The sequence below is a fragment of the Streptomyces albireticuli genome (genome assembly GCF_021228125.1).
Lineage (GTDB): Bacteria > Actinomycetota > Actinomycetes > Streptomycetales > Streptomycetaceae > Streptomyces > Streptomyces albireticuli.
On the sequence record NZ_JAJQQS010000023.1, the window covers coordinates 1 to 56,558 of the forward strand.

At 72.3% G+C, this 56,558-nt stretch carries 49 protein-coding genes and 2 pseudogenes (1 of these 51 running past the window's edge); 28 read left to right on the forward strand and 23 right to left on the reverse strand.

The genetic code is table 11. The features are described 5' to 3' along the window. From LUZ64_RS31755 to argC, 4 genes are all read right to left on the reverse strand, one after another. The coding region (locus tag LUZ64_RS31755) for a SidA/IucD/PvdA family monooxygenase (protein WP_143593417.1) at positions 1-754 on the reverse strand (754 nt) is incomplete at its 3' end. A 107-nt stretch (positions 755-861) separates the two neighbouring features. After that, positions 862-2,067, reverse strand: a complete 1,206-nt coding sequence (locus LUZ64_RS31760; protein WP_095584158.1) for an acetylornithine transaminase — start codon at positions 2,065-2,067, stop codon at positions 862-864. Continuing rightward, positions 2,064-2,975 carry an acetylglutamate kinase gene (gene argB / locus LUZ64_RS31765; RefSeq protein WP_170116907.1) on the reverse strand — a complete coding sequence of 304 codons (912 nt, stop codon included), beginning with the start codon at positions 2,973-2,975 and terminating at the stop codon, positions 2,064-2,066. The genes LUZ64_RS31760 and argB overlap by 4 nt, the downstream gene beginning before the upstream one ends. Next, the gene (gene argC / locus LUZ64_RS31770; protein ID WP_095584159.1) at positions 2,972-4,000 is read right to left on the reverse strand and encodes an N-acetyl-gamma-glutamyl-phosphate reductase; all 1,029 of its coding nucleotides are present in this window, start codon (positions 3,998-4,000) and stop codon (positions 2,972-2,974) included. The genes argB and argC overlap by 4 nt, the downstream gene beginning before the upstream one ends. A 443-nt stretch (positions 4,001-4,443) precedes the next feature. On the opposite strand from argC, the gene LUZ64_RS31775 reads away from it, so the two are divergent. From LUZ64_RS31775 to LUZ64_RS31795, 5 genes are all read left to right on the forward strand, one after another. Continuing rightward, on the forward strand, positions 4,444-4,596 hold the full coding sequence (locus LUZ64_RS31775; RefSeq protein ID WP_170116908.1) for a hypothetical protein: 153 nt from the start codon (positions 4,444-4,446) through the stop codon (positions 4,594-4,596). Positions 4,597-4,726: 130 nt separating this feature from the next. After that, positions 4,727-5,965, forward strand: coding sequence for a phenylacetate--CoA ligase family protein (locus LUZ64_RS31780; RefSeq protein ID WP_095584160.1), 1,239 nt, complete (start codon positions 4,727-4,729; stop codon positions 5,963-5,965). A 20-nt stretch (positions 5,966-5,985) separates the two neighbouring features. Further along, on the forward strand, positions 5,986-6,498 hold the full coding sequence (locus LUZ64_RS31785) for a glycine-rich domain-containing protein (protein ID WP_095584161.1): 513 nt from the start codon (positions 5,986-5,988) through the stop codon (positions 6,496-6,498). Between the two features lie 95 nt (positions 6,499-6,593). Beyond that, positions 6,594-7,919, forward strand: a complete 1,326-nt coding sequence (locus LUZ64_RS31790) for an MFS transporter (RefSeq protein WP_095584162.1) — start codon at positions 6,594-6,596, stop codon at positions 7,917-7,919. 184 nt (positions 7,920-8,103) lie between these two features. Continuing rightward, positions 8,104-9,597, forward strand: coding sequence for a SulP family inorganic anion transporter (locus LUZ64_RS31795; protein WP_095584163.1), 1,494 nt, complete (start codon positions 8,104-8,106; stop codon positions 9,595-9,597). 33 nt (positions 9,598-9,630) lie between these two features. Here the strand turns inward: LUZ64_RS31795 and aceE are convergent, their stop codons facing one another. The 3 genes from aceE to LUZ64_RS31810 form a co-directional block, all read right to left on the reverse strand. After that, on the reverse strand, positions 9,631-12,285 hold the full coding sequence (gene aceE / locus LUZ64_RS31800; protein ID WP_095584164.1) for a pyruvate dehydrogenase (acetyl-transferring), homodimeric type: 2,655 nt from the start codon (positions 12,283-12,285) through the stop codon (positions 9,631-9,633). A gap of 256 nt (positions 12,286-12,541) precedes the next feature. Further along, positions 12,542-13,240 (reverse strand): DsbA family oxidoreductase, encoded by a 699-nt coding sequence (locus LUZ64_RS31805; protein ID WP_095584165.1) that lies wholly within the window; start codon positions 13,238-13,240, stop codon positions 12,542-12,544. Beyond that, positions 13,237-13,908, reverse strand: coding sequence for a GntR family transcriptional regulator (locus LUZ64_RS31810; protein ID WP_095584166.1), 672 nt, complete (start codon positions 13,906-13,908; stop codon positions 13,237-13,239). The genes LUZ64_RS31805 and LUZ64_RS31810 overlap by 4 nt, the downstream gene beginning before the upstream one ends. Before the next feature lie 378 nt (positions 13,909-14,286). Between LUZ64_RS31810 and LUZ64_RS31815 the strand changes: the two genes are divergently transcribed. The 5 genes from LUZ64_RS31815 (at position 14,287) to LUZ64_RS31835 (ending at position 17,934) form a co-directional block, all read left to right on the forward strand. After that, complete coding sequence (locus LUZ64_RS31815; RefSeq protein WP_232389703.1) at positions 14,287-15,441, forward strand: pyridoxal phosphate-dependent aminotransferase; 1,155 nt, start codon at positions 14,287-14,289, stop codon at positions 15,439-15,441. Then, positions 15,431-15,934: a DUF6190 family protein gene (locus tag LUZ64_RS31820; protein ID WP_095584168.1), complete on the forward strand. Its 504-nt coding sequence runs from the start codon at positions 15,431-15,433 to the stop codon at positions 15,932-15,934. Before LUZ64_RS31815 ends, LUZ64_RS31820 begins: the two co-directional genes overlap by 11 nt. Continuing rightward, on the forward strand, positions 15,921-16,748 hold the full coding sequence (locus LUZ64_RS31825) for a dihydrodipicolinate synthase family protein (protein ID WP_095584169.1): 828 nt from the start codon (positions 15,921-15,923) through the stop codon (positions 16,746-16,748). The genes LUZ64_RS31820 and LUZ64_RS31825 overlap by 14 nt, the downstream gene beginning before the upstream one ends. A gap of 72 nt (positions 16,749-16,820) precedes the next feature. Next, a complete protein-coding gene (locus LUZ64_RS31830; protein WP_095584170.1) occupies positions 16,821-17,663 on the forward strand; it encodes an iron-containing redox enzyme family protein in 843 nt (280 codons plus the stop codon). Next, entirely contained in the window at positions 17,656-17,934 is a 279-nt protein-coding gene (locus LUZ64_RS31835) for a Rieske (2Fe-2S) protein (protein ID WP_095584171.1), read from the forward strand. The genes LUZ64_RS31830 and LUZ64_RS31835 overlap by 8 nt, the downstream gene beginning before the upstream one ends. A gap of 97 nt (positions 17,935-18,031) precedes the next feature. Here LUZ64_RS31835 and LUZ64_RS31840 read toward each other — a convergent pair whose 3' ends face one another. The 3 genes and pseudogenes from LUZ64_RS31840 to LUZ64_RS31850 form a co-directional block, all read right to left on the reverse strand. Further along, the gene (locus tag LUZ64_RS31840; protein ID WP_095584185.1) at positions 18,032-18,301 is read right to left on the reverse strand and encodes a DUF1876 domain-containing protein; all 270 of its coding nucleotides are present in this window, start codon (positions 18,299-18,301) and stop codon (positions 18,032-18,034) included. Between the two features lie 42 nt (positions 18,302-18,343). Then, positions 18,344-18,997 (reverse strand): annotated as a pseudogene (locus LUZ64_RS31845) (phosphoribosyltransferase); the annotation flags it as partial. A gap of 98 nt (positions 18,998-19,095) precedes the next feature. Beyond that, positions 19,096-19,512 (reverse strand): HIT family protein, encoded by a 417-nt coding sequence (locus LUZ64_RS31850; RefSeq protein WP_095584173.1) that lies wholly within the window; start codon positions 19,510-19,512, stop codon positions 19,096-19,098. A 54-nt stretch (positions 19,513-19,566) separates the two neighbouring features. Between LUZ64_RS31850 and LUZ64_RS31855 the strand changes: the two genes are divergently transcribed. The 4 genes from LUZ64_RS31855 (at position 19,567) to LUZ64_RS31870 (ending at position 24,920) form a co-directional block, all read left to right on the forward strand. Further along, positions 19,567-20,331 carry a DUF72 domain-containing protein gene (locus tag LUZ64_RS31855; protein WP_095584174.1) on the forward strand — a complete coding sequence of 255 codons (765 nt, stop codon included), beginning with the start codon at positions 19,567-19,569 and terminating at the stop codon, positions 20,329-20,331. Positions 20,332-20,485: 154 nt separating this feature from the next. Next, positions 20,486-21,841, forward strand: a complete 1,356-nt coding sequence (locus tag LUZ64_RS31860; protein ID WP_095584175.1) for a serine/threonine-protein kinase — start codon at positions 20,486-20,488, stop codon at positions 21,839-21,841. A 187-nt stretch (positions 21,842-22,028) separates the two neighbouring features. After that, complete coding sequence (locus LUZ64_RS31865; RefSeq protein ID WP_095584176.1) at positions 22,029-23,573, forward strand: DUF6777 domain-containing protein; 1,545 nt, start codon at positions 22,029-22,031, stop codon at positions 23,571-23,573. Between the two features lie 78 nt (positions 23,574-23,651). After that, positions 23,652-24,920 carry a TerD family protein gene (locus LUZ64_RS31870; protein ID WP_095584177.1) on the forward strand — a complete coding sequence of 423 codons (1,269 nt, stop codon included), beginning with the start codon at positions 23,652-23,654 and terminating at the stop codon, positions 24,918-24,920. A 16-nt stretch (positions 24,921-24,936) separates the two neighbouring features. Here LUZ64_RS31870 and LUZ64_RS31875 read toward each other — a convergent pair whose 3' ends face one another. Then, positions 24,937-26,124: a glycosyltransferase gene (locus tag LUZ64_RS31875; protein ID WP_232389702.1), complete on the reverse strand. Its 1,188-nt coding sequence runs from the start codon at positions 26,122-26,124 to the stop codon at positions 24,937-24,939. 49 nt (positions 26,125-26,173) lie between these two features. Between LUZ64_RS31875 and LUZ64_RS31880 the strand changes: the two genes are divergently transcribed. From LUZ64_RS31880 to LUZ64_RS31890, 3 genes are all read left to right on the forward strand, one after another. After that, positions 26,174-26,971 (forward strand): glutamate racemase, encoded by a 798-nt coding sequence (locus LUZ64_RS31880; RefSeq protein WP_095584179.1) that lies wholly within the window; start codon positions 26,174-26,176, stop codon positions 26,969-26,971. Between the two features lie 77 nt (positions 26,972-27,048). Continuing rightward, positions 27,049-27,666, forward strand: a complete 618-nt coding sequence (locus LUZ64_RS31885) for a hypothetical protein (protein ID WP_232389701.1) — start codon at positions 27,049-27,051, stop codon at positions 27,664-27,666. 62 nt (positions 27,667-27,728) lie between these two features. Next, positions 27,729-28,208 carry an NUDIX hydrolase gene (locus tag LUZ64_RS31890; protein ID WP_095584181.1) on the forward strand — a complete coding sequence of 160 codons (480 nt, stop codon included), beginning with the start codon at positions 27,729-27,731 and terminating at the stop codon, positions 28,206-28,208. 14 nt (positions 28,209-28,222) lie between these two features. Here LUZ64_RS31890 and LUZ64_RS31895 read toward each other — a convergent pair whose 3' ends face one another. The 4 genes from LUZ64_RS31895 to LUZ64_RS31910 all read right to left on the reverse strand — a co-directional run bounded on the left by LUZ64_RS31895 (position 28,223) and on the right by LUZ64_RS31910 (position 31,644). Further along, complete coding sequence (locus LUZ64_RS31895) at positions 28,223-28,819, reverse strand: TetR/AcrR family transcriptional regulator (RefSeq protein WP_095584182.1); 597 nt, start codon at positions 28,817-28,819, stop codon at positions 28,223-28,225. A 49-nt stretch (positions 28,820-28,868) separates the two neighbouring features. Beyond that, positions 28,869-30,239, reverse strand: coding sequence for a cytochrome P450 (locus tag LUZ64_RS31900; protein ID WP_232389700.1), 1,371 nt, complete (start codon positions 30,237-30,239; stop codon positions 28,869-28,871). 101 nt (positions 30,240-30,340) lie between these two features. Beyond that, complete coding sequence (locus LUZ64_RS31905) at positions 30,341-31,009, reverse strand: DedA family protein (RefSeq protein WP_095584183.1); 669 nt, start codon at positions 31,007-31,009, stop codon at positions 30,341-30,343. A gap of 272 nt (positions 31,010-31,281) precedes the next feature. Then, the gene (locus tag LUZ64_RS31910) at positions 31,282-31,644 is read right to left on the reverse strand and encodes a hypothetical protein (protein WP_232389699.1); all 363 of its coding nucleotides are present in this window, start codon (positions 31,642-31,644) and stop codon (positions 31,282-31,284) included. A 489-nt stretch (positions 31,645-32,133) separates the two neighbouring features. Here LUZ64_RS31910 and LUZ64_RS31915 point away from each other — a divergent pair, with 489 nt between their 5' ends. The 4 genes from LUZ64_RS31915 to LUZ64_RS31930 all read left to right on the forward strand — a co-directional run bounded on the left by LUZ64_RS31915 (position 32,134) and on the right by LUZ64_RS31930 (position 35,601). After that, positions 32,134-33,468, forward strand: a complete 1,335-nt coding sequence (locus LUZ64_RS31915; protein ID WP_095584934.1) for an MFS transporter — start codon at positions 32,134-32,136, stop codon at positions 33,466-33,468. Positions 33,469-33,575: 107 nt separating this feature from the next. Continuing rightward, on the forward strand, positions 33,576-34,973 hold the full coding sequence (locus LUZ64_RS31920; RefSeq protein ID WP_095584933.1) for an NADP-dependent succinic semialdehyde dehydrogenase: 1,398 nt from the start codon (positions 33,576-33,578) through the stop codon (positions 34,971-34,973). Between the two features lie 89 nt (positions 34,974-35,062). Then, positions 35,063-35,227, forward strand: a complete 165-nt coding sequence (locus tag LUZ64_RS31925; RefSeq protein ID WP_095584932.1) for a CsbD family protein — start codon at positions 35,063-35,065, stop codon at positions 35,225-35,227. A gap of 50 nt (positions 35,228-35,277) precedes the next feature. Continuing rightward, on the forward strand, positions 35,278-35,601 hold the full coding sequence (locus tag LUZ64_RS31930; RefSeq protein WP_095584931.1) for a plasmid stabilization protein: 324 nt from the start codon (positions 35,278-35,280) through the stop codon (positions 35,599-35,601). Here the strand turns inward: LUZ64_RS31930 and LUZ64_RS31935 are convergent. Then, complete coding sequence (locus LUZ64_RS31935; RefSeq protein ID WP_095584930.1) at positions 35,579-36,058, reverse strand: DUF6328 family protein; 480 nt, start codon at positions 36,056-36,058, stop codon at positions 35,579-35,581. The genes LUZ64_RS31930 and LUZ64_RS31935 overlap by 23 nt on opposite strands. Positions 36,059-36,486: 428 nt before the next feature. On the opposite strand from LUZ64_RS31935, the gene LUZ64_RS31940 reads away from it, so the two are divergent. Both LUZ64_RS31940 and LUZ64_RS31945 read left to right on the forward strand, forming a co-directional pair. After that, complete coding sequence (locus tag LUZ64_RS31940; RefSeq protein WP_095584643.1) at positions 36,487-40,107, forward strand: hypothetical protein; 3,621 nt, start codon at positions 36,487-36,489, stop codon at positions 40,105-40,107. A 3-nt stretch (positions 40,108-40,110) separates the two neighbouring features. Further along, positions 40,111-44,538, forward strand: coding sequence for a hypothetical protein (locus tag LUZ64_RS31945; RefSeq protein WP_232389698.1), 4,428 nt, complete (start codon positions 40,111-40,113; stop codon positions 44,536-44,538). 76 nt (positions 44,539-44,614) lie between these two features. Here LUZ64_RS31945 and dhaK read toward each other — a convergent pair whose 3' ends face one another. From dhaK to LUZ64_RS31965, 4 genes are all read right to left on the reverse strand, one after another. After that, positions 44,615-45,607 (reverse strand): dihydroxyacetone kinase subunit DhaK, encoded by a 993-nt coding sequence (gene dhaK, locus LUZ64_RS31950; protein WP_232389697.1) that lies wholly within the window; start codon positions 45,605-45,607, stop codon positions 44,615-44,617. 419 nt (positions 45,608-46,026) lie between these two features. After that, positions 46,027-46,812, reverse strand: coding sequence for an SDR family NAD(P)-dependent oxidoreductase (locus LUZ64_RS31955; protein ID WP_095580962.1), 786 nt, complete (start codon positions 46,810-46,812; stop codon positions 46,027-46,029). A 34-nt stretch (positions 46,813-46,846) separates the two neighbouring features. Further along, entirely contained in the window at positions 46,847-48,214 is a 1,368-nt protein-coding gene (locus LUZ64_RS31960) for a cytochrome P450 (RefSeq protein WP_095580963.1), read from the reverse strand. Position 48,215: 1 nt separating this feature from the next. Beyond that, positions 48,216-49,778, reverse strand: coding sequence for a prenyltransferase/squalene oxidase repeat-containing protein (locus LUZ64_RS31965; protein ID WP_170116724.1), 1,563 nt, complete (start codon positions 49,776-49,778; stop codon positions 48,216-48,218). Positions 49,779-49,929: 151 nt separating this feature from the next. Here LUZ64_RS31965 and LUZ64_RS31970 point away from each other — a divergent pair, with 151 nt between their 5' ends. Further along, the gene (locus tag LUZ64_RS31970; protein WP_232389696.1) at positions 49,930-51,333 is read left to right on the forward strand and encodes a DUF4334 domain-containing protein; all 1,404 of its coding nucleotides are present in this window, start codon (positions 49,930-49,932) and stop codon (positions 51,331-51,333) included. Between the two features lie 52 nt (positions 51,334-51,385). Here the strand turns inward: LUZ64_RS31970 and LUZ64_RS31975 are convergent, their stop codons facing one another. Continuing rightward, positions 51,386-52,729: a family 43 glycosylhydrolase gene (locus LUZ64_RS31975; RefSeq protein WP_095580965.1), complete on the reverse strand. Its 1,344-nt coding sequence runs from the start codon at positions 52,727-52,729 to the stop codon at positions 51,386-51,388. A 157-nt stretch (positions 52,730-52,886) separates the two neighbouring features. Then, positions 52,887-53,234: a hypothetical protein gene (locus tag LUZ64_RS31980; protein WP_143593087.1), complete on the reverse strand. Its 348-nt coding sequence runs from the start codon at positions 53,232-53,234 to the stop codon at positions 52,887-52,889. 230 nt (positions 53,235-53,464) lie between these two features. Here LUZ64_RS31980 and LUZ64_RS31985 point away from each other — a divergent pair, with 230 nt between their 5' ends. The 3 genes and pseudogenes from LUZ64_RS31985 to LUZ64_RS31995 all read left to right on the forward strand — a co-directional run bounded on the left by LUZ64_RS31985 (position 53,465) and on the right by LUZ64_RS31995 (position 55,267). Beyond that, on the forward strand, positions 53,465-53,653 hold the full coding sequence (locus tag LUZ64_RS31985) for a sensor histidine kinase (RefSeq protein ID WP_095580967.1): 189 nt from the start codon (positions 53,465-53,467) through the stop codon (positions 53,651-53,653). Positions 53,654-53,726: 73 nt separating this feature from the next. Then, positions 53,727-54,284, forward strand: a pseudogene (locus tag LUZ64_RS31990) (LuxR C-terminal-related transcriptional regulator); the annotation flags it as partial. A gap of 311 nt (positions 54,285-54,595) precedes the next feature. Beyond that, positions 54,596-55,267, forward strand: a complete 672-nt coding sequence (locus LUZ64_RS31995; protein ID WP_095580968.1) for a cutinase family protein — start codon at positions 54,596-54,598, stop codon at positions 55,265-55,267. Positions 55,268-55,657: 390 nt separating this feature from the next. Here LUZ64_RS31995 and LUZ64_RS32000 read toward each other — a convergent pair whose 3' ends face one another. Next, the gene (locus LUZ64_RS32000) at positions 55,658-55,870 is read right to left on the reverse strand and encodes a DUF4287 domain-containing protein (RefSeq protein WP_095580969.1); all 213 of its coding nucleotides are present in this window, start codon (positions 55,868-55,870) and stop codon (positions 55,658-55,660) included. A gap of 176 nt (positions 55,871-56,046) precedes the next feature. Here LUZ64_RS32000 and LUZ64_RS32005 point away from each other — a divergent pair, with 176 nt between their 5' ends. Further along, positions 56,047-56,558, forward strand: the 5' portion of a protein-coding gene (locus tag LUZ64_RS32005; RefSeq protein ID WP_095580970.1) for a ferredoxin. 16 nt of this gene lie beyond the right edge of the window; 512 of the gene's 528 nt are visible here — the first part of the coding sequence; it begins with the start codon at positions 56,047-56,049; the stop codon falls past the right edge of the window.

Consider the following 56,558-nt stretch of genomic DNA (forward strand, 5'->3'; position numbering starts at 1 on the left):
CGGGGCTGTAGCCGTAGCGGGAGAAGACGGCGCAGATCTCGGCGTCGGGGAAGGTGCGGTGCAGGTAATCGGCCGTCTCGGCCGCGGACTGACCCGCACCGACCACGACGAACCGCCGATGCGGACGCTCCTCGAGTCCGGTGGCCCGGAAGAGCAGTTCCTGGTTGTGCCAGACGTGCGCGCCGGTGCGGACGCCCTCCGGCAGCCGGGGGCGCAGGCCGGTGGCGACGGCGACGTTGCGGGTGCGCAGCACGCGTTCGTCGGACGGCCCGGACACCGCGCGCGTCACGACCTCGAGGCCGTCCACCGTCCCGCCGGACTCCACGGCCCGTACCGCCGTGGCCGTGCGGCCGTACGCCACCCGGTCGGCGAACTCCGCGGCGCACCACTCGAAGTAGTCGTGGAATTCGATCCGGGTGGGGTAGAAGCTCTTCTGGTTGATGAAGTCCGCGAGCCGGCCGCGCTCCTGGAGGTAGTGGAGGAAGGTGAAGCGGCTGCCGGGGTCCCGCATGGTGGCCAGGTCCTTGAGGAACGACACCTGCATGGTGGCGCCTTCGAGGAGCATCCCCTGGTGCCAGCCGAACCGCTCCTGGCGTTCCACGAACGCGGCGCGTATCGCGCCTTCGGGGTCGCCCTGGCTGTGTTCCTCGGCCGCTATGGCCAGGGCGAGGTTGGCCGGGCCGAAGCCGATGCCGATCAGGTCGTAGGGGGCCGCGGCCCCTTCGTGTGCGGTGTGCGCGTGCCGTGCCGGCATGCTCGTTCCCTTCTCGGTGCTGCCCGGTGTGAGGAGAGTCCCCGGAGCCCTCTCCGGGCGGAACGCCGCCCGCCGCGTGGCGGCGGCCATGTGCTCCGGGTGTGTGGTCAGTGGCCGAGGATCCCCGGCAGGGCGGCGACGAACGCGTCCGCCTCGCCGTCGCCCAGCGTCAGCGCGGGGGCCAGCCGCAGGGTGTCGGGGCCGGTGGCGTTCACGAGGAAACCGGCGTCCTGCGCCGAGGCCCGGACCCGTGCGGCGACGGGCTCGGTGAGGACCAGGGCGAGCAGCAGTCCCGCTCCTCTGACCCGGCCCACCAGGGGGTGCCGCAGTTCCTCGACGCCCTGCCGCAGCCGTTCGCCGATCCGCTTGACGTGGTCCAGCAGCCCTTCGGCGGCGATCGTCTCCAGGACGGCCAGGCCGGCCGCGCACGCGACGGGGTTGCCGCCGAACGTCGAGCCGTGCTGACCCGGCGTCAGCAGGTCGGCCGCCGGGCCGAAGGCGAGCGTCGCGCCGATCGGCAGCCCGCCGCCCAGCCCCTTGGCCAGCGTCACCACGTCCGGGTCGACTCCGGTGACGGCCTGGTGCGCGAACCAGTGGCCGGTCCGCCCGACACCCGTCTGGATCTCGTCGAGGACCAGCAGCGCGCCGGCGGCCCGGGTGATCTCGCGGGCGGCCCGGAGGTATCCCTCGGGGGCCGGCAGGACGCCCGCCTCACCCTGTACGGGTTCGACGAACACGGCCGCCGTGTCCTCGGTGACCGCCGCCCGCAGGGCCTCCGCATCGCCGAACGGCACGTGGGAGACCCCGTCCGGCAAGGGCCGGAACGGATCCTGTTTGGCGGGCTGACCGGTCAGCGCCAGCGCGCCCATGGTCCGGCCGTGGAAGCCGCCCTCGGTCGCCACCAGGCGCGGCCGGCCGGTCCGCCGGGCGATCTTGAAGGCCGCCTCGACCGCCTCCGCACCGGAGTTGGCGAAATAGACCCGGCCCTTCCGGCCGGCCAGGAACAGCAGGCGTTCGGCCAGCCGCACCGGCGGCTCGGAGACGAACAGGTTCGAGACGTGCCCCAGCCGGGCGACCTGCCGGCCCACGGCCCCGACCACCGCCGGGTGGGCGTGCCCGAGGGAGTTCACGGCGATCCCGCCGGTGAGGTCCGTGTAGGCCCTGCCGTCGGCGTCCCACACCGTGCTGCCCTCGCCCCGGACGAGCGCCAGCGGCGGGGTGCCGTAGTTGTCCATCATCACCGCGCGCCAGCGGTCCGTCAGCCGCGCGCCGCCGTCCGTGACGCCCCCCGTGACGTCCGCGTCCGCCGTCATGACACGTTCCTCTCGTCGGCCGGTGCGTCGGGCACCACCGTGGTTCCGGTGTTCCCGTCGGTGAACACCTCCAGGAGCAGGGTGTGCGGCACCCGCCCGTCGAGCACCTGCGCCGTGCGCACGCCCTCCCGCACGGCCCGCAGACAGCCCTCCATCTTCGGGACCATCCCGCCGGCCATCCCCGGCAGCAGCTCCGCCAGTTCGCTCGCGGTCAGCCGCTCGACGACCTCCTCGCTGCGCGGCCAGTCCGCGTACAGCCCGGCGACGTCGGTGAGCACCACGAGCTTCTCCGCGTCGAGGGCGACCGCCAGCGCGGACGCTGCCAGATCGGCGTTGATGTTGTAGACCTCGCCGTCGCCGCCCCGGGCTATCGGGGAGACCACGGGGATCCGGCCGTCGTCGAGCAGGGCCCGCACGGCGTCGGGGTCCACCCGGACGACGTCGCCGACCAGCCCGATGTCCACCAGCTCGCCGTCCACCCGGGCCAGCCGGCGCACGGCCGTCATCGTGTGCGCGTCCTCGCCGGTCATGCCGACCGCGTACGGGCCGTGCGCGTTGATCAGCCCGACCAGCTCCCGCTGCACCTGACCCGCCAGCACCATCCGTACGACGTCCATGGTCTCGGGCGTGGTGACCCGCAGCCCGGCCGTGAAGCGCACCTCCAGCTCCAGCCGCTCCAGCAGCGCGCTGATCTGCGGTCCGCCGCCGTGCACGACCACCGGGCGCAGCCCCGCCCGCCGGAGCGCCACCACGTCCTGGGCGAAGGCCTCCTTGAGCTTCTCGTCCACCATGGCGTTGCCGCCGAACTTGATGACGACGGTCCGGCCGCGGTAGTGCCGGAGCCACGGTAGGGCCTCGATGCCGGAGCCGGCCGGCGAGTCCCCGGTCCGGCCGCCCGCGGCCGTCACGGGGCCACGCCGTTCTTCGGCAGGCCCAGGCCCTCGGGCAGGCCCAGGGCGACGTTCATGCTCTGCACCGCGCCGCCGGCGGTGCCCTTGGTGAGGTTGTCGATCGCGCTGACCGCCACCAGCCGTCCGGCGTCCGTGTCGAGGGTGACCTGCACCTGCGCCGAGTTGGAGCCGAGCACGGCGGCCGTCGAGGGCCACCGGCCCGGCGGCAGGAGCCGGACGAACGGCTCGTCGGCGTAGGCCGCTTCGTGGACGGCGCGGATGCGCTCCTCGGTCACCCCCGGCCGTACCCGGGCCGAGCACGTGGCCAGGATGCCGCGCGCCATGGGCACCAGGGTGGGGGTGAACGACACCGTCACCGCCTCGCCCGCCACGGCGGAGAGGTTCTGCGTCAGCTCCGGTGTGTGGCGGTGGACGCCGCCGACCCCGTAGGAGCTCACCGAGCCCATGACCTCGGAGCCGAGCAGGTGCGGTTTGACCGACCTGCCCGCCCCCGAGGTGCCGCTGGCCGCGACGACCACGGCCTCGGGCTCCACCAGCCCCGCGGCGAACGCGGGGTAGAGCGCGAGGGTCACGGCGGTGGGGTAGCAGCCCGGTACGGCGACGCGCGAGGCACCCTTCAAGGCCGCGCGGGCGCCGGGGAGTTCGGGGAGGCCGTACGGCCAGGTGCCGGCGTGGGGCGTGCCGTAGAAGCGCTCCCAGTCGGCGGCCCGGCGCAGCCGGAAGTCCGCGCCGCAGTCCATGACCAGGGTGCCCTCGCCCAGTTCGCCCGCGAGTGCCGCTGACTGCCCGTGGGGGAGGGCGAGGAAGACGACGTCGTGTCCGCCCAGCGACTGCGCGGAGGTCTCCGCCAGCACCTTGTCGGCCTGTCCGGCCAGGTGGGGTTGCACCTCCCCGAGGGGCCGCCCCGCGCTTGTATGGGCACTTATCACGCCAAGCTCCACCTCTGGGTGGTCGGCCAGCAACCGGAGGATCTCACCCCCGGCGTAGCCACTCGCGCCCGCCACAGCCACCCGCAAGGTCATATTTGTCCCTTTTCGCGTTCCTTTAGGCATTCCAGGGCGCGCCGGCGGCCGCTGGAAGTTAGCTTAGCCTAGCCTAAGTTCCAGTGGGGGGATCTTGGGTGTGCGCCCCCTCCGTGGCTGAAAACCGTCGGTCGAAGGCCGGCTTCCGGTGTTCCTGGGGGTCGCCTCGTGGGTGGAGGGTCCGCCGGTGTGTGCCGCACGGGCGGTGCCGCGTCCGCCCCCCGCCGTCCGCCTCCTTCCGGCCCTCGGTCGGAAGGAGGCATTCCGTTATGTGGCCCGCACGGATCCGTAAGGGGTGGAATCCGTCAACTCCGGGCCGTGTGTCCGGTGTGAGCATTCGTCAAATCGTCAATCGTTGACACATCCTTGGCCAGGCCTTTACGGTCTGAGCGCGGCGCAGAGCTCAACTCCCCGCCGCTTCCCTCACCATTCGGAGGTCCGAAATGGAAAAGCTCATCCAGAAGATGGCCCAGGACAGTGTCTGGCGTGGCTGGGTCGCCGCCAATTCCGCCCAGAATTCCGCCAAGGAGGGCTGCATCAGCGTGGCGAAGTCCGGCTGCATCAGCGTCGCCGGCAAGACCGGTTGTATCTCCTGAACAGCCGCTGAACGTTTCACCTCGGGTGGGTCGTGGACGGGGAATTCCCGCCACGGCCCACCCGGCCCAGCGAACCGATCGGGGCTCGGCGCACGAGCCCCCGGTCCCCGAGCAGCACCTGAGGGTGGCAATGGATGGTCAGCCGACTGCCGAGGTCGTCGATCAGATACGGGACATCCCGATCTATCGCCCGTCTATCGAGCGCGGGTACTTCCCCGTGCTCGAGAAGCCCGAGATAGCGCGCGGGTTCCCGGACAACTGGATGACGCCCCGGCTCGCCGAGGCGCTCGCCTCCGGCGCGGCGGAGTTCGTGCTCTCCACGGGCACCAACCACGATCGCATGCAGATCATCCGGCCTCCGTACTTCCTGCTCCGCTCCTACTACCGGCTGTGGAGCGAGCACCCCGACATCTCCGCCACCTGGGAAGAGGGTTGCCGGCGGGTCTCGCTGACCACGGTGCTGGCCACCGAGCACGTCGCCCGCGTCAACGCCAGGAAGCGCGGGGCCGAGCCGGACCCGCTGCCGGAGCTCGATGAGCGGCGCCTCGACGAGCGGACCGTCTACGTCAACCTGCGGCTCGACCCGGCGCTCTGGGAGCGCGAGGAGGTCGAGCGCATGCTGGCCGAGATGCGGACGGCCCGGGACGCGCACCCGAAGGGCTGGTACCACCTCGACTGCTCCAGCTATCACCTGGCACATCTGGTGCGGAAGGTGTCCGAGTGGAGCCTGTGGGACAAATTCCCCCAGCCCGCCAGCATCATCCACGCTTATGAATACACGCCGGTGAATGTCAAGCGCTATCTCCAGCAACATTTCGCCTGCCCGATCATCGATCTTTTCGGCAGTACGGAACTGGGCTACCTCTATTACAGCGACCGGCGCGGGCGGTACCGGCCGCATCTCGACAAGATGAGTGTCGAACTCCTTCCGGTCGCCCCGGACAGCCAGATCTATCACCTTGTCGTGTCGAGCGTGCGCAACCCGTACATGCCGCTCATCCGCTACCGCTCGGGGGACTGCGTCCGCACCCTGGACGGCACCCCGGACCCGGACCGCATCGCCCGCTTCTGCGGCCGTGAGAAGGAACTGCTGCGCACCGCGCACGGCCCGGTCTCCCAGGGGGACCTCGACGACCGGGTGGCCGCCGCCACGCCCCGCGTCTTCCTCCACCAACTGCGCGTCACGGGCGAGGCCGAGGCGGAACTGCACTGCACGACCTTCGACGGCGCGCCGCTCGGCCCGGCCGAGGCCGCCGCGCTGGAGGACGGGGTCCGGGAGCTGACCGGCCGCCGCTGCCGGGTGGAGCACCGCGCGCACATCGCCATCGGGAAGTCCGGGAAGTACGCCTGGCTCGCCAAGGACCACTGAACCACCGGACGGGGAGAACCATGACCACACAGCCCTACGTGTCCGCCGGAGACCTCACCGCCCTGCTGGGCGACCGGCTCCACGCCGAGGTGGTGAAGCACTTCACCGGCAAGACGGACGCCCCGCCGGAGTACGTCGAGCGCCAGGTCACCGAGTGCCTGCGCTACCTCTACCTGATCTCCCGCCACCGCGAGGAGCTCGGCGGGCTCTTCCTGCCGGTCGAGCAGGACATCGACGAGATCTGGCACTACCTCATCCTCCAGACCCGCGAGTACCGCGAGCTGTGCGAGGACCGGCTGCCGGGCGGCTTCTTCATCCACCACCGCAGCATCGGCTACGAGGACTACCAGCAGGAGCCCGGCCGTGAGCAGGCGATCGAGGAGGCCCTGCGCTGGATCCCGCTGTACTGCGCCGCGTTCGGGCCCTTCGACGAGGGCGTGCTGCCGCACTGGACGATCGTCCGCTTCCTCCACGAGCGGATGAGCATGCCGCTGGAGGAGATCTCCGCGCTCGAACCGCTGGGGGCGGCCTGATCCACCGGCTCCGGCGCCCCCGCGCCCGCCGCACCTCCGCAGGCCCCGACGACGTCCGGGCCGCCGACCCTCCTGGACGCACAGGGGAAGGAACCATGAGCGCCCGTCCCGGCCGACCGGCCACGCACCACGGCACCGAGGCCCGCGAAGCCCCCGAGCAGAAGCGGATCCTGACCGTCCTGGTGATCTCCCAGGTGCTCAGCGGCGCGGGGCTCGCGGCCGGCATCACCGTCGGGGCGCTGCTCGCGGAGGAGATGCTGGGCTCGACCGGACTCGCCGGCGTGCCCAGCGCCCTGTTCACCGCCGGAGGCGCCCTGGGCGCCGTGGCCGTCGGCCGGCTCTGCCAGCGCTGGGGCCGCCGACCCGGCCTGTCCCTGGGCTACGTCATCGGCGCGGTCGGCAGCCTCGGGGTCGTCGCGGCCGCCGTCGCCGACAACGTGCCGCTGCTGTTCCTCTCCCTGCTCGTCTACGGGGCCGGCACCTCGACCAGCCTGCTGGCCCGGTACGCGGGCGCGGACCTCGCCTCTCCCGCCCGCCGAGGCCGGGCCGTGAGCACCGTGCTCTTCGCGACCACACTGGGCGCCGTCGTGGGCCCCGTCCTGGTGAGCGCCACGGGCGACGTCGCGCACGCGTGGGGCATGCCCCGGCTCACCGGACCCTTCCTGCTGGCCGTGGCCGCCTTCACGGCGGCCGCCGTCGCGATCGGCGCCTTCCTCCGCCCCGACCCGCTGCTCCTGGCGCGCGAGCTGGCCGAGGCGGCCCCGGCCCCCGGTTCCCAGGACGCCGGGGACACCACCGTCCCGGCCGGCCGCACGGACACCCGTGGTCTCGTCACCGGCACGGCGGTCATGGTCCTCACCCAGCTGGTGATGATCGCGATCATGACGATGACGCCCGTCCACATGCGGGCGCACGGGCACGACACCCAGGCCGCGGGGCTCGTCATCGCCCTGCACGTGGGCGCGATGTTCCTGCCCTCGCCGCTCACCGGTCTGCTCGTCGACAGGTTCGGCCGGCAGCGGATCGCCGCCGCGTCCGGTCTGATCCTGCTCTGCGCCGGGGTGCTGGCGGCCGTCGCCCCGCCGCACTCGACGGCGACGCTCGCCGCCGCGCTCGTCCTGCTGGGCGTCGGCTGGAACTTCGGGCTGATCAGCGGCACCGCCCTCGTCACCGACGCGGTGCCGCTCGACCGGCGGGCCGGCGTCCAGGGACTCGTCGACGTGGGCATCGCGCTCGCGGGCGCGACCGGGGGGATGGCCTCGGGCGCGGTCGTCGCGGCCGGCAGCTTCCCGGTGCTGGCGGCCGGGGGAGCGGTCCTGGCCCTCGCCATCGTGCCGGTGGCGGCCCTCTCGGCCCGTGACCGGCGCACGCCCCCGGAGCGTTCTCCGCGTAATACACCTATTAACCAGGTAAACCGATGATAGGAATCCGCTTTACCTTGCTGTCCGTAGGTAAAGTGAGCGTAAAGGCAGATGTGGTCGCCGGGCGGTGACGCCGCGTCACCCATCGGAGCGTCATCCCCCGGCGCGCCACTCCCCGGCGTGGCGGCGACGGCAGATCCGCCCACGGCTCCCCACCCAGCCCCTCCCGCGGTGGAAGGATCCTATGCTCGCAGCTCCGAAAGACCTCGCAGGCATCCGGCGTGACGTGCTCGCCTCGCTCGTCGTCTTCCTGGTGGCTCTGCCGCTCTGCGTCGGCGTGGCCGTCGCCTCCGGCGTGCCCGCCGAACTCGGCCTGATCACCGGCATCGTCGGAGGGCTGGTCGCCGGCTCGCTGCCGGGCAGCTCCCTCCAGGTCAGCGGCCCGGCCGCCGGCATGACCGTCCTGGTACTCGAAGCCGTCACGGAATTCGGGCTCGGCGCCCTGGGCGTCCTCGTGCTCGCCACCGGACTGCTCCAAGTGGCTCTCGGCGCCCTGCGGTTCGGCCGCTGGTTCCGCGCGATATCGGTCGCCGTCGTCCAGGGCATGCTCGCCGGCATCGGACTCGTCCTGCTCCTCGGCCAGCTCTACACCATGGCCGGACGCCCACAGCCGCACTCGGGACCGGAGAAGATCGCCGGACTGCCCCGGCTCGCCGTCCGGATCGCCACCGACCGCGCCTCCCTGACCTCCTTCGCGGTCGGCGCCACCACCATCGCCGTCCTGGTCCTGTGGCGCCTGCTGCCGCCCCGGGCCCGCGCGGTGCCCGCACCGCTCGCCGCCGTCGCGCTGGCCACCGCGGTCACCGCCGCGGCCGGGCCGCACGTCGCCCACGTCGAGGTCCGGGGCCTGCTCCGGGCCGTACGGCCACCGGGCGTGGACGACCTCGGCGCCCTCGCCGGCCCGGCCGTCCTCGGCACCGTCGTCGCCTTCACCCTCATCGCCTCGGCGGAGAGCCTCTTCAGCGCCGCCGCCGTCGACCGCATGCACCGCGGCCCGCGCACGGACTACGACAAGGAACTCATCGCCCAGGGCGTGGGCAACACCGTCTGCGGCGCCCTCGGCGCGCTGCCCATGACGGCCGTCATCGTCCGCAGCGCCGCCAACGTCCAGGCCGGGGCGCGCACCTCGCTCTCCCGCGTCCTGCACGGCGTGTGGCTCCTGCTGTTCGCCGCGCTGCTCCCGGCCGCGATCGGCGTCATCCCGCTGGCGGCGCTCGCCGGCGTCCTCGTCCACGCCGGCACCAAGCTCATCCCCGTCAAGGAGATACGCCCCCTGTGGCGGGAGCACCGCGGCGAGGCCGTCGTCCTGGGCGTCACCGCCACCGCGATCCTCGTCACCAACCTCTTCGAAGGCGTCCTCCTGGGACTGGTCCTCGCCGTGGTCAAGACCGCCTGGGAGACCTCCCACCTCCATGTCGACGTGCGCGCGGCCGCCGACGGCAGGCTGCTGACCGTCACCCTCACCGGCAGCGCCACCTTCCTCCGCCTGCCGCGCGTCCTGGAGACCCTGGAGGGACTCCCCAAGGGACACCCGGTCGAACTCGACCTCTCCCCGCTGCGCCACCTCGACCACGCGTGCCGCACCGCCCTGGACACCTGGGCGGCACGGCAGGGCGCCACCGTCAAGGGCGTGCCGATCGGGGCCGCGAGCGGGAACGCCGACGGGGTACGGGGGTGAGATCCCCGTACCCCGCCGGCGTTCCCGCCTCGCTCAGCCGTCCAGGCCGTAGCGCTGCCGTGCCTCCCGCACCGTCTCCGGCTTGACCTCGCCGCGCCGGGCCAGGGTCGCCAGCGCCGCGGCCACGATCGACTCCGGGTCCACACCGAAGTAACGGCGCGCCGCCTCACGGGTGTCGGACAGGCCGTAGCCGTCCGTGCCGATGGAGGTCCAGTCCTGCTCCACCCACTGCGCGATCTGGTCCGGGACCGCGCGCATCCAGTCGCTGACGGCGAGCACCGGGCCCGGCGCGCCGTGCAGCGCCTGGGTCACGTACGGCACCCGGTCCTCGCCGCGGAGCTGCGCCGCGTCACAGGACAGGGCGTCGCGGCGCAGCTCGGTCCAGGAGGGCGCGGACCAGACGTCGGCGGCCACGCCCCAGTCCTCCGCCAGCATCCGCTGGGCCTCGACGATCCAGTGGACCGCGGTGCCGGAGGCCAGCAGCTGCAAGCGCGGGGCGTCGGCGGGCGCCTCGGCGGCCTCCTTGTACCGGTAGAGCCCCTTGAGGATGCCCTCCTCCACTCCCGCCGGCATGGCGGGCTGCACCTTGGGCTCGTTGTAGACCGTCAGGTAGTAGAAGACGTCCTCGGCGTCGGGCCCGTACATCCGGCGCAGGCCCTCGCGGACGATGACCGAGATCTCGTAGGCGAACGCCGGGTCGTACGAGACCGCCGCCGGGTTGGTGGAGGCGATCAGGTGGGAGTGGCCGTCGGCGTGCTGGAGACCCTCGCCGGTCATGGTGGTGCGGCCGGCGGTGGCGCCGATGACGAAGCCGCGGCCGAGCTGGTCGCCCAGCGCCCAGAACTGGTCGGCGGTGCGCTGCCACCCGAACATCGAGTAGAAGATGTAGAAGGGGATCATCGGCTCACCGTGCGTGGCGTAGCTGGTCGCCGCGGCCGTGAAATCGGCCAGCGAACCCGCCTCGGTGATGCCCTCGTTGAGGATCTGACCGTCCTTGGCCTCCTTGTAGTACAGGAGCTGGTCACGGTCGACGGGGTCGTAGGTCTGGCCTACGGGGGAGTACAGGCCCGCCGAGGGGAACAGTGACTCCATGCCGAAGGTGCGGGCCTCGTCGGGAACGACGGGCACCCAGCGGCGGCCGGTCTCCTTCTCCCGCATCAGCTCCTTGACGAGCCGGACGAAGGCCATGGTGGTGGCGATCTCCTGGCGCCCGGAGCCCTGCTGGAGCGCCTCGAAGGGCTTCGCCGACGGCTCCGGCAGCGGCCGGGCGACGACCTTGCGGGCCGGGGCGGGGCCGCCGAGCGCCGCGCGGCGCTCGCGCAGATAGCGCACCTCGGGGGAGTTCTCGCCGGGGTGGGCGTAGGGCACCTGCTCGCCGGACAGCGCCGAGTCCGGGATGGGCAGGCCGAGCAGGTCCCGCATGGCGCGGAACTCCTTGCCCGTCAGCTTCTTCATCTGGTGGTTGGCGTTGCGCGACTCGAAGCCGGGGCCCAGCGTGTAGCCCTTGACGGTCTGCACCAGGATGACGGTGGGCGCGCCCCGGTGTTCCACGGCGGCCCGGTAGGCGGCGTGGACCTTGCGCGGCTCGTGGCCGGCCCGGGAGGTCCGGAAGAGCTCCAGGAGTTCGGCGTCGCCCAGACCGGCGCCGATCGTCCGCAGCGCGGGGTCGGCCCCGAAGAAGTGGCCGCGTACGTACTCGGCGTCACGGGTGGCGTAGGTCTGGAACTGGGCGTCCGGCACCTCGCGCAGCCGGCGGACCAGGGCGCCCGTGGTGTCCTGGGCGAAGATCCGGTCCCAGGCCGTGCCCCACAGCGACTTGACGACGTTCCACCCGGCGGCGCGGAACTGGGCCTCCAGCTCCTGCACGATCTTGAAGTTGGGTCGGACGGGGCCGTCGAGGCGCTGGAGGTTGCAGTTGATGACGAACGTCAGGTTGTCCAGCCCTTCGCGGCCCGCGAGGGCGAGGGCGGCGGTCGACTCCGGCTCGTCCATCTCGCCGTCGCCGAGGAACGCCCACACATGGGAGTGCGAGGTGTCCTTGATGCCCCGGTGCTCCAGGTAGCGGTTGAACCGCGCCTGGTAGATCGCCGAGAGCGGGCCCAGGCCCATGGAGACGGTGGGGAACTCCCACAGCCAGGGCAGCCGGCGCGGGTGCGGGTAGGAGGGCAGGCCGTCGCCCGCGGTCTCCTGCCGGAAGCGGTCGAGCTGCCCCTCGGTGAGCCGGCCCTCCAGGAAGGCGCGGGCGTAGATGCCGGGGGAGGCGTGGCCCTGGATGTAAAGCTGATCGCCCGAGCCGTCGGCTTCCTTGCCCCGGAAGAAGTGCTGGAAGCCCGTCTCGTAGAGCCACGCGGCGGAGGCGAAGGTCGCCATGTGGCCGCCCAGCCCGGCGCGCTGGTTGCCGCGGGTGACCATGGCGGCGGCGTTCCAGCGGTTCCAGGCGGTGATCCGGGCTTCCATCTCCTCGTCGCCCGGGTAGGCGGGCTCGGAGGAGGTCGGGATGGTGTTGAGGTAAGGCGTCTCCAGCAGTGGCGGAAGGTCCAGTTCCGTCCGCTCGGCGTGCTCGTTGACACGGCGGAGCAGGTACGAGGCCCGGTGCCGCCCGCCGAACCGTACGGCGGAGTCCAGGGACTCCCGCCATTCGGCGACCTCAGTCGGGTCGTTGTCGGGCAGTTGGTCGAGCTGGGACATGGGTGATCCCCTTTCGCGTTCCCGGGCGTGGGGCCGGGGCCCGCAGGTTCCTGCGGGCCCGGCGGTGACGATGCGCGACCAGGTATGCGGGTGGACCGGCCGCCGGGCTGTGCTTGCCCGTAGAACCCTCGATTCCGGGACGCGGAACGAGGCTTCCGTTCACGACGCTAGAAGGAACAAGTTGTGGGAGTCAACATCTACCGGCCAGAAATGAGCGATGATCGATCATTTCTGGCCGGTCCTTCGAAACCCTTCCTCAGCTGGCCGCCCGCTTCAGGATGGCTTCGTAAATGCCCGGGTCATTGGCCGTTACCTCGGGAAAGCCGGTGCCGTACTTGCCGTGCCAGCGCGCGGCGACACCGGGATTGGCGTGATCCGACCCATCCGAAAGGTAGAGATGGGGGCTGCACTTGACGCCGTGTTCCTTCGCGCACAGGAAGTCACGGGTGATCACCCGGCGCGCCCGCCCGTCGTCGAGGCCCTCGGCTATCGCGGCCGCGTCCACGCCCTCGGTCTCCTCGGCGACGGCCACCACGACGGCGCGCGCGCCGATGGAGCGGCTCTCGGCCCAGAAGGCCCGGCGCAGCGCCAGGTCCAGCCGCTCGGACGCCTCCAGCCCCTGCTCCTTCGCGAGCTGGACCGCCTCCAGGGCGGGCAGCGAGGAGGAGGGGAACTTCCAGTCCGGGGCCCGCCACAGCTGCCAGCCGGCGTCCGGCTCGATGTGGGCGACCCCGCCGACCTCGGAGTCCGTGCCGGGCCGCGGGCTCGGCCCGTTGTTGAACAGCTCCAGCGGGAAGGCCCGGTGGTCGAAGCGCACCCGGTCCTCCAGGCCCAGCCGGCGGCGGGTGGTGTGCAGCCGGTGCACCGCCACATGCGCGAACGAGCACCAGATGTCGGTGAAGAGGGTGATGACCCCGGGGCGGGTCTCGGTCCGTGGTGCCGGTGTGGTGGTCATGAGGCTCCGATCGATTCATGGGCGTAGCCCAGGATGTGGAGTTGCAGAAGGCGTCCGACGTCCGGGTCACGGCGGCGGAACGCCTCGATGATGGGCTCGTGGTCGCGGGCGTTCTCGTGCAGCCCGGTACGCACCCGGGTCAGGGAGAGGTGCGTCCACAGCTCGACGGCCAGGGTCTCCCAGTTGGTGCTCAGGACGGCGTTGCCGGCGGCCCGCACGACCTCGCGGTGGAACGCTACGCCGTGCCGCACCTGCGCGTCGACGTCCTCGGCGGCGGCGGCCCGGCGCATCCCCTCGGTGTGCTCCTCCAGCCGGGAGACGTCCCCGGCCAGTCGGGGCAGGGCCAGCTCCGCGGCCAGCCGCTCCAGGGCGCCGCGCACGGGGTAGACCTGACAAAGTCGTCGCGGACTCAGATCGCCGACGCGCGTCCCGCGATGGGGTGAGGACTCGACCAGCCGCATCGCCTGGAGATCGCGCAGGGCCTCCCGGACGGGCGCCTGGCTGACGCCCAACTCCATGGCGAGACGGCGTTCGACAATGCGCTGACCTGCTTGCCATCGGCCCCGCACCAGGTTGTCCAGCATGATCCGCCGGACCTGTTCGCTCAAGGGGACACGGGTCAAGTTCCCAGTGGATTCAGCGTTGTTGTGCGATGCCTCGCCGTTCATGGGTGATTGTCTCCCCGCAGAAATTCTGCTTGAGCGATGATCGATCGTCGGTTAACGTACGTCAATAGATGGTCACCGCACACAAGTTCGGCCATTTCCGACCAGCCCGACGGCCCGTACTCACCACGACGACAGCCGGACGCCCGCCCGGATCACATGAGGGCGGTACCGGTCAAAACCCGGACAGCATCGGCAGGCGTCCGGCCGCCTCACGTACGTACGAGAGCACACCGTTCCGCTCCATCGAACCGCCGTGGATCTTCCGGACGCCATCCGTCCGGCCCCCGGCGGTGTGTCCCCTTTACCCTCGCGCGAGCCCACAGGCTCCCGCGCCACCGACTGCCGGCCCCACCGCGCCGCAGCCGACAAGGAGATCACGTGACCGAGCAGCTTCTCGACCTCACCCAGCACGAGATCCAGGCCCTCAAGACCCGGTACAACCTGGCCGACGCCCACACCCACCAGCAGCAGTCCGTGGGCCAGCGGCAGATCGTCTCGGCGCTGCCCGACCTGTGGTACGAGGCGGAGGCGACCCGTCAGGCGGACCTGGAGGACCGGTTCAAGGAGGTCTTCTTCCGGCTGCACGGCCAGAACAGCGTCCGCGCCGACACGACCATGCTTTCCTACGCGGCCTCCATATCGACGCTGGTCGCGGGGATGTACCTCAGGCAGCGCGAGATCAGCGTGAGTCTCGTCGAGCCGTGCTTCGACAACCTCCCGGACGTCCTCCACAACGTCGGTGTGCACCCCGTGCCGGTCCCCGAGGACGCGCTGCACGACGCCGACCGGATCTACGACCGTCTCGTCGAGAGCGTCAAGACCGACGCGCTCTTCCTCGTCGACCCCAACAACCCCACCGGCTTCAGCCTGCTCAGCCATGGCCGCAAGGGCTTCGAGGAGGTCATCCGCTTCTGCGTCGACCACGACAAGCTCTTCGTCGTCGACCTCTGCTTCGCCGCCTTCGCCCTCGCCGACCCGCGGTTCGGCCGCTTCGACCTCTACGAGCTCCTCGACACCTCCGGCGTCAGCTACATCGCCCTGGAGGACACCGGCAAGACCTGGCCGCTCCAGGACGCCAAGTGCGCCCTGCTCACCTGCAGCCGCGACCTCTACGAAGATGTCTACAACATCCACACCAGCGTCCTCCTCGATGTCTCGCCGTTCGTCCTCAACTTCCTCGCCCGGTACGTGGAGGACTCCATCGAGGACGGCATGGCCTCGGTGCGCGACGTGATCACCCGCAACCGCGAGGCCGCGCAGAAGGCCCTCGCGGGCAGCCTCCTGGAGCACATCGAGCCGGCCGTCAACGTCAGCGTGGCGTGGTTCCGGATCACCGACGAGAACATCAAGGCGACCGAACTCCAGACGCACCTCGCGCAGTACGAGGTCTACGTCCTGCCCGGCACCTACTTCTTCTGGAGCGAGCCGGAGCGCGGCGAGCGCTACGTCCGCGTCGCCCTGGCCCGCGACCCCGGCGACTTCCGCGCCTCGGTGCAGCGCCTGCGCGAGGGAGTGGACAGCTATGGCGCCTGAGGTCTTCCTTGACGCCTCCTTGTTCATGGGCATGCACAGCACCGACCCCTCCTTACGCGCCGCCGCCACCGCGTTCTTCGCCGCCCACCTGGAGCGGCCCGTGGTGATGACGTACGAGGAGGTGGGACGCTGCGACGACTACGTCTGGCGGTTCCCGCGCGAGGTGCAGGACGCCTACTACCCCTTCATGGACGTCCTGCACTCCCTGATGCCCATCCGGCGCCGCGCCTACGACGCCGGCGTCCTCGCCGCCCTGCCGGGGCTCCCCGCGCGAGCGGAGGAACTGCGTCCGCGTGACCGGCTGTTGCTCGCCTCGGTCGTCGCCGCCGGTGGCGAGCTCGTCACCCTCAACCCCCGGCTCACCGCCCTGACCGGCCTCGGACTGCCCGTGCGGACGCCCGGCCCGGCCGCGGACCGCGGTGTCTTCCCCGCCGACCTCGACAAGCTCTACGAGCAGTCCCTGGTCCTGGAGGCCGACCATGCCGAGCTCTGAGCGCGCGGCGGCCGAACAGCGCCTCAAGGCGCTGCGCGGCACCGTCGTCCCCTTGGTGACCCCCGTCGACGAGGACCGGCGCGTGAGCGCCCCCGACGTCGCCCGGCTGGTCGCGTCCCTGCGCGGACAGGTCGCCGGCTATATGCCCGCGCTGAGCACCGGCGAGGGCTGGCACCTGTCGACCGCCCAGTGGACGGACGTCGTCCGGCTGACCGTGGAGCACGCCGGCGGCGCGCCCGTCCTGGCCGGGGTGGAACTGCCCGGGGTCGACGAGATCGTGGCCCGCGCCGAGCTGGCCGCCGGACTGGGCGCGGACGCCGTCGTCGTCCCCCCGCCGTGGTCCGGCGACGGCGGCGCCGCCCCCTTGGGCTTCGTGGAGCACTACGCCACCGTCGTCGGGCGCAGCCCGCTGCCCGTCGTCGTCTACCACGAGAACGTGGTCTCCAAGGCCCCGCTGGACCTCGACGCGCTCCTGGAGGTGTGCGCCCTGCCCGGCGTCGTCGGTGTCAAGGAGTCCAGCGGCTCGGCGGAGTTCACCCGCAAGCTGCTCGAGGCCGGGCCCGCCGTCCCGGTCCTCCAGGGCTGGGAGCACCTGCTCTCCGCCGTGCCCGGTGTACAGGGCTTCGTCGGGCCGCTGGCCAACCTCGACCCCGCGGTGTGCGACGAGGCCCTGTCCTCCCCCGGGCAGGACGTCCAGAAGCGGGTGGACGCCCTGTCCGAGCGGTACGGGCTGCTGGCCGACGACTGGTACCTGCACGTCAAGGAGGAACTGGTCCGCCGAGGCACCATCGGCACCCCCCTCGCCGTCAACTGAAGGCGCCCGTACGGGGCCGGGCGCACCGGCCCCGTACTCCCACCGTCCGCACGTACCCGCCCTGGAGTCCCCATGGCCACCACGACGGCCACTACGGCCGGCAGCCGCCTGTTCGTCCTCAACCGCACGATCCCCAGCCCCGAGGAGCTGCGCGAACTCCACGAGCTGGAGGAGCGGCTCATCGCGCGCCGCGCCCGGGAGATCGAGGCGGCAGCCCCCGTCATGGCCGACCGCGCGGCCCTCGGCCGCCATATGAAGGCGCTGCTGGAGGCGGAGAAGAACGATCCGCCGGAGTTCGAGCGCGTCATGGCCGAGGACCTCGACCGTGAGCAGTTCAAGGAGGTCGTCGCGCAGTTCGCCGTGGACGGCCTGACCGAATCGGAATCGTTCCTGCCGATCGTCTGGCGGCTGCCGAAGAAGGCCAAGATGGCCGTCTTCCGCGTCCTGGTCGACGAGTTCGGCTGTGGAAACCTCGACCAGGCGCACTTCAACATCTACCGCGACCTGATGACCGAGCTGGGCATGTCCCTCGACGTCGACGACTACCTCGCGCGGACCAACGAGGAGACCTACGCCTACGTCAACACCTTCTTCTGGGCCGCCGCCCGGGCACCCCGCCCCGAGTACTTCCTGGGCTGCCTGTGCTACCTGGAGTCCAGCATCCTCTACGCCTTCCAGTGCTTCGCGAACGCCGCGACGCGCCTGGACCTGGCGGGTGCCCGCTACTACACCGAGCACCTGCACATCGACAACTTCCACGCCAAGGAACTCCAGGTCGCCATCCGGGAGTTCGACGCCGAGGCGGACCTGCACCCGGTCAAGGTCTGGACCGGCTTCAAGCTCGCCAGCGAGGTCATCGGCGGAGCCACCGAGGCCGCCGTCGCCTCCGCGCTGAAGGTGGGCTCGCATGGCTGAGACGCCCGGCGGGCCTGCCCCGCGCCCGTACTCCGTCGAGCAGATCAGCGAGGACCGCATCCGGGTGTGCGTCGGCGACCGCGAGTTCGAGGCCGACGCGTTCTGCCCGCACCGCAAGGGACACATGGTCCACGGCTATGTCAACGTGGCCCGGCTGCGGATCACCTGCCCCCTGCACCACTCCAGCTACTCCCTGGAGACGGGCGAGGCCATCACCGGCCCCACCGCCACCCCGATGTGCGTGAAGGAGACCACTCCCTCCGCCGGCTGACGGCACCCCCGAGCGACGGCGGCGCCCGGCGCCCCGGAGAAACCTCCGGCCGCGCCGGGCGCCCCGGCCGTGCACCTCGGGTCGCGGCCCCTGGGTCTCAGTGGGACAGGTGCGCGGCCGTGTGGGTGAGCTCCTCGATGTCGACCCCCGCCTTCTCCAGCAGCTGCGCCGCGAGGTCGTGCAGCGCCCGCGCGGCCGCCACCTCCTCGCCGACCCGCTGCTGACCCGGGTCGTCGGGGTGACGGTTGGTGACCCCGTGGGCCTTGAGCTCCGTGCCGTCCTGCATCCGCAGCACCGCCGCCGCCTGGGTCAGCGGGCCCGCCTCACGGAACTCCATCTCGACATTGCACCTGACGATCGTCTCCATGGTGATCACACCTCCAGCGATTCACGGCTCCGCCCGGTGGGGAGCGCCGGGCCCGTCGCCCGCCGCACCGCCGCGCCGCAGCAGTGCGACGACCTCCTCGTCCGTCGTCTGGGAGAAGTCCTGGTACCACTCGCCGACCGCGAAGAACACGGCCGGCGTCGTGAGGCAGATCAGCTCGTCCACCTCCGCGCGGAGCGCCTCGGCCGCGTCCGGGGCGGACACCGGCACCGCCAGCACCACCCGGGCCGCCCCGTGCGCCCGCGCCACCCGGCAGGCGGCCGACGCCGTCGCGCCCGTCGCCACCCCGTCGTCGACCACGACGGCCGTACGGCCCTCCAGGGCGACCCGCGGCCGTCCGCCGCGGAACGTCCCGGCCTGCCGCGCGAGCCTGGCCTCCTCATGGGCCTGGATCTCGGCGAGGTCGTCCTCGCCGACCCGGCTCACCCGCATGATGTCGTCGTTGAGCACCCGCACGCCGTCCTCGCCCACGGCGCCGAAGCCGACCTCCTCGTGCAGCGGCACACCGAGCTTGCGGACCAGGATCACGTCCAGCGGGGCGCCGAGCGCGCGGGCGACCTCATAGGCCACCGGGACACCGCCACGGGGCAGCCCCAGCACGACGGGGGACTCGGCGCGCAGCGGCCCGAGCCGGTCGGCCAGCCGGCGGCCTGCGTCCACACGGTCGCGGAACCTCATGATCCACCTCTGCCATACCTGCGATACATCCAATATGGCCAGATTCAGGCGGATAGTCCACGCGAGGGAGGTGCCCCGTGAGAGACACGGGGCAGGTCTCAGAGAGCCGCCCGCACCCGCGCCGCGACCTCCGCCGCCTCCTCTTCCGACGCGTACCGCGTCCGGGGCCAGAAGAACCCCCGCAGCCCGTCCTTGCGGTTGCGCGGAACGACGTGCACATGAAAATGCGGCACGGACTGACTCACCCTGTTGTTGGCGGCCACGAACGACCCCGCCGCGCCCATGCCGCGCTCCACCGCGCCCGCGATCCGCTGCACCCGGGTGAAGAACGGCCCGACCTCCTCCACCGGCAGATCGGTCAGCGTCTCGGCGTGCCGCCGCGGCACCACCAGCACATGCCCGGGGAAGAGCGGCCGGGCGTCCAGGAAGGCCACCGCCGTACCGTCCGCGAAGACCCGGTGACCGGCGGAATCGCCCGCCGCGATCGCGCAGAAGACGCACCCCGCGTCACCCATGGCCTCACACCCCCGCTGGTGGCGTTCCCGCTGTCCCGGGGCAAGGATCATGCCATGCCCCTGCTCGTCGGAACCTCGGGATGGCAGTACAAGGACTGGCGTGGCGGCCTCTACCCCGACGGCTGCCCCCAGCGGCTGTGGCTGGAGGAGTACGCCCGGCACTTCGCCACAGTCGAGAACAACGCCGCCTTCTACCGGCTGCCCACGCACGACACCTTCACCGACTGGCACGACCGCACCCCGCCGGGGTTCGTCATGGCCGTCAAGGCCAGCCGCTACCTCACCCACATCAAGCGCCTCCGCGACCCCCAGGAGCCCGTGGAACGCCTGATGCGGCACGCCGCCGGCCTCGCGGACCGGCTCGGGCCCGTCCTCCTCCAGCTGCCGCCCACGCTCCGCGCCGACCCCGCCGCGCTGGACACCGCCCTCGGTTGCTTCCCCGCCGGCGTCCGGGTCGCCGTCGAACCACGCCACGACTCCTGGTGGACGGACGAGACCCGCACCGTACTGGAGGCCCGCGGCGCCGCCCTCTGCTGGGCCGACCACGACTCCCGGCCGGTGACCCCGCTGTGGCGGACCGCCGACTGGGGGTACGTACGGTTCCACTGCGGCCGGGCCCGGCCGTGGCCCCGCTACGGGCGCCGCGCGCTCGACAGCTGGGCCCGGCGGATCGCCGACCACTGGCCCGACCGGTCCGACACCTACGTCTACTTCAACAACGACCCCGGCGGCGCCGCCGTCCACGACGCCACCGCCTTCGCGCGGGCCGTGACACGGCTCGGCCGCACCGTGAGCCGCACCCCTCCCGCCCAGGTCTGAACCAGAAGCCGGGCTTCCGGCACCCCGGCCCACCCCGCCATGACCACGGCGCGGATCGGGGAACGGGACGCGGGGTCACGACGTCTCAGCCAGTGTGGCCCGAACGTGTACGGCCTCCGGGGGTGCCGTACACGCGGGAAGGGGGGCGTTCGGCATGACGGAGGAGTCGCGGGACCGCTTACTGGCCGGGCGGTACCGGCTGATCGACGAGCTGGGCAGCGGAGGCATGGGCGTCGTCTGGCGCGCCCGCGACGAGCTGCTCGGCCGGGAGGTCGCGGCGAAGGAGGTCCAGGCACCGGCCCACCTGCGCGAGCACGACGTACGGATCCTGTACGCCCGCCTGAACCAGGAGGCGCGGGCCGCCGCGCAGATCAACCACCCGAACGTCATCACGGTCCACGACGTCGTCGAGGAGGACGGCCGTCCCTGGATCGTCATGGAGCTCGTGCGCGGACGCTCGCTCGCCGAGATCCTCCAGCACGACGGGGTGCTCGACCCCAGGGCGGCGGCCAGGATCGGCTCGATGGTCCTCCAGGGACTGCGTAGCGCCCACGCCGCGGGCATCCTGCACCGTGACGTCAAACCGGCGAACGTCCTGGTGGAGCCGGGCGGCCGGGCGGTCCTCACCGACTTCGGCATCGCCCTGATCGAGGGCTCCGGCACTCTCACCCGCACCGGTGACCTGGTGGGTTCCCCGGACTTCCTCGCGCCGGAGCGCGCGCGGGGCGAGCGCCCGGGCGCCCCGTCCGACCTGTGGTCGCTGGGCGCCACCCTCTACGCGGTGATCGAGGGCTTGTCGCCATTCCGCCGGACGACCGCGCTGGGCACCCTCCAGGCCGTGGTCCAGGACGACCTGCCGCCGCCGCGGCTCGCCGGGCCGCTCGTCCCGCTCCTGGAAGGGCTGCTGCGCAAGGACCCGAGGGAGCGGATGGGCTCGGTGGAGGCCCAGCGGTTGCTCGACGCCGTCGCGGCCGGGCACATGACCACCCGGGCGGGCCTGACCGAGGTGGGGCCCGGCGGGCGGTACGTACCGACGGCCGTCGGGACACCCGCCCCGGCACCGGTGTCCGCTCCTACGGCGACCGCCACGTCGGGTCCCGTCCCGATGCCGCAGCCGGCACCCGGTCCCGTTTCCGGGCACACGCCCTTCCCTACGCCCGTACACACGCCCACGCCCGTGCACTCGGGGGCCGTCGTCTTCCCGCTCCCCGCCCCCGATCCGGCCGCGCCCGACCGGCGCCGCCTGGTGGCGCTCCTCCTCGGCTCGGTGCTGGCCCTGCTGCTCATCGCGGGAGGGGTCGCGGTGATGATGGCCGCCCGGGGCACGGGGGAGACGGGGCGCTCCGGCGGCACGACCACCGGCACCCCCGCGCCCTCGAAGGGTGCGGGCGCCCCGGACGGTTCCGGTACGTCGGACCAGCCGACCACCGATCAGTCCACACCTTCCGCCGGGAGCACGGGATACACCTGCGGAACCGGCGGGTGGCTGGAGACCTGCGCGCCGGGGTGACCGTCGAGGGTGACGTCGAGGGGCGAGGACAGGTGACCGGCGGGCGTTGACCGCCTTCGGCAGGCGTCATCAGGCATTGGACAAGCACCGGACAAGCACCGGACAAGCACCGAACAGGCACCGAACAGGCATTGGCACGGCACGAGCACGGCAGTAACGACACAGATCGGCTATCGGGGGTGCGCGCATGCGGCAGGTGACCGTCCGGACCGTTTCCCTTCTCACGGTGACCGCCCTGCTCGGGGGCGTCGGCGTGGCGGGATGTACGAAGAAGCAGAAGCGGGAGGCTGTGCAGCTCGTCCTGGAGGCCGCGGGGGTGATAGGCATCGACCCGTTCCTGAAACATCCGGATATCGACCTCCGGAACGTCAACTCCCCGTCCCACGGCGGCGGGACCGTCGCGGTGGACGCCCGTGGCACCTTCGGCGGCACGCGCGGCGCCACCCGCTGCGACAAGAGCCTGCTGATCAAGGGGATCACCCAGGACCCGGCCAGGGCCAGGGCGTGGGCCGGGGTGCGCGGCATGGACCCGAGCCGGATCCCCGCCTACATCAACAGTCTCACTGAGGTGAATCTGGAGTACGACACCCTGGTCAAGAACCACAACTACCAGGGCGAAGGCCGGATCACGGGCTATCTGTCGGTGCTCCAGAAGGGCGTGGTGGTCCTCAACGACCCGATCACGGGACCGGCCGTCAAGTGCACCTGCGGGAATCCGCTCCTCGGCCCGGACCGCGCCGTCGACCTCAAGGCGGTGACGTACAAGGGGGAGCGCTGGGAGACCTTCACCAGCGTGGAGATCACGGTCATCGCGCCGAGGCCCAAGGAGAAGGGGCCGGTCAAGGAGCTCCAGCTCGTCGATCCCTTCGAGAGCGGCAAGGCGTTCGACCGCGCGGTCGGGAGCGACGGCAAGCAGGACTCCAAGGAGTTCGCGTGGGAGCCGCCGCCGCGGCCCGTACCCTCGAAGGAGCCGCCGCGCATCGTGCCCCCCGACGGCTCGGGCCCGCCGCCGGCGTCCGGCCCGGGCGGGCCCGGTTCCGGCGACCCCGGCTCGCCCAAGGGAGGCGATTCCTCCAAGGGAAGTGGCCCCTCCAAGGGCGGGGACCCCCAGGGAGGCGACTCCTCCAAGGACCCGCTCCCGCCGAACACGGGCACGCCCTCGACGCCGAAGCAGCCGCCGGACGTCCCGAAGCCGCCGGGTAGCGGGCCGAAGTCACCGGACGGGCCGAAGTCGCCGGACGTCCCGAAGTCGCCGCCTGCCGGGCCCAAGGATCCTCAGGGGGAGCCGAAGAATCCGGCCGGGCCGAAGTCGCCACCGGTCGCGCCCAAGGAGCCCCAGGGAGACCCCAAGCCGCCGGCCGGCGGGCCCAAGCAGCCCCCCTCCGAGCCGAAGCCGCCGCCCGCCGACCCGAAACCTCCGCCTGCTCAGCAGCCCAAGCAGCCCCCTGCCGAGCCGAAGCCTCCTGCTGAGCAGAAGCAGCCTCCGGCCCAGCAACCTAAGCAGCCTCCTGCTGAGCAGAAGCAGCCCCCGGCCCAGCAGCCGAAGCAACCTCCTGCTCAACCCAAGCAACCGCCTGCCGAGCCGAAGCAGCCTCCCGCTCAGCCCAAGCAGCCCCCGGCCGAACCCAAGCAACCTCCCGCTCAGCCCAAGCAGCCGCCCGCGGAGCAGAAGCCGCCGCCCGCCGAACCCAAGCAGCCCGCGGGCGGTGCCCCACGCGCCCAATCCTCGTGAAGGAGCGGTAACCGGGATATTCCGCCGTCAGGGTACGTTGGGACCCTGCAAGGACGGGACTGTTCACAGGGGTGGAGTATGGCGATGCAGAAGGGCACCAACGTCCGGATTCCGGCGGCCGCGGTGCGCGTCGAGCTGGGCTGGCGCACGGGCCCCGGGATACCGGACGTGGACGCCTCCGCGCTGCTGCTGTCCGCGGGCAAGGTCCGCTCGGACGCGGACTTCGTCTTCTACAACCAGGCGGAGCACTCCTCCGGCGCGGTGCGCCACGAGGGCAAGCGCCCGGCGGGTGACACGGTGACGGACGCCCTCTCGGTGAACCTCGCCTCGGTGGAGCCCTCGATCGAGACCGTGGTCCTCGCGGCCTCGGCCGACGGCGGCACCTTCGGTCAGGTGCCCGGCCTGCACATCCGGGTGCTCGACGCGGCGTCCGGCGCGGAGCTCGCCCGCTTCGACAGCTCGGACGCCGGCGTGGAGACCGCGTACGTCCTCGGCGAGCTCTACCGCCGTCAGGGCGAGTGGAAGTTCCGGGCCGTCGGCCAGGGCTACAGCAGCGGTCTGGAGGGCCTGGCGACCGACTTCGGGATCACGGTCGACGAGCCGCGGCAGGCACCGCCCGTCGCCGCCCCCGCCCCGGCACCCACGCACACGCCGCCCGCCCCGGCGCCCGTGCCGCCGGCGCCCGCCGCGCCGCCCGCGCCCCAGCCCGTACGCCTGACGAAGGTCACGCTCACCAAGGAGGCCCCGGCGGTCTCCCTCACCAAGCAGGGCGGCACCTCCGGATCGCTGCGCGTCAACCTCAACTGGCAGGTGCAGAAGCAGTTCAAGGGCTGGGGCCAGCGGCTCGGCAAGGCCATGGCCATGCACTCCGACCTCGACCTCGACCTCGGCGCCCTGTTCGAACTGAGGGACGGCAGCAAGGGCGTGGTCCAGGCGCTGGGGAACTCCTTCGGCTCCCTCCACCAGCCGCCCTTCATCCACCTCGACGGCGACGACCGGACCGGATCGGTGGCGTCCGGCGAGAACCTCACCGTCAACCTCGACCACACCGCGGACTTCCGGCGCATCCTCGTCTTCGTGACGATCTACGAGGGCGCCCGCAGCTTCGCCAACCTCAACGCCACCGTCACCCTCCAGCCGCAGCACGGCGCCCCCGTCGACTTCTCGCTCGACGAGTGCACCGTGCCCTCCACCGTCTGCGCGCTGGCCCTGATCACCAACAACGGCGGTGACCTCGTCGTCCAGCGCGAGGCCCGCTACCTGGTGCCCGACCGCGGCGTCAGCCCGCAGCGCACGCTGGACCGCGCCTACGGCTGGGGCATGAACTGGACGCCCGGCCGGAAGTGACCCCGGCCGGGCCCGGTCAGGGCGCGGCCTCGGGGCGGGCGTACGTCCGCCCCTTCCAGGCCGCGCCCCGGCCCCGGTGGTGCCGCACCGCGGAGTCCACGGTCATCAGCAGATACAGCAGGGCCGTGAACGGCAGCAGCGGCGCCAGCGCGACCGGCTGCCGGTAATAACGCAGCATCGGGACGTATGTGCCCGCCATCACCGCCCACGCCGCGGCCCCCGCGACCAGCGGGGCGCCCGCGCCCGTCAGCGCGCCGGCCACCACGGCCACCGGCGGCACGAGGTACACCACCGCCAGACCGGCGACCGTCCCCACCAGCAGGAGCGGGTTGTGCCGCAGCTGGGTGTACGCGCTGCGCGAGATCATCCGCCACAGCTGGCCGAGTCGCGGGTACGGCCGGACGCTGTCCACCCGGTCGGCGAGTCCCAGCCAGATCCGGCCGCCCGCCCGCCGTACCGCCCGGGCCGTGGAGACGTCGTCGATCACCGCGTGCCGGACGCTGTCCGGGACACCGGCCCGCTCCGCCGCCTCCCACCGCAGCAGCACGCACCCGCCGGCCGCCGCCGTGGTCCGCGCGCCTGGGCGGTTGATCCGGCGGAACGGATAGAGCTGGGCGAAGAAGTAGACGAACGCGGGGACGATCAGCCGCTCCCAGGCCGTCGCCACCCGCAGCCGGGCCATCTGCGACACCAGGTCCAGACCGCCCGAGGAGGCCGCCGCCACCAGCTCCCGCAGGCTGTCCGGCCGGTGCGCGATGTCCGCGTCGGTCAGCAGCAGGAACTCGGCGTCCGTACGGGCGCGGGCGAGGGCCATGCCGTGCCGCACCGCCCACAGCTTGCCCGTCCAGCCGGGCGGCGGCTCGCCGGGGGAGTCCACGGTCAGGGCCAGCCCGCCGTGCTCCCGGGACAGGGCCCGGGCCAGCTCACCGGTGCCGTCCGTACTGCCGTCGTCGACGAGGAAGACCTCCGCCCGCCCCGGATAGTCCTGCGCCAGGAGCGAGGGCAGGCTCGACGGCAGCACCCCGGCCTCGTCCCGGGCGGGCACCACGACGGCCACCGGAGGCCATCGGTCCGGGGCGGTGCGCTCCGGCAGCCGCACGTCCGTGCGCCAGAAGAAGCCCTGGCCCAGCAGCAGCCACAGCCAGGCGGCCAGTGAAGCGAAGGTGATCCACGTCAGCACGCTCACCCCCGCAGTCTGCCGCACGGGGGGACGCTCGCGCGGGTGATCGACGCCCATCCATTAAAGTGACCGGGTGAAGATCGCGCTCATCGACTCCGGTATCGGCCTCCTGGCTGCCGCGGCGACCGTCCACCGGTTGCGCCCCGACGCCGATCTCGTCCTGTCCGGCGACCCCGCCAGCATGCCCTGGGGCCCCCGCACCCCCGAGGACCTCACCGCGCACGCCCTGGCCTGCGCCCGCGCCGCCGCGGCGCACCGCCCCGACGCCCTGATCGTCGCCTGCAACACCGCCTCCGTCCACGCCCTGGCCGCCATACGCGCCGAGCTGGAGCCGGAGCTGCCGGTCATCGGGACCGTACCGGCGATCAAGCCCGCCGCGGCCGCCGGCGGCCCGGTGGCGATCTGGGCCACCCCGGCGACCACCGGCAGCCCGTACCAGCGCGGCCTGATCCGTGACTTCGCGGCCGGTGTCGAGGTGGCCGAGGTGCCCTGCCCGGGCCTCGCCGACGCCGTGGAGCGCGCCGACTCGGCCGCCATCGACGCAGCCGTGGCCGCGGCCGCAGCCCTCACCCCGCCCGGCACCCGGGCCCTGGTCCTGGGCTGCACCCACTACGAGCTGGTCGACGACCGCATCCGCGCGGCCGTCCAGCCCCGGCTGGGAGCCGACGCGCCGGAGCTCGTCCTGCACGGTTCGGCCCCGGCCGTCGCCGCCCAGGCCCTGCGCCGCGCCGGCACCGCGCCCGACCCCGACGCCGCGCCGACGGGCCGGCTGACCGTGCTGCTCAGCGGGCGCGAGGAGGCCCTCCAGCCGGCCGCGCTCGCCTACCGCGAGGGCCGCTCGCTCGTCGAGGCCGCCGCGGCTCGTTCCTGACACCCGATCCGGTTCCGTACGAGCCGGCCCTCGCATCACCCCTGCCGCGGGCGCGGAAGATGAGTAGGCTGCCTCATATGAGGGACCACTCCAAGGGCCCGCAGGGCCACGAGGGCGACGAGCAGCCCGCCGCCGGATCGGACGCGGTCGGTACCCCTTCCCCGGCCGACGGCGTCGGTGATCTCGCGGTCTGGACCGGACGCGCGACCAACCGGATCCAGTGGCTGCTGGCCGTCGCCGGCGCCGCCTGCCTGGCGCTGGGCGTCGAGCTGGCCGTCGACAGCGCGTGGACCTCGGGCCTGGCCCCTCTCGTCATGGCGGTCGTCGGCTGCGTCGCGGCCGGACTCCTGATGCTCTACGGCACCCTCGCGTTCGTCCATGTGGCCGTACGGGTGGACACCGAGGCGCTGGAGGTCCGCTGCGGCCACATCGGCGTGCCCCGGACCCGTATCCCGCTCGCCCATGTCGTCGGCGCCGACTTCGCCCCGCGCGTCACCCCGCGCCAGTGGGGCGGCTGGGGCTACCGCTGGCGCCCCGAGAAGGGCACCGCCGTGGTCGTGCGGCGTGGCGAGGGCTTCGTCGTCCGGCTCGGCGACGGCCGGTCCTTCACCGTCACCGTGGACGACGCGGAAGCAGCCGTTCAGGTGATCCGCAGAGGTCTGCGCCTGGCGGCGGGCCGCCGGGCCGCCGCCTGACCGCCCTCCGGCCACCGCCCGCGTGGCCGGAGGGCGGTCACCGAGGCCGTTAGGCTCGACCCATGCCCACCCCGCACTTCATCCGCGAGATCCGCGAGACCATCGGCAACCAGCTCCTGTGGATGCCCGGCGTCAGCGCCATCGTCCTCGACGACCAGGACCGGATCCTCCTCGGCCGCCGCTCGGACACCGGTGAGTGGTCGATCATCGGCGGCATCCCCGAGCCGGGCGAGCAGCCCGCCACGGCGATCGTGCGCGAGGTGTTCGAGGAGACCGCCGTCCGCTGCGTCCCGGAGCGGGTCCTGCTCGTCGAGGCGCTGGAGCGCGTCACCTATCCCAACGGCGACGTGTGCCAGTTCATGGACGTCTGCTTCCTGTGCCGCGCGGTGGGCGGCGAGGCCCGCGTCAACGACGACGAGTCCCTGGAGGTGGGCTGGTTCGAGGCGGACGCCCTGCCGGACATGGAGAACTTCGCCGTGAGCCGCATCAAGCAGGCCACGGAGGGCGGCCCGACCTGGTTCGAGGGAATGGGGAAGAAGTAGCCGCCCGGCGGCGCTCAGTCCGGGCTCAGGGACCGCCAGATCCGGTCCGGCAGGACCCGCGCGGCCTGGGCGAGGTCCATGTCGTAGGCGGGGGACAGCCGGCGACGCGCGGTCTCGGCGACCGGGCCGATGACCAGCGCCTCGATCAGCGGCTCGGGGATCGGCGCGACCTCGCCGGCCTCGATCCTCGGCCGCATCCACGCCACGATCCCCCCGAGCGCGGCCTCCTTGGCCTCGCGGATCCGGTCGGCGTGGGCGGCCAGATAGCCCGAGTAGGCCGAGGCGTGGAGGAACAGCGCGGCGTCCGGCCGCTCCTCGGTGAAGCGCAGATACGCCCGGACCAGCGCGCGGACACCGGTACGGGCGGTACGGGCGGCCGTCAGGGCGGTCGTCAGCTCCTCGAAGAGCTCCTCCATGCACCGGGTGTACAGGGCGGCGGCGAGACCGTCGAAGCTGCCGAAGTGGTGGTAGAGACTGCCGAGGCTGACGCCGCTGGCCGCGGTGACCGCGTTCACCGTGAACCCCTGCTGCCCCGACGAGGCGTACACCTGGAGCGCGGTGGTCAGAAGACGGTCCGCGGTGGCCTCGCCGCGCTGCTGCTTAGGGGACACGGCTCGGCCTCGGCGACGTCATGGCGGACAGCTTAACGGCCGGTGGGACTCAGGGCGTCACCAGGCGTACGGGCAGCCGCTCGGGCGCCAGCACGGCCCTGACCGCGGGCCGGACGACGGTGCCGGGGACGGGCCGCATCTCCCAGCGCGCCACCAGCGTGGCCAGCGCCATCGTGGCCTCGGTCAGGGCGAAGGACTCGCCGATGCACCGGTGGGCGCCGAGACCGAACGGCATGTACGTCCGGCGCCGCGCGGCCGCCGCGCCCCCGCCGCCGGGCCCGGTGGACCAGCGGTCGGGCAGGAACCGGTGCGGCTCCGGGTACAGATCGGCGCGGCGGTGCAGGACGTAAGGGGAGAACACCACCGTGCTGCCCACCGGGAGACGGCGCCCCGCCAGGGACGTCTCGCACGTGGTGGTACGGGGGACGAGCCAGGCCGGGGGGTAGAGCCGCAGCGCCTCGGTGAGGACGCGGGAGGTCACCGTCAGCCGGGGGACGTCCTCCAGCGCGGCGACGCGTCCCCCGAGCACCGTCCGCGCCTCCTCACGCAGCCGGCGGCCGGCCCCGGGGTGACGGGCGAGGAGATGACAGGACCAGGCGAGCGCGGCGGCGGTGGTCTCGGAACCGGCGAGGACCAGCGCGGTGGCCTGGTCGTGGATGTCGGGGTCGGGCAGCGGTGTGCCGTCCGCCGTACGGGCGGCGACCAGGTGGGACAGCACGTTCCTGGCGTCGGAGGACGCCCCGGCCCGGTGGGCCGCGATCAGCCGGCCGGCCTCGGCGTGCCACTGCTTCAGCGCCCGGCCGTAGCGGAGGTTGCCGGGCGTCGGCAGCCGGCCGGCCCACGGCATCAGCGACTGCCGGTAGACGCCCTTGAGGAAGGTCGCCAGAGCGCGGTGGAGCTCCTGCGCGGCGGCGGGCGTGAGATCGGAGGCGAACAGGGCCCGCACCGCCGTCTTGGTGGCCAGCGCGAACAGCTCCTCCGCGAGGTCCACCTCCAAGCCGTCGTGCCAGCCGTCCGTCGTCTCCTCGATCGTCCGCCCCATGACCGCGGCGTACCGCTCCAGGTGGTCCGGGCGGAAGGCGGGCCGGAGCATGCGCCGCTGCGCCCGGTGATCGGCGTACGGGCAGGTGGCCAGGCCGTTGCCCATCGCCCGCCGGGACCCCTCGTACGAGGGGCCGTCGCGGTCGTACGTCCGGTCGTCGGTGAGGACCGCGCGGGCGAGGTCCGGGTGGCAGAGGACGAGGAACGGGCGGCGGCCGATGCGGATCTCGACCAGGTCGCCGTGGCGGGGCAGATCCGTCAGGAAGGGCAGCGGCGCCCGGTACAGCCTCGTCAGGTGTCCCGTCAGGGGCCGGGCGCCCGGCGCCCGTCCGGCCCTCAGGGTGGTGTCCCGCGCGCGTCCGAGGTCGGGTCGGGTCACCGTGAACCTCCAGGCACGCGGGCGCGGGCAGCCGGTGCGGCCACCGTAGCGAAGCGGTGGCGGCGGAAGGAACCCGGCGCACCGGCGCACCGGCCGCGCCCTCAGTCCGCCTCGGGACCGCCCGCCGGGGCCTTCGCGGCGCGGCGGCCGCGCAGCAGCTCCAGTACGACCGGCAGCAGGGAGAGCACCACGATGGCGCCGACGATCGGCAGGAGGTAGCGGTCGACGTCCGGCACCACCGAGCCCAGGGCGTACCCCCCGAGGATCAGGCCGACCGTCCACACCAGGCCGCCGGTCGTCTGCCAGAGCGCGAAGGTGCGCGCCGGCACGCCCAGGGCGCCCGCCAGGGGGTTGAGGACGGTACGGACCACCGGCACGAAGCGCGCCAGCACGATGGCGCGGGCGTGCCCGTACCGCTCGAGGAGCTCCTCCGCCCGCGCGGCGCCCTCGTGCAGGCGGCGGTTGCTCGACCGGGTGAGCAGGGCCCGGCCGCCGCGGCGCCCGAGGACGTACCCGCACTGCGCGCCGACCAGCGCCCCCACCACCGCGGCGGCCAGGACCTGGGCCAGATCCAGCCGCGGCCCGGAGTGCGCCCCCGCCCTGGACAGCAGGCCGGCGGTGAACAGCAGCGAGTCCCCGGGCAGGAAGAAGCCGACCAGCAGGCCGGTCTCGGCGAAGAGCACCACGGCGATGCCGAGCGCGCCGAAGGCCGCCAGCAGCGAGGAGGCGTCGAGGAGATTGACCGCCAGGGCGGTGGGCTGTGCGAGCACGGGTGTGTGGCCTCCCAGGTGACCGTCGTCGTGACCGTTGTCCGACCGAGATGTGGAGCTACGGATGCGTTAACGACGGCGGTGCGGGTACGGGTGCGCGGTGGGGTGCCGCTGCGCGGGGGCTTCGTCCCCGGGCCCCCGTTCCGCGCTTCGCGCGGTGTCCTCAAGCGCCGGACGGGCTGGAAAATCCAGCCCGTCCGGCGCTTGAGGACCGGGGTCCGGGGCGGAGCCCCGGTTCGGGAAGGGGCGGGTAGGGGACAAAGCCCCGCGCCCTACGGGCGCATGCCGCTCGCCCGAGCGATCGCATCGACCTCACGCCGATCCCGCTCGCACGCCCCCGCGCCACCGTCCCCCGACCCGTCCCCGATCTCCCCGCCCACCACCACCCGCATCCCGTGCGGCCCGAGGTAACCCGCCAATTTCTTCAGCACCCGGCCGAACTCGGGCGTGAACAGCTCCTTCTCACGCGGGCTGAACGGAAGGTCGACACCGGTGTCACGGTGCACGATCGCCTCGTTGAGGCCCTGGAGGATCCGCAGCAGGAGGGCGTACGACTCAGGGTCGAGGCTCGTGTGGAGCTCGGCCATGCAGAGCGCGAGCTGCCTGGTGCGCTCCAGGAAGTTCTGGTCGTTCATGCGGCCATCGTCGCGAAGTCCTCCTGCCATGGGGGGAGCTTTTGCGATGTTCGTGGCGCGGACGATGTGAAGAATGGATTCAGCCTATGGTTTCACCTTGCGGATTCACCGGTCCGAGGGAACGGTCGTACTGCCGCCGACGGTGTGCGCGGGGCCGGGCGCGCGACCTCCCCTTCTTTCTTCTTCGTCCGCACGCGCGTTGACGGCCCGGCATGTGCCGGAGGCATGCCGTGAGCAAGAGAAATGCCCTCTTCCGCTCCCTATCCGGCAAGTGTTGCGCTTTGCTAAAGTGTCTGCCGAGATCCTGCCGAGCGCAGCCGGGGGGCGCCGACGATGGGCCGCGAGAGCATATGACCGACCGCTCGCCCACATAGGCGCGTACAAGCCTTCCTCTGCACGGTAATTGGCGAAACCTGCACGGAATTCGGGCTGGGCGCGGCGTAATCCGAAGTGCCCTGACCCCTGCACGGGCCGACTGCGGGGACGCGCATGAGAACTCTTCGGGCGGTCCGCGAGTCTCCTCTCGCATTGCGATTGCTATTCATCAACCAGTTCGGGGTGGACATCGGCTTCTATCTCCTGATCCCTTTTCTGGCGTCCTATCTGGGACACGACCTCGGCCTGTCCGCGGCCCTGGTCGGACTGGTGCTCAGCATGCGGAACCTCAGCCAGCAGGGCCTGTTCGTGGTCGGCGGCAGCGCGGCCGACCGTTTCGGCGCCCGCCTGGTGATCATCGCCGGCTGCGCCCTGCGGACCGCGGCGTTCGCCCTCCTCGCCCTCGGGAACTGCCACGCCCTGCTGCTCACCGCCTCCGTGCTCTGCGGTCTCGCGGGCGCGCTCTTCTACCCGGCCGTGCGCACCCATGTCGCCCACGAGTCGGGCGACCGCGCCGCCGAGGTGTTCGCGCTGCTCAACGTCTTCTCCACCAGCGGTTCGCTGGTCGGCCTGCTGCTCGGTGGCCTGCTGCTCCTGACCGACTTCCGCCCCTGGGCGCTGGCCGGGGCCGCCGTCTTCACCGTGCTCACCGTCGCCCAGGCGGTCGCGCTCCCGCCGCGCGGGGCGTCCGGAGCCCGGGAGAGGGTGCTCGGAGGCTGGCGCGAGTGCCTCGGCAACCGCCGCTTCCTGTGCTTCTGCGCCGCGACCGGCAGCCTGTTCATCCTGGAGAACCAGCTCTACGTCCTGCTTCCGGAAGGCGCCCGCAAGGTGTCCGGCTGGAGCGGCTCGGCGAGCGTGCTCCTGGCGTCCGGGGCCCTGGCCACCCTGCTCTTCCAGTTCCGGATCACCCGGACCCTGGAGCGGCGCGGGGGCGGTGCCCGCTGGGTGGCCGCCGGGATCGCCCTGATGGGCCTCGGCTTCGTACCGCCCCTGCTGATCTGCGACGCGACGCCACCGGAGGAGGGCACGGCGGTTCCCGGCCTGCTGGTGATGACCGGGGGCTCGCTGCTGCTCTACTTCGGCGGCATGGTCGCCTATCCGTCGGTCATGGAGCTCGTCCCGCGCTTCGGGCGCGCCCGGCTGACCGGCACCTACTTCGGGCTCTTCTCCCTGCTCTCGGGGGCGACGGCCGCCCTCGGCAACGTCGTCGTCGGCTGGGCCATGGACCTCGGCGACCGCACCCGGCGCCCCTGGCTGCCCTGGCTGGCCTGCCTGCTCCTCGGCCTCGCCTCGGCGGCGGCCGTGGCCTGGCTGCACCGGGCCCACGCGCTGCCCGTCCGCCCCGCCGCGGCCGTGCGCCGGGCCGAGGACGCCGGGGCTCGGGGCCCGGTACGGCTCCCCGGACAGGCGCCGGCCCCGGACGACGTGCCGGAGAGCCCGCCGCGCTGAGATCCGGGCGCGGAGGCTTCGGCCCGGCGCGGTCCGGCCCGGGTCCGTCTTGCGCCGCCCGCCCGGCCGCTGCAAGGTCGAGGCATCGAGCATGAGGAGGGACACCCATGCCCATCGCCACGGTGAACCCGGCGACCGGTGAGACGCTGAAGACCTACCAGGAGCTGGCACCGGAGGAGATCGAGTACTGCCTGGCCACCGCGGCCGCGGCGTTCCGGCACTACCGCACCACCGGCTTCCCCGAGCGGGCCAGGCTCCTCGGACTCGCCGCCGACCTCCTGGACCACGACCGGGACACCGTCGCCCGCCTCATGACGACCGAGATGGGCAAGCCCCTGGCCGCCGCGCGCGCCGAGGCCGCCAAGTGCGCCAAGGCCATGCGCTGGTACGCCGGGCACGCCGAGGCGCTGCTCGCCGACGAGCACCCCGACGCGGCCGAGGTGAAGGACGCCGGCGCCGCGCGCGCCCGGGTGCGCTACCGCCCGCTGGGCGTGGTCCTCGCCGTCATGCCGTGGAACTTCCCGCTCTGGCAGGTCGTCCGCTTCGCCGCGCCCGCGCTCATGGCGGGCAACGTGGGCCTGCTCAAGCACGCCTCGAACGTGCCGCAGACCGCGCTCTTCCTGGAGGACCTGCTGCGCCGCGCGGGCTTCGCCGACGGGTGCTTCCAGACCCTGCTGGTCGGTTCCGGGGCCGTCGAGGGGATCCTGCGCGACCGGCGGGTCGCCGCCGCCACGCTCACGGGCAGCGAACCCGCGGGCCGCGCGGTCGCGGCGGTCGCGGCGGACGAGATCAAGAAGACGGTCCTGGAACTGGGCGGCAGCGACCCGTACGTGGTGCTGCCCTCCGCCGACCTCGACCGGGCCGCGCGCACCGCCGTGACCGCCCGGGTGCAGAACAACGGCCAGTCCTGCATCGCCGCCAAGCGCTTCATCGCGCACACCGACGTCTACGACGCCTTCGCCGAAAGGTTCACGGCCGGGATGGCGGCGCTGACCGTCGGCGACCCGATGGCCGAGTCGACCGACGTCGGGCCGCTCGCCAGCGAACAGGGCCGCGCCGACCTCGAGGAGCTCGTCGACGACGCCGTGAGCCGGGGCGCGACGGCCCTGTGCGGCGGGCGCCGGCCGAAGGAACTCCCGAAGGGCTGGTTCTACGAGCCGACCGTCCTCGCCGGGGTCACCCATGAGATGCGCATCCACCACGAGGAGGCCTTCGGCCCGGTCGCCACGCTGTACCGGGCGCGGGACCTGGACGAGGCCGTGGAGCTGGCCAACGACACCCCGTTCGGGCTCAGCTCGAACGTCTGGACGCGGGACGAGGCCGAGCAGGAGCGGTTCGTCCGGGACATCGAGGCGGGCGGCGTCTTCTTCAACGGGATGACGGCGTCGCACCCGGCGCTGCCCTTCGGCGGAGTGAAGCGCTCGGGGTACGGGCGGGAGCTGTCGGGGCACGGGATCCGCGAGTTCTGCAACATCACGACGGTGTGGCACGCGGCGGAGCTGTGAGCGGTTGCGGGTACTTCGGGGTGACTGCAAGGTGGGTTCCGGAATATCCCATTCCAACAGTGACCGGTTCGAACGGAAGGGCACACGTCATGGGCAAGGGCAAGGCGAAGGCGAAGCAGATGAAGGGTCAGCTCAAGGAGTCCGCCGGGCGGGCCATGGACGACAAGAGGCTGGAGGCCGAGGGGCGAGGCGAGAAGGCGGTGGGCAAGGCCCAGGAAGCCGCGGAGAAGGTCAAGAGGAACTTCAAGCACTGAACGGTTCAAGCACTGAACGGTTCAGGTGCCGAAGGTGAGGATCGAGAACGATGCCACGAGGCTCCAGCCCCAAGCGCGAACGACAGTACGAGCACATCAAGGAGAGCGCCGAACAGCGCGGCGAGAGCACCAAACGGGCCAAGGAGATCGCCGCCCGTACGGTGAACAAGGAACGCGCCCGCTCGGGCGAGTCCCGCACCGCGAGCAAGAGCTCCACCCAGGACATGTCGTCCTCCAAGCGCGGCGGACAGCGCTCGCACAGCGGTGCCCAGGGTCCCACCTACGACCAGCTGTACGCGGAGGCGCAGCGCCGTAACGTCGACGGCCGCTCGTCCATGAACAAGGCCCAGCTCAAGCGCGCGCTCGGGCGCTGAGCAGGGCCAGCAAGGGCAGCGCGAACCAGCACAGCGCGAACCACCCGCCGACCCCGGCGACGATCCACGTCGCGGCGGCGTCACGCAGCGCGACCCGCAGGACCAGCAGCAGCGCCGCCATGACCGTGCCGAGCAGCAGGAGCAGCCCGATCAGCGTCAGGGCCGACGCCCAGGCCACGGTCTGCGGCTTGAGGCGGCGGCCGGTGAGCAGCCGGTGGATCGACACCGGCCCGATGAGCGCCGCGGTCGTCGCGGCGCCCAGGATCACCGTCGCGGTGTAGATGTTCTTGTCCACGGCCGGGAGGGTGACGAAGCGCGGTGTGAAGACGGCCATGAACAGGAAGCCCAGCAGGATCTGAACCCCCGTCTGGGCGACCCTCACCTCCTGCAGCAACTCCGCCCACCGCCGGTCGGCCCGCTCCTCCGGCGACTCGTCCCGCCCGGACCCCGTGCTCATGTCACCCCGGCACGGGGTTCGTCGCGTGCGGTGGTGTCCACGGCGGCTCGATTCGACGGGGAGGGCGGGGGGCCGACGAGGGTGGATGGTACCCGGGGCGGGGCCCGCTTCCGGGTAACACGTGAAATCAGCCCGTCCGGCGATTGAGGACACCGCGCGTAGCGCGGAAAAGGGGGCCCGGGGGCGAAGCCCCCGGTTACGGGAAGGGGCGGGGTGGGGAAAGAACCCGCCCCGCCGACCGCACCCGCATCGCCCCCGAGCCGACTCCGTATGACCCGTTCGGCCCAACTGGCGGTGGGCCGAACGGGGTAGGTGAAAAAGGCGGGCAGCCGGTGCGGACGGTGGTTCGGATCACCGTTCCGGTCAGCCGGTGTGGACGTTCGATCCACAGGCCCGGCAACGCGAACGCGCCATGTGCGGGGGGCGACATGACCACACCCACACCGATCCGCCTGCTGCGGAGCACCGATCTGCTGGACCTCACCTTCGCGTTCCCCAGGCTGCGGTTCGCCGACGGCCCGGGTCCCAGACGGCTGATCCGCGCGGAACCGCAGGCCGACGGGCTGCTCGTCGTCACCTTCGGGCCGCAGCACGTCCTGGAGCGGGTCTTCGAGGAAGAGAAGCCGGCCGAGCCCCGTGACCGGCCCGTCGACTCGATCGTCAGCGGCAGGAGCGTGCTCGTCTTCGAGGTCGGCCCGCAGGACTCGATCGACTACAGCGAGACCGGCCTGCTCGACGCCATGCGGCGGCTGCGGCTCCGCGTCGTCGACGCCGCGCGCGAGCCGGACACCCCGCCCGTCACCTCCATCCGCTTTCCCGGGACCGTCCCGGAGGGCGGCACCGACGACGCGGCCCGAGCCTTCGCGCTCGTACGCCTGCTGCGCACCACCGCCGAACTCACCGCCCGCTACGGCCTGGAGACCACCCACGCCGCCGCCGCGGCCGCCGGTGCGGTGATCGAGCGCGGCGAACCCGACGGGGCCGACACGGCCCCCGCGGGCCCGCAGGACCCGCTGGCCGACCCCGCCCACCCCCGCACCGGCATCGAACTGCCCTACCGGCTCTTCCTGTCGCCCACCCAGAAGGCCCACTGGAACCACCGCGGGCCGATCGCCGACCCCGCACCGGGCGAGCGCGTGGAGCTCTGGCACACCCGCACCGACGGGCGCACCGCCCGCGCCGTCTGGAACCGCGACCGCGACCCCGAGCCCGTACCACCGCCCCCGCCGCCACCGGCCTTCCCGGCCTCCATCCAGCCGGCACAGCGGACGAACCTCGTCGACCTCACCTCGGGCGAGGGCCTGCGCACACCCGACGGCAAGCCGTACGTACCCACTCCCGTCACGGTCGGCAACCTCATGCTGTCGGCCGTCGGAGGCTGGCTCGACAGCCACGGCACCTGGCCCGTCCGGCCCGCCGGCCTCACCCTCTCGGAGTGGCGGCACCGGGCGTCGATGGGCCGCGACCACTACGTACGCCTGATGTTCTCGGGCCGCCTGTGCCCCTTCGGCCACCGCGCCGACCTCGTCGTGGTCACCGAGCGGAAGTTCACCGACCCGCGCGCCGCCTTCCTCCTCCAGCGGCGGTTCATCATCGTCCGCGAGCCGGTACGGACGTACGACCCGGAGCGCCCCCTCCCCGCCGATCCCGGGGACCCCACCAGCGACCTGACGAACGTCCTCTTCCCCTTCACCAGCGTGCGTCTCGAAACCCTTGTGACGCCCAACCTCAGCAACCAGCCGGACAACCCGGGGGACTGCGAGTTCATCCCCGCCACCGCTGCCGAGAGCCCGTTCCGGTTCAAGGTCACGGCCGTCGACCACGCGAACCGCGTCGTCGAATTCCACACCCCGCTGCTCTTCCTCACCGAGAACCGTGCCACGGGGACCGCGCTCGCCGACGTCGTCGGCCGGTACAACGCCCTTTCGCCCCTCCCGCCGGCGGCCGACGCCCCCGCCGACCCGCCCGTCGAGACCAGCGCCGCCCTCCTCGGCCAGTCCGTGGCGCTCGCGCCCAATCTCGCGCCCGACGACACCAGCCTCGACATCGCCCACATGGTCTGGCGCGTGGCCGCCCCACCCGGCCTGGCCCAGCAGGACCCGGCCCGGCCACGGCCGGGCGACGCCCACTTCCTCCCGCAGCTGCACTGGGCGGCCGCCACCGTGCCCGCCGTCAGCCGGCTCGGCGGCGGTGACACCACCGTCGCCGTCGCCTACGCCAAGCGCTACGCCCTCTCCGGCTTCCGGAAGGCCGCCGAAGGCGCCCGCCCCGGCAACGCCGGCGAGGTCTTCCTCGGCCTGCTCCCGCGGAACCCCCTGAAGATGGACTTCCAGGGCCACTCCGACCGCTCCGGCGGCCTCGTGGCCCCGAGCTTCGACGTGGCCGGCCTCTCCCGTACGACGGGGCCCGTCTCCGGAACCGGCGCCGACGCCTTGGAGAAGATCGCGAACGGGGAGTTCCGTCCGGACGACTTCTTCCGGGCCCTCGACGCCAACCTGCTCGGCGTCGTCCCCCTGGCCCAGCTGGTCAAGGCCGCGAGACTCGACGAGGCCCTCAAGGTCCCGCGGTTCCTCACCGAGACCATCAGCGCCGTCACCGGGTTCCTCTCCGACCTCCGCCGCGTCCGCGACCAGATCCAGCGTGAGGCCGACCGCTACCCAGCCGCCGCGCGGCGTGTCGTGGCCACCGCCCAGGCCCTGGTCAAGACCGTCACCGACTTCCTCGCCCAGCGCCTCGCCGGACACACCGAACCGCTCGGCATGGACGACGTCGACGACGCGTTCGACGCCTTCGCCACGGCGCTCGCCGAGCTCTTCGAGGCCCTGCCGGCCGACGCGGACCCCGGCGTCCGCACCCTCCTCGTCCGCGTCCGGGAGCAGGTCGCCACCTGGACCACCGGCGCCGGGGAGGTGCTCTCCCTGCGCCGGGCCGTCGAGAAGGCCGCGGACGGTGCCAAGCTGCCCGAGACGGTCAACGCCCGGCTGGAGTGGAACCCCGACATCCAGCCCTGGGGGCCGGGCAGCAGCCCCGTCTTCGTACCGGACCCGGCCAAGGGCCGCTTCTCCCTGGTCGTGGACCTCCGTGGTTCGCTCCGCCCCGACATCGCCGCGGGCGCGGACATCACCTGCGCCCTGGAGGAGTTCAAGCTCGTCCTCGTCCCGGGCTTCGAGGCCATGGAGCTCGAGTTCACGCGCGTCCGCTTCACCGCCCGCGCGGGGAAGAAGCCCGACATCGACGTCGCCTTCCGGGGCGTCAGGTTCACCGGCCCGCTGTCCTTCGTCGAGACGCTGCGCAAGCTCATCCCCATCGACGGCTTCAGCGACCCGCCCGGCATCCAGGTCACCCCCAGCGGCATCGTCGCCTCGTACGGGCTGCCCCTGCCCAACCTCGCCATCGGCGTGTTCAGCTTGGAGAACCTGCGCCTGGACGCCTCCCTCGACCTGCCGTTCGTCGGCAAGGCCCTGGAGGTCCGCTTCTCCTTCTGCACCCGCCAGGCCCCCTTCCGGCTGACCGTCTCCATGCTCGGCGGCGGCGGTTTCTTCGGCATCGTCGTGACACCGAAGAAGGTCGCCGTCCTGGAGGCGGCGCTGGAGTTCGGTGCCGCGCTGTCGATGAACTTCGGCGTCGCCTCCGGCAGCCTGTCGGTGATGGCCGGCATCTACTTCCGGCTGGAGATCGAATCCGGTGAGTCCCGGCTCACCGGCTACTTCCGGGCCCGGGGCGAGGTCGACGTCCTCGGCATCATCTCCGCCTCCATCGAGCTCTACCTCGAACTGACCTGGGACTTCGGCACCCGCACCGTCTTCGGCCGGGCCCGGATCACGATCAGCGTCCACATCGGCTTCTGGTCGCAGTCGGTCACCATCGAATGCGAGAAGCGGTTCGTGGGCTCCGGCCCCACCACCGTCGCCGCCCTCGGGGACCCCGCCGCCGAAGCCGTCCGGCCGCCCACCTTCGCCGAGATGATGGCGCCCTACACCGACCCCGCCACCGGCACCCGGCGCGACCCCGTCGACGAGTACTGCACCGCCTTCGCGGAAGTGAGCTGAGCCATGCCCGAGACGATCCGGTGGACCGTCCTGCCCGACGGGGTGACCGCCGACGGGAAACTCCGGCTGACCGTGCTGGTCAGCCCCCGTCTGACCGGGGGCACGACCCTCGGCGCCTTCGCCGGCTTCGTGGACTGGCCGCAGACCCTGGCCCGCTACCTGCCGGCCCTCCAGGTGGAGTTCAAACCGCCGGCGGGCGCGAGCATCACCCTGCCCACCACCGCGCAGCCCGGCCGCTTCCCGCCACCCGACAGCGCCGTCTGGAAGGCCCTCTTCACGACCGCGACCGAAGTGCGCGCCCCCGCCTCCTTCACGGCCACGGCCCTCGCCCGGGGCGTACCACCGACCCTGCGCTCGTTCCCCGGCCAGGCGGTGCACCAGCAGATCGACTCGCTGTACGAGACGGCAGTGACGACGACCGCGTTCCACCGGGCCTTCCCGGGCGGGGGGTCGAACGGTAATGGCGGGGCGGATCGGGGCGGCGGACCGAACGGTAGCGGCGGGGCGGATCGTGGTGGCGGATCGAACGATCGTGACGGCTCGCACCACGGCGGTGCCCCCGAGGCCGGTGCCCCCGAGGCCGGCGGCCCCGTACCCCACGGGCAGGACGGCGAGGACACGGCCGGTACCCCGGCCCCCGGTACCCCGGCCGCGCCACCCGCCGCGCCCCCGCCCAGCTGGGACCACCCCGCACTCGACGACCTCCTCACACCCCTCACCGAACCCATCAGGGCGCTCGCGAAAGCCGTCGGCAAGAGCTACCCGCAGCTCGACGACCTCCTCGCGGGCCGTACCGGCGGTGGCGGCGTCTCAGGCGCTCCCGCCGGCCCCGCCGCCCCCGCCGCCCCCGAGAACCCCTTCCGCCCCAAGCACATGAGGCGTGACGAGGAGCCCTACCGGCGCGGCGGCCCCATGCTCTACTTCGCCGAGCTCTACCGCTTCTACGACCGCCCCGCCGCGCCCCCGGCCCCCGGCGCCCCGGACACGCCGCCCGCCCCTCCCGAGCGGCCGGACCTCGACTTCCACGGCGCCTGCGCACTCCTCGCCGACTACCCCGAGCTGCTCCGCCGCTTCGGCCTCGCCGTCGACCTGCTCGTCACCCCGCCGCCCGGCACGCTCGACCAAGGGCAGGCACGCGTCGTCTTCACCGCCGCCCAGGGCCATCTCAACACCGACGAGAGCCTGCGCCCCTGGACGAAGTTGCGGCACGTCGCCGGGCAGCGCTTCGAACCGTACGCGGACGACGACGGCACGCACGGCCGCCGCACCCTGGCGCTCGGCGGCCCGGACGTGCGCGTCACCGACCTCGACGTGGACGGCGCGGCGATCAAGTACGTCGAGTTCGCCCGGCTCGTCGAACAGGCCCTCGCCGGGATCACCGACCCGGAAGGGGCCGCCGCCCCGGACACCACCGCGCCGCCCGCCCTGCACGGCGCGGGCCTCACCGTCCTCCGCGACGCCCAGGACGCCGCGCTCGCCGGTCAGATGGAGGACGACGCCCGGCACGTGGCGGGCGTCGACGCCACCGGGGCGGCGCTGGCCGCCGCCGTCCTGGACGCCTCCCACCTGGTGCGCGGCTACCGCGTCGACGTGGGACTCGTCGACGACGCCACCGGCCGGGTCACCACGTGGCGCCCGCTGTGCGCCCGTACCGGCACGTACACCGTCAGACGGGCCGGTCAGCCGCCGGTCGCCCTCGCCGTCGGCCCGGACGAGGGCCACCTCAAGGCGAGCACCGTCACCGCGGACAAACTCAAGCCCGACGAGCTCTACGTCCACCAGGCGCTCTTCGGCTGGCACGGCTGGTCCCTGGTCGCCCCGCCGCCCGGCCTGACCATCGGCGCCGACAACCGGCCCCAGGCGTCCGACCCCGAGATCGACCCCGACTTCCCGCTGGACACCAAGTTCCGGCCCACTCCCGGCACCCTGCCGGCCCTGCGCTACGGGCGGACGTACCGGCTGCGCGCCCGCCTGGTCGACCTCGCCGGCAACAGCCTCGGGCCGACGGCGCAGACCGCCGACGTACGGGCCACGGCGCCGGTGACGTACGGCCGCTGGGAGCCGGTGCCGCCCCCCGTGCTCGTACCGAAGTGGCCCTTCCTGGAAGGTGAGTCGGAGCCTCGGATGGTGATCCGCTCGACCGTCGACGACGACGGCGAGCCGATGACCCCGGACGCCTGGGCCCGGGACCGCAACGGCAAGGTCCCCGACCACGAGAGGGAATCGCCCGTCGACGGCCTCGACCGGCGCTACCGCTCCTTCGACGAACGGCACCTCTCACCGCCGAAGAGCTCGCTCCAGACGGCCGAGCAGCACGGGGCGTACGACAACGTCTTCGGGCCCGGAAAGCCGGACATCGTGCGCCGCCGCTTCTTCGCCGCGGCGCGCCGCGAGGCGGCGAGCTACCTCGACACCGTGGTCCGCCTCGCGGAGAACCCCGACCTCACCCACGACCTCAAGGCGTTCGGCCAGATCCGCGTCGCCAAGCACAACGTGCACGACACCGAACCCCTCACCGAGCTCCCGGTGGGACGGGGCGACGGACTGAAGCCGGGGGAGTACGTCCTGCACACAGCGGACCAGCTGCTGCTGCCCTACCTGCCCGACGTCCTGGCGCGCGGGGTGTCCCTGCGCGGGCTCCCCGGCGCCGAGCCCAACGAGACCTACGACTTCCCCGGCCCCTGGCCGCAGGCGAAACCACTCCGGCTGAAGATCGTGGAAGGGGACGGCCCACCCCGGTGGGGCGGCCCGTTCAACCGCGAGCTCACCGTCTTCCTGCCCAAGGCCGAGTTCGCGACCGTCCGGGTGAGCTGCCGCCTCGACCCCGCCGACCTCGAACTCTTCCGCAACTGGCGGCTGCTCACCTCCTCCAAGATGTGGAACGACCCGGTCACCGGCCTGCCGCAGCAGAAGAAGGACGAGCTGACGGCCGCCTCCGCCGACGGTGAGAACTGGATGCTCACCCCCTGGGCGGAGCTCACCCTGGTGCACGCCGTGGAGAAGCCCCTGGAGCCGCCCAAACTGGGCGAGCTCCGCTTCGTCCGCGCCGCCGAGGACACCTTCGCCGGGCTCCGCGGCGAGGTGCGCTCCCACTCCCGCAGCACCGGGCAGGTCGACATCGACGCCACGTGGAGCGAGTGGACCGACGACGTCCGGGAAGCGGCACCGGCCCGGATCACCGGTCACGCGCACGTCGGCGCCATCACCGTGGGGCGAGGGCAGGAAAGCCTCCCCCTGCGGGACATCCGGCACGAGTTCCGCGACACCCGGCACCGCAACGTCACCTACACCCCCACCGCCACCACCCGCTTCCGTGAGTACTTCCACCCGGTGCTCACCGCGCAGCCCGCGCTGATCACCCGTAAGGGCCCGGACAGCACGGGGGAGACCGGGCTGGGCTGGCCCGTCCTCAGCTCACGGCGGCCCGAACCGCCCGGGGCGCGCCACCTCGTGCCCACCTTCCGCTGGGAGCGGACCGTGGACCACGCCGCGCACCGCGTCACCCGGGTGCGCCGCCACGCGGGCCTGCGCGTCTACCTGGACCGCCCCTGGTTCTCCTCCGGCGACGACGAACTCCTCGCCGTCGTCCTCGACCCGGGCCGGACCACCGATCCCAGGCTGCCGGACGAGATGGTCAGCCTGTGCGGCGCCGACCCCGTCTGGTCCGACACGACCGTCCTGCCCCGGCTCACCGCCGAGATGTTCCCGGGCGCGAAGCTCACGGCCGCGGACGTGGTCACGGCGGAAACCGTCGCCGGTACGACCGCGGCGGTCAAGGTCGTTGCCTACGAGCCGTCCTTCGACGCGCGGCAGCGGCTGTGGTTCTGCGACGTCGACGTGGACCTCGGCGCCGGGCCCACCGCCACGGCCTACTTCCCGTACCTGCGGCTGGCCCTCGCCCGCTACCAGCCGTACTCCGTCGCCCCGCTCCACCTCTCCAAGATCGTCACGGCCGAGTTCGCCCAGCTGATGCCCGACCGCGAGATCGCCGCCTCCATGACGACCGACGGCCGGATCCACCTCGACCTCGGCGGCCCGGCCGCCCTCGACGCCGTCGGCAGGCGCGTCGGGCCCGGCCTGCCGGGCATGGCGGCCAGCCGCCGGATCGTCGCCTCGGTGCAGAGCCGCGGTCTGACGGCCGGAGATCTGGACTGGGTGACCACCGACGCCGTCGTCGAACTCACCTGCGTCCCCCGCGGCCCGGGCTTCGGCTGGACCGGCGACCTCACCCCACCACCGCCCCGCCTGCCCCAGCTGTCCCGCTACCGGCTGCTCGTCGAGGAGTACGAGACGTACCTGGCCGATCCGGCCACGGCGACCGGGACGGTGACGGCGGGCGGCACCGTGCTGCCGGTGAACCGGAGGCTGATCCACGCGGACTACTTCGGGCTGACGACGACGCTGCTGGGCAGGATCGTGCTGGAGGAGTGAGGAGTGAGGAGTGAGGAGTGAGGAGTGAGGAGTGAGGAGTGAGGAGGAGCGGGGTCGGGCGGCGGCGGGGGTGGGGTCAACGCCCCCAGCGCAACCCGGCGGTCTCCACCGGCGCGTCCCACAGCCGGAGCAGTTCCTCGTCCACCTGGCACAGTGTCACCGAGGCCCCGGCCATGTCGAGGGAGGTCACGTAGTTCCCCACGAGCGTCCGGGCGACCGGGATCCCGCGCTCCCGCAGCACGCGGTGCACCTCGGACGTGAACCCGTACAGCTCCAGCAGCGGCGTCCCGCCCGCGCCGTTCACCAGGACCAGCACCGGGCCGGTGAACCGCAGGTCGGAGAGCACCGCGTCGACGGCGTAGTCCGCGATCTCGCCGGACGTCATCATCGCGCGCCGCTCCCGGCCGGGCTCACCGTGGATGCCGACGCCCAGCTCCAGCTCCCCGGCGGGCAGATCGAAGGTCGGACTGCCCTTGGCGGGCGTGGTGCAGGCGGCGAGCGCGACACCGAAGCTGCGCGACGACTCGTTCACCCGCCGCGCGAGCGCCTCCACCCGCTCCAGGGGCGCGCCCTCCTCGGCCGCGGCACCGGCGATCTTCTCCACGAAGAGGGTGGCCCCGGTGCCCCGGCGGCCCGCCGTGAAGAGGCTGTCGGTAACGGCCACGTCGTCGTTGACGAGGACGCTGGCGACCTGGATGCCCTCGTCCTCGGCCAGCTCGGCGGCCATGTTGAAGTTGAGGACGTCACCGGTGTAGTTCTTCACGATGAAGAGCACCCCCTTGCCGCTGTCGACCGCGGCGGCGGCGCGCACCATCTGATCGGGCACGGGCGAGGTGAACACCTCCCCGGGACACGCCGCGTCCAGCATCCCGGCCCCCACGAACCCCGCGTGCAACGGCTCATGCCCCGACCCACCCCCGGACACCAGCCCTACCTTCCCCGCCACCGGCGCGTCCCGCCGCACCACGACCCGCCCCTCGACGTCGACGGTCAGCTCGGGATGGGCGACGGCCATACCGCGCAGGGCGTCGGCGACGGCGGTCTCGGGGACGTTGATGAGCATTTTCATGCGGGTCTCCTTCAGTAACAGGCGGTGAGGTCGCTGACCTGCGTTTCCGCAGGTCATCCGTAGCGGCGAAGGGAGTAGTCGATCTTGACGGGCCCTGGTGGTCGGTAGTGGTCCGCGGCGGTGCTGATGCTGACCCAATGCTGACTTTACTGACGATGTATCAGCTAAGTCGTGGGCTACTCAGCGTGATGGCCCTAGGGTACTGAGGCTGATCCGCTGAGGAACTCCGGTGCCTGAAGATCGAGGTACGCCTGCTGAGGTTGCCCGCGCTCGGAAGGCGGCGGCACCTCGGCCGGGAGGGCAACCCACCCGAGGCGCAACGGATGAACGGCACGGTCGAGAGGCTCCGTACGCCGTTCACTCCCACGCCGTACGCCGGGGTTCCGGTCCAAGGGCTTCGCGGAGCCGCCTCACCCTGGCTATTTCGCGAGATATCCGCCATCGACGATGTGATCGCTGCCGGTGAGGTACGAGGCGTCGTCGGACACCAGGAACGCGACAAAGGCCGCGACTTCGGCCGGTCGTGCCGTGCGCCGCAGCGGGACGGAGGCCACGAGGCCATCGGTGGTTCCGGGCGGCAGTGCGGTGATCAACGGCGTCTCCACGATGCCGGGTGACACCGACAGGACCCGGATGCCGCGGTCGGCGTACTCGCGAGCGGCCGTACGGGTCAGTGCGAGGACGCCCTGTTTGGCGGCGGCGTAGGCGGCGTGGCCGCGGAAGCCCGAATGGGCGGCGATGGACGCGAGGTTGACGATGACCCCGCCCTTGTCGGCCATCGCGGCCAGTTGGTAGCGCATCGAGTGGAAAACGCCGTACAGGTTCACTCGCATGACGGCCTCGAAGTCCGTGGGAGGAAGCTCGGCGAGCGGGCGGAGGGCGCCCATGATCCCGGCACTGTTGACCGCGATCCGCAGACCTCCCCTCATGGCGGTGGCTTCCTCCACGACGCGCGCCACGGCATCCGGATCGGTGACGTCGAGCCGGCGGGGCAGAGCGGCGCCGCCCGTGGCCGTGATCCGCGTCGCCACGCGGGCCGCTCCGTCCTCGTCAAGGTCCGCGACCACCACGGTGGTGCCTTCCGTGGCGAGCCGCTCCGCACAGGCCGCGCCGATGCCGGAGGCACCGCCGATCACCAGGGCGGTCCGGTGCCGCGGCGTGCCGTGCGGCGTTGTGTGCCCGGAGAGGTGTGCGTGGTCCGGCATATGCGTTCTCCTGACAGGTGGAGGGCGGCGAGGGTCAGACCGGGCGTCGGTGTGCCGTGAGGAGCAGCCTGTCCGGGCGCAGAACGGTGCCGACCAGAGGCCGTACGGGATCGGCGCCGGCCGGTGTCAGGCGTCGGTGGGCGGTGAAGGCCGCCAGGGCGAGGGTCAGTTCGGCCCAGGCGAACTCCTCCCCGATGCACAGGCGGCTGCCCGCTCCGAAGGGCAGATAGGTGTGGCGCGGTGCCTTCGCGGCGGCGTCGTGCGGCCAGCGTTCGGGGTCGAAGCGGTCCGGGTCCTCGTACAGGTGCGGATCGCGGTGGAGGGCGTACGGGCTGAAGAAGACCTCGGCGCCCTGGGGCAGCCGCGTGCCCCCGAGGGTGACCGGCCGCACCGTACGGCGCATCAGCAGCCACGAGGGCGGATACAGCCGCAGGACTTCGGCCAGGACCCGCCGCGTGTAGGCCAACGCGGGCAGATCGCCGATGCCGGAGGGACGTCCGGCCGGTAGTGAGTCGACCTCCTCGTGGATGCGCCGCTGGACACCTGGCCTGCGGGCGATCTCGTGCAGCGACCAGGCCAGGGCCGCGCTGACGGTACCGGTGCCGGCCAGAAAGAGGGTGATCAGCTCGTCGACCACCTCGGTGTCGGTCAGGGCGCCGTCCGCCCCTTCGGCGAGCAGGATCATCGAGAGCAGATCGCCGCGATCCCTGCCGTCGGCGCGGTACGCCGCGATGATCCGCCGCTGGACCGCGGCCAGCCGTTCGAGCGGGCCGGTGTGCGGAGGCCGCCACGCCGGGAGCAGGGGGACGCGCTCGGCCCAGGCGTGGACGGGGGACAGGGCCAGGCGCATCGAGTGGTACTTCACGGCCAGCCAGTCCTGCACGGCGGCATGCAGTTCGAGGTCGTCCGGGGCACCCGCGTAGAGGGTGCGCAGCAGGATGTCGAGAGTCAGACGGTGGATCTCCGGGACCAGGTCCCGCGTCGTTCCCGGCTCCCACGCGGCGGCGCTCGCACGGGACCGCTCGGCCATGACGCGGGCGTAGCGGGCGATCCGCTCGTGGTGGAAGGCGGGCTGCATGAGCCTGCGGTGACGGAGGTGGCGGTCACCGGCGGACGTGATCAGACCGTCGCCGAGCGGCGCGCGGAGGGTGGTGAACATCGCGCCCTTCTCGAAGGCGCGGGCCTGGACGGCTACCACTTCCCGGACCAGTTCCGGGTCGGTGACGAAGTGCACCGGCCGCGGGCCGATGTAGATCTTCGTCAGCGGCCCGTGGCGTCGGAGCTCACGGACGAAGCGCAGGGCGTCGCGCCGGAACCGGAGAGAGTGCCCGGCCAGGGGCACCCGGCCCCGGGCCGTGGGGGCGCCGGTCGCGGTACGAGCCGCCGCCGCGGCCGACCGCATCTCAGCGTCCCTCGCACGGGCAGGCGCACGCGGGGCTCCCGAAGGCCTGGAGTCGGCGCCGGCCCGCGAAGAGACCGCCGGCGGCGAACGCGTGGGTATGTGTGGGGTACTGCGTGAGGAGCGGGCGCGGGCCGTACATCAGCGGTACGCCCGGCCAGGTGCCGTCGGCGCGTTGATTCGCCAGGAGGTAGTCCAGGCCCGCTGCCCAGTGTGCCGCGTCGAGGACACCGCCCCGGTCCAGGGCGGTGAGGGCCAGCCCGGTGGTGGCCGGGGTGCTCGGGCCGCCGGCCTCGGCGGGCCAGCCCCCATCGGGATGCCGGGCGCCCGCCAGTGCTCTCGCGGCGGGGTGACCGCCCGCCCGGACGACCGTGCCGAGCGCGGGCAGGACCTCGGCGGTGGCGTACGGCAGGCCCCGGTACCACCCGCCGTGCCAGCGCCCCTGCTCCCGGAAGCGATCGTTCAGCCAGCCGCGCGCCGCGGTCAGCGGTACCTCGTGCCGACCGGGGTGGCTGTCGAGCGCGACGACGACATGGGCGATCACGTCGTCCACCGGCGGGTCCCCGGCGGACTGCCAGGTTCTCCAGAGGCCGTCGGCCGTCTGTTGCCCTGCCAGGTGCCGTAGTCCGGCCCGGACGGCCGTCGCGCGGCTCGTGCCATCGGCACCGGTGAGTGCCACCAGGACAGAGGCGGTGGTGTCGTTGTCGGACTCGAGGCCGGAACGGTACGGCCAGCCGCCGTCCGCGTTCTGTGCCGCGACCAGGAACGCGACGGCGGCCGGCAGCCCGTGGCGGTCGAAGGCCGCATCGCCCCGGAACGTGCGGACGGTGAGGGCGGTGTCCCAGACGTCGCTGGTGGAAAAGCGCCAGGTCCCGTCGGGGAGCTGGCGCTTGCGCAGGTACGCGCGGCAGCGGCGGGCGGCGGCCGTGCCGGGAGCGGCGGCCTGGAGCGCGAGCGCGGCGAGGGCGGTGGTGACCGGGTTGCCGAAGAAGTCGCCCTCCGGCGCCTGCTGGTCGGCGATCAGACGGGCGGTGCGCAGGGCACCCGTGTGGTTGCCGAAGGACGCCTCCACGAGGGTCTGCGCGGCCCACAGCTCGACCCGGGTCCAGCGCTTGAGCCGGCCGGGGTCGGAGACGGCGGCGGAAAGGTTTCCGCGCAGCACATCAGGTCCTGGTCCGCCGATGGTCACCCGGCCGGTGTGCAGAGCGACCGCCTGAAGGAGGCGAGCCCGCGCGGACAGCGCCCGGTCCGTGAAGGAGGGATGGCTCATGTCCACGGGGGCGCTGGTGCCGAGGGCCAAGGAGAGCAGCGCGGTCTCCATGGCATGGGCCACCGGATGGTGGTCCTGCGGGGTGCCGCTGACGGCGAGCCAGGCCCGGCCCCGGGCGGCGGCTCCGCCGTCCGCGCTGAGCGGCGAGTGACCGAGCGCCAGCGTGCACAACGCGGTCTCGGTGACACGGGGAGCGGGCACGGCCAGCCACGAGCCGTCGTCCCGCTGTGCTGCGAGGACGTGCCGGGTGGCCTGGGCGAGCGCATGCTCCACGCGCGGGCGAAGCACGGACGACATCCGCGCCTCGGATATCCCGGACGAAAAGGATCGCCGGGATGACGGGCCTGATGGGGGTATGCCAGGTCCAGTGCTCATAAGGCTTCCGCCCCTGCTGCTTCGAAGTGCGCGATCATTCACCCGGATCGGGCGGCGGTCGTACTCTGACGGTGTGGACAATTCGCGAGCGAACGGCCATCCACCCCGGGAGATCGTCTCCATAGCGGACACATGCTCCGGCGCGCTGCAGAACATGCCCCGGCTGGAAATCTGGCTCAAAGAGCACGGACTGCCTGTAGACCCCGCGCTCGTGCCCTTGATGTGCCTTCAGGCCGCCTTCTTCACGCCTTGGACGGCTCCTGAATCCACCTACCAGGTGGCCCGGCTGACGACCTGGCTGATGGCGATCGACAACGTCCTGGACGCCCCTGCCGACGTCACCCAGGGCGATGGCACCGGGGCCCGGGTCCGGGCCTGGCACCGGGTCATCGCGGGAGCGGACGTGAGCGGCGAGGACCCCGTGGAACACGCTCTGGCGGACATCACCGGCGGCCTGCGCCAGGACGGAAGGCCTGAACTGGTCGCGCTCTGGCGGCACAGCATGCACCGGACGCTCACCGGAATGCGGCGCGAGCGTGCGGCCGCCGAAACGGTGGCCGCCGGCGGCAGCCTGCCCCGGCTGACGGACTACCTACGCCACGGCGCCTGGACAATCGGCGTCGAACAGCAGGTCACCGCCCTGTGGGCGCTGATGGACGATGTCCATGGGCTTGCGCCGCACCTTCCGGTGCTGCGAGGCGCCCTGCGTCACGGGGCGATCGCGATCCGCCTGCTCAACGACCTCCGCGGCCACCACCGGGAACGGACCGAGGGAAAGGCCGACGCCCTCGCGATCGGCCTGAGCGCGCCGGAGGCCCACGACCGTGCCGAAGTGGCCGTCGAGGCTTGCCGCCGGGCTCTGGCTCCGCTCACGGCGGCCGCGTACATTCCTGCGGTGGCACTGGAACGGGTGATCCTCTGGCACAGCCGCATGTACCACCGCTTCGACCCCGTACGGCCCGGCAACGCGGCCGACATATTCCCGCCTCCGAGGAAGGACCCGAAAGTGGGCATGGAACAGGAAATCCTGGACGCCATCGCTTCCGGAGGGGAGTACGACGCCATGAAGCTGGCGGAGCTCTTCGACCGCCTCGAACCGGTCGATGCCGGCTTGCTGACCGGCACATGGAAAGGTGGCGGATTCGAATCCGCCAGCGAGAACGCCGTACTCCTGGCGCAAATGAAGTGGTACGGCAAGCGGTTCGTCGATTCCGGGCATGTGGAGCCGCTGCTGTGCCTCGACGAGAACGGAAAGGTCTTTTCCTACGAGGAGATGGGGCTCGCCACACTGCACGAGGTCGTCTTCCGCGGGAAACCGTCCACGGCGATGGTCTACGACCAGCTTCCTGTCATCGACCACTTCCGACGGATCACGGACGACGTCCTGCTGTGCGTCATGGACAAGAAGGGCGACCCCACAGACTTCTACTTCCACCTCACCCGAGTGCCCGAGCACCTTGCGTTCACGTCTCGATGAGCCGGGCGTGGGCCAGGCTCCCAGGCGCGGCCGTCGTCCCGGGCGCGTGGCTTCACCCTTGGCCGCGGCGTTTCACATACAGGCGGTTGCCATCGGGTCCGGTCCACTCCACGCGTACGACGCCCGCGACCGCGGAGTCGGCGCGGCGCGAGGGGTCCGCCCAGTAGCCGTGGGCCGGGTTGCGGAAGAACGTCGCCCACAGGCCGCCCTCGTGATCCTCGAAGAAGTTGTTGTGCCCGGCCCCGACGCCCGCGGTCCAGCGCCGCGAGTACGGGCCTTCGAAGCGGTCGGCGACCGCGACCACCGCGTCGTACTGGTATTGCGCGCGGCCGTTGCCGGGCGGGTCGTAGGCATGGCGGGCGCTGCCGTCCGTGTTCTTCGAGGCGCGGTCCCAGGCGGCGTGTACCAGGAAGTACTTGCCGCCGTGCTTGAAGACGTGTGCGCCCTCCAGATAGGGCTCGGGTGCGTACGGTCGCTGCTGGAACCGCGGCAGCCCCGTCGTCGGGACGATGTCCTCCATGTCGTCGCGGAACTTGGCGTAGACGTGATTGTGCAGCACCAGCCAGGCGTCGTCGCCCTCGGTGAAGAGGCCGCCGTCGATGTGGTGGTAGGCACCGGGCTCGATGAAGTCCGGGCCACCGGGGACGACGTCCCCGAAGGGCTTCTTCAGGCTGCCCTTGACCAGCCGGTACGGGCCCGCCACGCCGCCCTCGCTGACCAGCATGAACGTGCCGACCAGCTTGGAGTGGTCGCCCATGCACGCCACCAGGTACCACCTGCCGCGGAAGAAGTGCAGCTCCGGGGCCCATACGTCGCCTCGTTTGCCGAACTCGCCGTCGTCCTCCCAGTGTTCCTGCCAGGGGGCGACGACGGTGCGGCCCGGCCGGTTCTCCCCGACGAACTCCGGCGACCAGACCTTGCCCTTCTCCGCGCCGGGCCGGATGCCGGTGGTGTCCGCGAGCTTCCACGGGCCGTCCACGGAGGGAGCCGTCCACACGAACAGGCCGTCGTTCCACGGGCCCGCCCCCGCAGTGTCGGCGGCGCGGGTGGTGCCCGTGGCGACGTACAGCGGCTTGCCGCCGACGACGAAGCAGTTGACGTACGTGTCGCGGATCCAGACCCGGCCGAGTTCCTCGTCGCGGGGCCGGAGCTCCAGCGGCAGGATCCGCGAGTTGTCCTCCCGGGGCCATAGATCCTCGTGCGTGTCCGCCAGGCCGTACGGCTTGAGCTCGGGCCGGTTCGGCGGGTATGCCTGCCGCGCGTTCCCGGCGGCAGCCTGCGGCAGCACCTCCGCCGCGCCCGCCACCCCTGCTACCCCCGCCACTACCGCCCCGGCGGCGCCGGCCAGCAGTAGGCGCCGGCCGACAGGTGAGCTGTTCTTGTCTTCGGTGGTCATCCGATCCTTCCTTGACGTTTCGTCAAATTGGTCATCGGTGTGTCAGTTGGTCACAGGCTCTCGTCCAGTGTGCTCCGGCGAGTGGGCTGTCCCTCCGGCACCGGCCGGCATGGCCGATCGTCGCCCCTCCGTCATTCGTCGTCTGTGGTGATGGCCTTCAGCATGGGGATCCCGGCTGCCTCGTGCCCCGGCCAGAGCGACGCGAGGACGCCGGTCGCGGCGGTGGCGAGGAGGAGGGGGCCGCACGGTCCCATGGGATGACGAGGGGGACGCCTTCCTGGCCGAGGACGGCCGCCGCCCTTGCGTCGGTGCGGTCCTGTACGAGGAGCGCGGGGTTGTCCAGCGTGCGCCGGATGTCCTGCCGGAGCACGGCTGTGCGCCCGTGGGCGGCGTCGACCAGGACGGATTCGACATACGGCCGGTGCTCGGTGTCCGCGGTGGGCGGCAGCGTCTCGCCGGAGAGGAGGACGGGGGCAAGGGCGTCCGAGCCGTCGTAGATCGCCACGACGGGCAGGGTGGTCTTCGTACCCGCGTTGTCGAGTGCTGCGGTGACGCGGGAACCGAGCCGCCAGCCCGCTCGGCGGCCGTCTCTTCGGTGACGGCGATGCCGTGGTCGAGTCCTCACCGCGTGGTGCAGGAGGCGCTGACCAACGTCCGCAAGCACGCGACCAGAGCCGAGCGGGTCGAGGTGCGGGTCGAGGTGCGATCCGGCTCCCGGACCGGCTGGAGGTCTCGGTGACCGACGACTGCCGGGGCAGCACTCCGACCACCGGTGACAAGGCGGACGGCCGCGGCTACGGCCTGATCGGTCTCACCGAGCGGGTCGAGGCACTGGGCGGGCGCCTCACCACCGTGCCGCAGGGTGACGGCGGCTTGCGCGTCCTGGCTGTCCTTCCCCTGGACCCCGACTCCTTCGTCGGCTGATGTCCGGCGCACCTCCTGCGAACATGTCCGGCATGACGATCCGGGTGCTCATCGCCGACGACCAGGAAATTGGCCGGGCGTCCACGCCCCGATGAACATCCTCATCGCCACGACCTTCGACCTCGACGAATACGTCTACAGCGCTCTCCGCAACGGAGCCTGCGGCTTCCTCCTCAAAGACGGCGCCCCCGGACTGCTCACCGAAGCGGTGCGCGCCGCGGCCGCGGGGAATTCACTGCTCCCCATCGGTGACCGTCCGCCTGCTCGCGCACATGGCACCGCGTCGCGGCCGGCCCGCCACCGCCGAGGTCCGTCCGGCCCGTGCGGGAGCGCGCGGACCGGGCGGCCTGGTCGAGCCTCTGACCCAGCGTGAACTCGATGTCGTAGGCTTGTCGCGCGCGGACGTACCAACGAAGAACTGGCCACCGAGCTTTACGTCACCCTGTCCACGGTCAAGACCCACCTCGGCAACGTCCAAGGCAAGCTCGCCGCCCGCAACCGGGTGGAGATCGCCGCCTGGGCCTGGGAGAACGACCTCCGGAGGAGGCGGATCGCGGAGGCCACGGCTCGTCTCGCCGGCGGCACCCTGTTCACGGCCATCGGTATGTGGATGCTCGCCACCGGTCGTTGAGCTTGTTCCTCGGAGCGTGTGCTGCATGGTCAGCTTGGGGAGCCGCTCGTTCTCGACGACGGTTGAACCCCGCCCCTCTGACGGCGCGTACCCGGCATGGACGGGCCCGATGCCCGGGGCTCGTGCCCAGCGGGCAACCGGCCACCGTGGGCACCGGTCGGCGGCCCGCTCTTGGCGTGAGTCCGCTCGGGCCCTACGGGTTTTACAGGGATTTCATCGGCCACTGCCACTGTCGTCCAGCGAACTCGGCCGACCGACCGTGCACCGCATCGGACGGCAGACGCGTAGGCCCACTACATGGGGAGAATCGAATGCGAAGAGGAAGGATCGCGGCCGCGTTGGCCGCTGTTCTGCTGGCATCCGGGCTTTCGCTGGCGCAGGGGTCCACAGCGCAGGCGGCGACGGCGCGGGTGGCAACAGCTCCGTGCGAGGGCACGTACACGATTGTTGTCGGGGGCACGTGGAGCAGGTGGAACAACGACCGTTTCACCGGCAACATCCAGCAGCACGTAGGGTACATGAGCGACATCCCCACCGGCCTGGGCGTCCGGTCGGGCGTCAACGAGCTGAACCGGCTGGTCCGGGAGCAACGTGCCGCGTGCCCGGGACAGCACGTCAAGATGGGCGGGTACTCCTTGGGTGCCGCGGTGGTGCACGTCTGGATCAGCGAGAACTGGAGGACGTTCGGCAACGTCAACGCCATTCTCCTCGCGGACCCCAAGCGTCAGGGCGGGCCCGGCACCAACGGTAGCGCCGCGCCGTTCGGCGGTGTCATCGGCTACCCGCTCGCGGGCTCTGACCGGAACTTCGGCAACGTACCGGTCAAGTCGATCTGCTACTGGGACTACATCTGCGACGAATCCGCCGGCATCGGGACCTACCCGAAGAACCACAACGACAACTACTGGCCGGACTTCGACATGGATCACCACAACGACGACGCCAACGAGCAGTGGTATAACGGCGCCTGGCATCCCTGGTAACCGCGGGAAGGCTCGTGGTGGTGACGCGGCAGGGCCCCTTGTCGCCGACGTGGTGATTGGACTCGCCGCACCGGCTCCAAGGGGCTCTGTTGGTTGCTACCGGCCAGCGTCGCTGCCACAGCGGCCGTATCCGGCGGTAAGCGGTCGGCATCATTGGCGGGAGCCTGGCGGGCAGCTGACTGTCCGCGCCATCGACGGCGGGTACGGGCCGCCTCGCCGGCCCTTGCCTTGAAAAGGACGGCCTTGTACTGGCCGTTGTCGGTGGCGAAGTCGACGGCCGGTGCCCTGGAGCTGCCGGCCGACGCTCTTCGCCTGCCAGGCCGCTCCCCATGTCGCCGCCTTCCTGATCCGGGCCCGCAGCTGACCGCGCGGGCGGACCCCGGAGGCGTTCTACTTACCGCTCGCCTCCGCGAGGGTATGGGCGACGAGGGCATTGGCGTGGCCGTGCCCCAGACCGTGTTCGGTCTTGAGCCAGCTGACGAGCTCCATGTGCTTGGTCAGGGGTGACGCGTGGATGAAGCTCTTCCATTCGGCTATCGACCGGCCGTACTTCTTCTCGATCGACGGAAAGTAGCCGGCCGGGCCCTTCACGGTTTCAGTCATGGCCGCAGCATGCCACCCACCACTGACAACGCGGCCTGCCCCGGCGGAACCCCGGCCTGTCACGCGCGCCCCGACCGGCCGGACACCCTCCGGGGTTCTGCCGCATCCGAGGCTTGTCCCCGCGTAAACCGAACCCCGCCAAGGGTGCCGGTCCGGCTCCTGGCTACCCTTCCGCTGTGGAGCCCTACTTCGACGCCGTGTCTCTGCTCGGCGATGCGCGTGCGTCCTTCCGGGGGCATTGGAGCGAGCGGCAGTGGCTCAACGTGCCCGGCCCGTTCTACGGGGCCGGCACCGACAACTGCGGTACAGGCCGGCTCCACGCACCCGGGCTCGTGCTCTATGAGGGCGACCACTTCACCGAGTACGTCTACCGTCAGCCGCGGACGTGCGAGCAGCTCCGGAGCCTGGTCGACGCCGCGGAGGCGGATCCCTTCGCCGGCTACGGCTGCGACGGCGATGAGCACTGGACGCCGGCGGCCGTCCGGGAGTGGTGGCGAGACAGGGGACGGATCCGGGAGTACCTGGCGGACCGGCGCGGCGCGTGGGAGGCCGACGACCGGAAGGCGGGACAGGGCACAGCGGCCGCCGCGCTCGACTATGCCTCGTACCTCGACGGCGAACTGGCCGCACACCTGCGGGCCTACCTCTTCCGGCTCGACGAGCGGCGCCCCCCGACGCCGGGAGACAA

Excerpts from the sequence above, each read along its gene's own strand:
- LUZ64_RS31760 (WP_095584158.1), bottom strand. The coding sequence starts at position 2,067 with ATGACGGCGGACGCGGACGTCACGGGGGGCGTCACGGACGGCGGCGCG.
- argC (WP_095584159.1), bottom strand. The coding sequence starts at position 4,000 with ATGACCTTGCGGGTGGCTGTGGCGGGCGCGAGTGGCTACGCCGGGGGT.
- LUZ64_RS31775 (WP_170116908.1), top strand. The coding sequence starts at position 4,444 with ATGGAAAAGCTCATCCAGAAGATGGCCCAGGACAGTGTCTGGCGTGGC.
- LUZ64_RS31780 (WP_095584160.1), top strand. The coding sequence starts at position 4,727 with ATGGATGGTCAGCCGACTGCCGAGGTCGTCGATCAGATACGGGACATC.
- LUZ64_RS31785 (WP_095584161.1), top strand. The coding sequence starts at position 5,986 with ATGACCACACAGCCCTACGTGTCCGCCGGAGACCTCACCGCCCTGCTG.
- LUZ64_RS31790 (WP_095584162.1), top strand. The coding sequence starts at position 6,594 with ATGAGCGCCCGTCCCGGCCGACCGGCCACGCACCACGGCACCGAGGCC.
- LUZ64_RS31795 (WP_095584163.1), top strand. The coding sequence starts at position 8,104 with ATGCTCGCAGCTCCGAAAGACCTCGCAGGCATCCGGCGTGACGTGCTC.
- aceE (WP_095584164.1), bottom strand. The coding sequence starts at position 12,285 with ATGTCCCAGCTCGACCAACTGCCCGACAACGACCCGACTGAGGTCGCC.
- LUZ64_RS31805 (WP_095584165.1), bottom strand. The coding sequence starts at position 13,240 with ATGACCACCACACCGGCACCACGGACCGAGACCCGCCCCGGGGTCATC.
- LUZ64_RS31810 (WP_095584166.1), bottom strand. The coding sequence starts at position 13,908 with ATGAACGGCGAGGCATCGCACAACAACGCTGAATCCACTGGGAACTTG.
- LUZ64_RS31820 (WP_095584168.1), top strand. The coding sequence starts at position 15,431 with ATGGCGCCTGAGGTCTTCCTTGACGCCTCCTTGTTCATGGGCATGCAC.
- LUZ64_RS31825 (WP_095584169.1), top strand. The coding sequence starts at position 15,921 with ATGCCGAGCTCTGAGCGCGCGGCGGCCGAACAGCGCCTCAAGGCGCTG.
- LUZ64_RS31830 (WP_095584170.1), top strand. The coding sequence starts at position 16,821 with ATGGCCACCACGACGGCCACTACGGCCGGCAGCCGCCTGTTCGTCCTC.
- LUZ64_RS31835 (WP_095584171.1), top strand. The coding sequence starts at position 17,656 with ATGGCTGAGACGCCCGGCGGGCCTGCCCCGCGCCCGTACTCCGTCGAG.
- LUZ64_RS31840 (WP_095584185.1), bottom strand. The coding sequence starts at position 18,301 with ATGGAGACGATCGTCAGGTGCAATGTCGAGATGGAGTTCCGTGAGGCG.
- LUZ64_RS31850 (WP_095584173.1), bottom strand. The coding sequence starts at position 19,512 with ATGGGTGACGCGGGGTGCGTCTTCTGCGCGATCGCGGCGGGCGATTCC.
- LUZ64_RS31855 (WP_095584174.1), top strand. The coding sequence starts at position 19,567 with ATGCCCCTGCTCGTCGGAACCTCGGGATGGCAGTACAAGGACTGGCGT.
- LUZ64_RS31860 (WP_095584175.1), top strand. The coding sequence starts at position 20,486 with ATGACGGAGGAGTCGCGGGACCGCTTACTGGCCGGGCGGTACCGGCTG.
- LUZ64_RS31865 (WP_095584176.1), top strand. The coding sequence starts at position 22,029 with ATGCGGCAGGTGACCGTCCGGACCGTTTCCCTTCTCACGGTGACCGCC.
- LUZ64_RS31870 (WP_095584177.1), top strand. The coding sequence starts at position 23,652 with ATGGCGATGCAGAAGGGCACCAACGTCCGGATTCCGGCGGCCGCGGTG.
- LUZ64_RS31885 (WP_232389701.1), top strand. The coding sequence starts at position 27,049 with ATGAGGGACCACTCCAAGGGCCCGCAGGGCCACGAGGGCGACGAGCAG.
- LUZ64_RS31890 (WP_095584181.1), top strand. The coding sequence starts at position 27,729 with ATGCCCACCCCGCACTTCATCCGCGAGATCCGCGAGACCATCGGCAAC.
- LUZ64_RS31910 (WP_232389699.1), bottom strand. The coding sequence starts at position 31,644 with ATGAACGACCAGAACTTCCTGGAGCGCACCAGGCAGCTCGCGCTCTGC.
- LUZ64_RS31915 (WP_095584934.1), top strand. The coding sequence starts at position 32,134 with ATGAGAACTCTTCGGGCGGTCCGCGAGTCTCCTCTCGCATTGCGATTG.
- LUZ64_RS31920 (WP_095584933.1), top strand. The coding sequence starts at position 33,576 with ATGCCCATCGCCACGGTGAACCCGGCGACCGGTGAGACGCTGAAGACC.
- LUZ64_RS31925 (WP_095584932.1), top strand. The coding sequence starts at position 35,063 with ATGGGCAAGGGCAAGGCGAAGGCGAAGCAGATGAAGGGTCAGCTCAAG.
- LUZ64_RS31930 (WP_095584931.1), top strand. The coding sequence starts at position 35,278 with ATGCCACGAGGCTCCAGCCCCAAGCGCGAACGACAGTACGAGCACATC.
- LUZ64_RS31935 (WP_095584930.1), bottom strand. The coding sequence starts at position 36,058 with ATGAGCACGGGGTCCGGGCGGGACGAGTCGCCGGAGGAGCGGGCCGAC.
- LUZ64_RS31940 (WP_095584643.1), top strand. The coding sequence starts at position 36,487 with ATGACCACACCCACACCGATCCGCCTGCTGCGGAGCACCGATCTGCTG.
- LUZ64_RS31945 (WP_232389698.1), top strand. The coding sequence starts at position 40,111 with ATGCCCGAGACGATCCGGTGGACCGTCCTGCCCGACGGGGTGACCGCC.
- dhaK (WP_232389697.1), bottom strand. The coding sequence starts at position 45,607 with ATGAAAATGCTCATCAACGTCCCCGAGACCGCCGTCGCCGACGCCCTG.
- LUZ64_RS31955 (WP_095580962.1), bottom strand. The coding sequence starts at position 46,812 with ATGCCGGACCACGCACACCTCTCCGGGCACACAACGCCGCACGGCACG.
- LUZ64_RS31960 (WP_095580963.1), bottom strand. The coding sequence starts at position 48,214 with ATGCGGTCGGCCGCGGCGGCGGCTCGTACCGCGACCGGCGCCCCCACG.
- LUZ64_RS31965 (WP_170116724.1), bottom strand. The coding sequence starts at position 49,778 with ATGTCGTCCGTGCTTCGCCCGCGCGTGGAGCATGCGCTCGCCCAGGCC.
- LUZ64_RS31975 (WP_095580965.1), bottom strand. The coding sequence starts at position 52,729 with ATGACCACCGAAGACAAGAACAGCTCACCTGTCGGCCGGCGCCTACTG.
- LUZ64_RS31995 (WP_095580968.1), top strand. The coding sequence starts at position 54,596 with ATGCGAAGAGGAAGGATCGCGGCCGCGTTGGCCGCTGTTCTGCTGGCA.
- LUZ64_RS32000 (WP_095580969.1), bottom strand. The coding sequence starts at position 55,870 with ATGACTGAAACCGTGAAGGGCCCGGCCGGCTACTTTCCGTCGATCGAG.